Origin of the sequence: Acinetobacter sp. YH12094 (genome assembly GCF_013419295.1) — a bacterium.
Lineage (GTDB): Bacteria > Pseudomonadota > Gammaproteobacteria > Pseudomonadales > Moraxellaceae > Acinetobacter > Acinetobacter amyesii.
Genome location: NZ_VPAK01000018.1, coordinates 1 through 57671, shown reverse-complemented (window position 1 = coordinate 57671; position 57671 = coordinate 1). Strand labels below are relative to the sequence as shown.

Genomic DNA, 57671 nt, shown 5'->3' with positions numbered 1-57671 from the left:
TAATTTTTTATTAATAGGTTTTGCGACAAGATAGGCGATCAGGGTAATGATGAATCCAGAGATGATTGAAAGCATGTTGATTCTCCTTATAGCCATTTCTTAGACATTTTTGCGTAGACCCACAGCGGTATGAGGGTGCTGACAAAGAGAACAATCAAAAACATTGGAATTTCATCACCTAAATGCATCATCATCAGCAATGAGCCTGCACTAATGGGTAAGAAGGCAAAGGCACTTTCTTTCATGATTTTATTATTGGTATCGACCAAACTGGCTGGAATTTTGTTGAATTTTCTCCAAAATGAAAGCACGATCAAGAGGGCAATCAAACCGACTAGATTGCCTAATTCTGGGTGATTGAATTGCTTCATGACCCAGACCGCGCCTTCACGGAAAATAATAATTAATGCAATAGTGCCTATCCAGGCTTTCCAGTCGATGCGCTTGATCCAGTCCATTTTTGTCTTTCGTTAAAATTATACTAATCAAGTTTTAACCGATTTAGTCTTTAATTTCAAATTCTTCAAGTGGACGTTGAAATTGTTGCGCACGCGTTCCCAATATTTCATCAATGGGTAAATGCGCCTGTTTAATCAGTTGTTCTAACTTATGCGGGGCAATGATGACATGCAAAATTAAGTTGCCTTGTTCATCATAACTTTCATTTTGGATCACATTGAGCGCATACAGTTGTGTTCTTAATTTGCCATAAGCCGGTTTTAGACGGACTTCAAAGCTTTGAATCTGTCCCATTAAGCATTCTTGAACCGCTTGGCGTAATAAGGGAAGACCTTTACCACTATGTGCTGAGACATAAACACGTTCCGGCTGATGTGGCTTGCCATAGATGATTTTAGGATCTTCACCACTGACATCAATTTTGTTATAAACGCGCAGAATCGGAACATCGACACCAATTTCTTTCAGTACTTTTTCGACAGCCTCGATTTGTTCCATCATGTCCGGACTGCTGGAGTCAATGACATGTAACAATAAGGTCGCCTCCAACGTTTCTTCTAAGGTGGCTTTAAACGACTCGACCAGTGAGTGCGATAAATTACGCACAAAACCTACAGTATCTGCGAGAACTAAGTTGCCGATACCATCCCAATGTAGACGGCGTAAAGTTGGGTCAAGTGTCGCAAACAGTTGGTCTGCTGCATAGACATCACTTTTTGCTAAATTATTAAATAAGGTCGATTTACCAGCATTGGTATAACCCACCAATGACACGGTTGGAACAGCAGCTTTTTGACGTGCCACACGACCTTGCATACGTGTTTGGCGGACTTTCTCAAGTTTCGCTTTGAGTTGTCCCATACGGAGCTTGAGTAGACGACGGTCAGTTTCCAGCAGAGTTTCACCCGGTCCACGTAGGCCGATCCCACCTTTTTGGCTATCGAGATCGCCACGACTACGAATCAGTCGTGAAGCCATATGTTGTAATTGGGCCAATTCAACTTGCAATTTACCTTCATAGGTACGTGCGCGTTGGGCAAAAATATCTAAAATTAATTCTGTGCGATCGACCACACGACAACGCATGATGCGTTCAAGATTACGTGCTTGGGCAGGGGTGAGGGCATGGTCAAAGATGACCAATTCGGCTTCATGCTCTGCAACCACGTCTGCAATTTCTTCAGCCTTCCCTGAGCCGATAAATAATTTGGCATCCGGCTTAATACGCTGAGCATGCACATGTTGCAGAATATTGGCACCTGCAGATTGAGCTAGTAAGTGGAATTCTTCGGCATCAAGGTCTGCGAGCATTTGTACTGCCACGCTGACTAAAATTACGCGTTCACCGCTCGCTTGATGTTGATTTAAATTTTCCACTCAGCACACACTCCTGTTTAAAGATTCATTTTAGGCGAAAATGCAGTGCGAGGGTTAATCTAAGTGAGGGATTAATGACTAAGTTACTGTATGACCTGTTGTTCAATTAGAGAGAGCTGCGAAAGCTCAGCGCCAATAAAAAAAGCACACTCATATATATCAATGAAAAACCAGCAATGGCTTTTAAAGCTTGCCATGAAGAAATAGGGGGATTGTCCGAATGTGAGTGATTCATAATTCATAACCTTAAAAACCGATATAAAAATGATATTTGATTTTTAAAAACGATTAAAATGGGAAAATATTATCTTCGACTTCGGTTTTTATGATCAATGCAAAAAAACTGTCTTCGGTATATGATGATGAAAATTTACGCCAAATTGTGGCACCGTGTCCTTTTAGTGAACCGTTTATGAATCAACCTCAAATCGTCAATACACCGCAAATTAATGTGTTTTCAAAATTTTATTTGTATTGTAAAAAAGTCGGTGCAGCAGCTGTTGCCGTGACGCAGGGTTTTTATTTGGTTTATCGTCATCAATTGTATAAAGACCCGAATAACCCGCAAAATACCCGCTATGTGCAGTATTTTTGTCGCAAGTTATGCAAAGTATTTAATCTTGAAGTCAAAGTGCATGGCGAAATTCCACGTCAACCAGCCCTTTGGGTAAGTAATCATATTTCATGGTTAGATGTGGCAGTTTTGGGTTCTGGCGCACGTGTTTTCTTTTTGGCGAAAGCTGAGATTGAAAAATGGCCAGTGCTGGGTAATTTGGCGAAAGGCGGTGGCACCTTATTTATTAAGCGTGGCTCTGGCGACTCGATTAAAATTAAAGAACAAATTACGGGCTTCTTAAAACAAGATACGCCGGTACTCTTTTTCCCAGAAGCCACCACTTCAGATGGCAGCAAAATTAAAAAAATTCATGGTCGTATTTTAGGTGCGGCAATTGAAGCCGAACGTCCAGTCCAAATTTGCTTAATTTGCTATGTGAATCAGGACGGTGAACTCGATAATATTGCGCCCTATGTCGGAGACATTAGCTTTGATCGACATGTCAAAAATGTCTTAGAAATGCCGAAAGTCACAGCGCATCTGATGACATTGCCCGCAATTGATTCGGCAGGTCATACTGTTGACAGTCTGACACAAGAAGTGCAGCAAAAAATGAATCAAGGATTGGCAGAACTTCAAGCCAAAGTCCTTAAAGCACCAGTTCCAGTTGAAGCTTAATGAATTAATGATTCAGGCTGCAAGGGGATGCCTTTGCAGCATAATCCTTACATAAAGCCTTCGAGCGGCAACCAAGAGATAAATTTCACCCCTGCTTTTTGCCACCACTTGATTTTCGGTTCACGTGGATAAATACGCGTTTGACCATTTGACAGCTTAATTTTCCAATTGATCTGTTGGTCTGCATTGAGCACTAACTTATAGGCATATTTACTCAAATTTTCATCCATGGTGTAGTGGACTGCTTTGGCTAAGCGTGGGCTATTCAGTAATACCCCAATTTCAGTATTTAAATATGCTGAGCGAGGGTCAAAGTTAAATGAGCCGATAAAGACTTGTTTTTCATCAATTGCCATCAGTTTGGCATGTAAGCTCGAACGGCTTAAGCCCTTCAGACTGACTTTAGCTTTTTCAGCGAGCTCTTTGGTATTGGTATTGAGATTTTCTGCATCAGGTCTAGACAGAAACTCATAGAGTTGAACATCGTGTTCCAAGAGGTCTTGGCGATATTTACTATAAAAAGCATGAACCAATGGCACGTCATTGGCCTGGAATGAGTTAGTCAAAACTCTGACTTTCACGCCATCGGCACTAAGGTTTTTTAGGCGTTCAGCCCCTTTTTTTTCTGGGACAAAGTAGGCTGAAACGATATCGACACTTTGTTCAGGTTTATCTAAACGGTTGAGCAGCTGAAAGTTGAGATGCTCTTCTTTTTTAGCCTTAGATTTGATTTTGCTTGGGGAATCTTTGACCACTTCGGCTTTAACCCAGTCAAATTGGATTTTATTGTTGAGCCAGTCATCAAAGGCATGTGAACGGTTGGCTAAATCCAAATAATTGACCACAGTGGCTTCTTGGTTATAGTCATCGAGTTGTTGTTTGAGACTGTCAAAGCGCAAGCTATAGTGGCGTGGATTGACCAATTGGCGTACTGGAAAGGCATAGTCATCATTCCAATATTCGTCAAAAGAATGGATGATTTCATCGGATGCCGCACCGACCAACATGACGTCGACATCGGAAAATTGATAATTATCACTGACGTTATAGTATTGGTTACTCATATTGCGGCCACCAATCAATGCGATTTGATTGTCTGCAATAAAGCTTTTGTTGTGCATACGGCGGTTGATGCGTTTTAGATCCAGCACCATATCGACAGGGCGGAAATGTCGGAAGCGGTACGGGTTATACAGTTTGACATCAATATTGGCATGTTGGTCGAGTGCCATATAAATGCCTTCCATTTTTTTGGCATTGTTGTCATCGACCAATAAACGAATTTTCACCCCACGATCAGCAGCTTTGATCATGGCATGTAGGGCCAAAGCACCAATTTTGTCGTTATCCCAAATATAGTATTGTAGATCTAAACTTTTTTCGGCCTTATTGATCAGCTCGATTCGAGCTGCTAAGGCTTCTAATGGGTCATATAGAACATGGTAACCAGTTAAGTTAGGATTTTGTTCCCGTAGCGGCAACACAATTTTCGCAAGGCTAGTATCGTCTGTCGGGGTATTAAAAGCATATTCCACAGGTTGAGTTTGCTGTTTAGGCAAGGTACTACATGCAGATAAAGTCAAAACAAGGCTACAACTCAGCAAAACCGCCTTAGTGTGGTTGTGTATGAAGGGCAAATTTTGCTGTTTCGGTGTAGCTGAGTTCATACTGTTAGACATACTAAAAAATTTGATTTGAGTATAAGTGTCAGCTGTGAAAAGATAAATATAGTGACCGAGTTTTCTCGTTAGGCAAATTGTAGAGCAAATGTATGTGGGAATTAGATTCCGTAGTGATGTATTTTTATATCGGGTTGGCTGTGCTGGGCGTTTGGGCAATATCCCAAGCTTGGTTAAGTCAGTCGCGTACGGAAACGATTCATCCGTTTAAAGCCTTCGTACATTTGTTGGCATTCTATCTTTCGTATTTACTTATCCCTTTATTCTTCTTTAGCTTTTATGCAGGCTGGAGTGGCTATTATTCACTACATGAAGCGATTTTTGTCGGTGCTGTTACGGGGCTATTGTGCTATGCCCGATTTATCGAGCCGCACATGATTCAGGTGAAAAAATGTCAATATCAATTGCATGAAACACGACAGTTATTAAAGCCTGTACGCATTGCTTTAATTGGTGATTTACACATTGGTTTATTTTCGGGCCATGAACGTCAGTTAAAAATGATCGTCGATAAAATCAATGCACAAAATCCTGATTTGGTCGTGGTTGCAGGGGATTGGACTTACGAGCCAGAAAATAAGTTAGCTGAAGAGCTGGCCGTACTAAAAAAAATTATTGCTCCGATTTATTCGGTGAATGGTAATCATGATGAGCAATATCCCGGTCCGCCTATTCAAGAGTTGTTAAAGCATGCATTAGAAAGTAATCATGTGGTGGATATCGAAGGGCAGGTGGTTGAGTTTAATGAGTTTCGCTTATTAGGCGTTGGGGACTTATGGGCTGGTAAAGCCGATATGCGCTATTTGCCAGAATTGCCACAGGATAAGCCTTGGATCATTTTGTCGCACAATCCAGATACCGTCGATATGGTACCTAAACTGCCAGGACGACCATTGATGTTGTCGGGTCATACACATGGTGGACAAGTGGAATTGCCATGGTTGACCGATTATGTAATGAAAAAAGTGTCGATTTTAGGCCATAAAAAAGGGCTATATCAGCATGACAATGCAGATGTCTTTGTCACTGTCGGTACGGGCATGGTTGGTGTACCTTTCCGTTTTCTTGTGCCACCGACCATTGATATTATCGAGTTGGTTTAATCAAAATCTACCGTTCATTATCACTAACCGTTTGGTGACTGTTCCTCTTGATGAAGAGCTACAAACCTTGTTTTGTTAATAAAATTGAATCGTGCCATGAAACATTTGTAGTTTGAAGTTGAGTGAATGACCGTGTCTTGGAACAGATGATGTGTATTGCCACTCAGTGGGATCTAAGCTGCATGCATGAATTTAATAATTTAAAATGATGTCAACAAGAGAGTAGCTAATCAGGTCATTGACTCAATTTGAGACATAAAAAAGCCAGCAATAGGTGCTGGCTTTTTTATTATGTGCAGATTAAACCTGATTATTCACATCATCATTTTTAGTTTCGCGAATCATTAAGAACGCGATCAATGAAAGGATTGATGCCGCAGTTAGGTAGTAACCTACTGCATATAAACCATAGCCAGTTGCAAGTTTAGTTGCGATCAATGGCGCGAAAGATGCACCAAAAATACCAGCCATGTTAAAGGTTAAAGCTGAACCGGTGTAACGTACAGACGTTGGGAAGATTTCAGACAATACCGTACCAATTGGACCATAGGTTAAACCCATGATCGCAAGACCGATACATAGGAATAAGAACACCATCGCAGTACTGCCAGACTCAAGCATGCTTGAGAAGACTAAGCCAAACAATGCAGATACAACACATACCGCAATCGAAGTCGTTTTACGACCAAATTTTTCAGCAAATACAGCAGAAAGTGGAATGAAGGCAGCGAAACAAAGTGTGGCAACCAGTTGAAGTTTTAAAAATTCTTCACGTGTGTAACCAAGCTGGGTTGTACCCCATTGTAAAGCGAATACTGTGGTTAAGTAGAACACAACGAATGTACAAATCGCGGCAATCGTACCGAGAATTAACATCCCCCAGTGCTTAGTGATCACTTCTTTGAACGGAATATTTACTTCTTTTTGCTTATCCAAAACTTTTTGGAACGCTGGTGTTTCATGTAATTTTAAACGAATCCACAGACCGACAATAACCAATAGCGCACTTGCAATGAATGGAATACGCCAACCCCATTGCATAAACTCAGCTTCAGACATGAAGTGACCTAAGGTCAAGAATGAGCCTGTTGCAAGAATAAAGCCGATTGGCGCACCTAATTGAGGGAACATACCATACCAAGCACGTTTGCCTTCTGGCGCATTTTCAGTTGCAAGTAGCACGGCACCTGACCATTCACCACCTAAACCCAGACCTTGACCTAAGCGACAAAGTGCAAGCATGAGCGGAGCAGCGATACCAATTTGAGCATAGGTTGGAAGCAAGCCGATACATACTGTAGAAATCCCCATGGTGAGGAGAGCGGCAACTAATGTGGCTTTACGACCGATACGGTCACCTAAATGGCCAAAGAATGTTGCACCAATCGGGCGAGCAATAAAGGCAATCGCAAACGTTGCTAAAGATTGAATTGTTGCGGTTGTTGGATCTGTACTTGCAGGGAAGAACAGATGCGGGAAGATAATTACAGCCGCAGTTGCATAGATGTAGAAATCGAAGAATTCGATTGTGGTACCTACAAGACTTGCTGTAAGTACGCGGAATTTTGAATTTGTTGGTTGCTGTTCAGTGGCAGCAGCACTTGAAGACGCCATGGTGGACCTTACACTTACTAAAAATAATTGAACTTAGTTTTAAAAGCGTAATCTTTTTAAAAAAGGCGTAATTTCTTAAAAAAATACGAAATACCAACTTACGGACTGCGGAATTAGGGTCACTAAAGAATGCAGTGTCAGTGGGTTATATCACGTAGAGATAAATCGACAGGAAATGTGATCCTGCACCTATCAATACAAAAATATGCCAGATAGCGTGTGTATATCTTACCTTTTTTAAGGTATAAAACAATGCACCGATTGTATAAGATAGCCCGCCAATGATCAGGTAGGTTAAAGCTTGATCAGATAAAAAGCGTTGCATATCATCCATTACCAGTACTGCAAGCCATCCCATCACCAAATAGGCAATCAACGAAATCTTTTGAAAACGATGAATGAAAATTAATTTGAATAGTGTTCCAATTGCAGCAATGACCCACAGTGCAATGAGTAAATAATGCGCTTTTGCGGTAGGCAATGCGATTGCCAGAAACGGGGTATAAGTACCTGCAATTAAATAATAGATTGCGGTATGGTCGAGTTTTTTGTACCAACCACGGCGCTCAGGAGACTCTGCGAAGTGATATAGACTCGAGGCTGAAAACAATAACAGCATACTGAATGCATACACCCAAAGTGCAAGCCATTGTCCAGTTGGAAGATATGATCCTTTTAAAATCAGTAGGATACCTGCGATGGACGACAACGCTGCACCGAAAGCATGGGTATAGAAATTCAGTCTTTCTTCAGCTTGGTCATAAGCTAAAAGATGGGGAGGATTCATAACGTATCTTTTATAATAATTTAAATATACACATGTATAGTAATTCAATTTTGCTTTTGGTGTAAGAAGATTTAAAATTGTTTTGCAAATTTATCTAGGTTTATATTATGTCATCATTGGCTTCTCCCTCTACGCAAGAGCAGCAATTTTTAGCGGCCTTTCAGCAAGCCATTGAAACACAGCGTTTTGATCGCATGATCTTGAGTCAGTATAAAGGTGAATTAGACCAATTAGAAAAAATGACCTTACGAGTCATTTCGCTGCAAGGTGAGTCATTTCTCAGTTGTTTATATCGTTATAAAACCCAAGACATCACCAAAAACTATCCAATGGCAGCTGCATATCAACAAGTCGAAAGTTTATTGAGTTGTTGTAAGCAAGCCAACCTGATGACTTTAGATGAAGAAATTCAGCTTAAGAAAAATAAAAAGAAAGCCATGCTAAGCATCAGCAAAAAGCAGCCAGCCTTAGGGAAAAATCCTATGGAGCAGCAAGGACATGATCGAGCGAAACATCGCTATGTCGATCAAAACAGTTATTTCTTACAGCCACTCGGTATTACGGATGCAAAAGCACAAATTATTCCGAGCATGGCACGTAAACGGATGCAAAAGCACAAATTATTCCGAGCATGGCACGTAAATGGAAACAAATTAATAAATTTGTAGAAATTTTTTCAGGTGCTTTAAGCCAGATCAAAGAAACCGATCAATCTCTAAATGTCGTGGATTTTGGTTCAGGTAAAGGCTATCTGACTTTTGCATTATATGATTATTTAGCAAAACACCAGCAAGTGCCTAAAGTGACTGGGGTTGAGCTGAATCCAAAAATGGTGGAATTTTGCCAAAGCGTTGCTCAGCAGTCGAATTTCAGCCAACTGGATTTTTTCCAAGGCGATGTTCGTACGTATGCGCCTGAGCGCTTAGATGTCATGATTGCGCTGCACGCCTGTGATGTGGCAACGGACTTTGCGATACATACCGGTATTCGATTAAATGCGCAAATGATCATGTGTGCGCCGTGTTGTCATAAAGAACTGCGTCCTCAATTGAAAGCGCCGCAAGTACTTGCGCCGATGTTGCAATTTGGTATTCATGCAGGCCAGCAAGCAGAGATGCTTACTGACACGATTCGTGCACTTTTATTGAAAGCATATGGTTATGAAACCAAAGTCTTTGAATTTGTGGCACTTGAACATACTAGTAAAAATAAAATGATCTTGGCAACCAAACGTGCAGACTATGTCGAACCTGATCAAGCGGTATTGGCGCAGATCCAAGCTTTAAAAGACATGTATGGCATTCAAAAGCATTCGTTAGAATTATTGTTGAATGATCAATGGGACCAGCAAGATATTGGCTGTAAATGCTAAAGGATGAAGGGATGCAGCAGTTAAATATTCAATTTGGTCCGTGGGAGCAACTGGCATCTGCAGCTCGGCCGATACGTGAACAGGTCTTTATTTTAGAACAGCAGATATCGCCCGAAGATGAATGGGATGCAGAAGATGCGATTTCACTGCATTTTATTGTTCATGATGGGATGAAAGCTATTGCAACTGCACGTTTGTTGAAAAATAACAGTATAGGTCGTGTTGCTGTTTTAAAGGCTCATCGCGGTCAGGGTATTGGTAAAATCTTGATGCAAGCCATCATTCAACAAGCGAAATTAGAGCAACGTGAATATTTAAAACTATCATCACAAGTGCACGCCATAGCGTTTTATGCAGCTTTGGGTTTTGTTGTTGAAGGTGATGAATATTTAGATTGTGGTATTCCGCATCAAGATATGTACATGGCTTTGGCTTAAATACGTAAAATTGGACATCTATAAATAAAAAACGCTTAATATTTTAAGCGTTTTTTTTTGCATAGATTGGGTCAAAGCTTAGTGGCCATGATCATTCGATGCAGTAGGTTCAGGGCTCATGTCATCCATATGTGCATGTTGTTCTTCAGTCATCTGCATATCTGCTGCAGTCGGCGCAGAAGCTTCACGAGCTGCTTGATCAGCTTGCGCCTTTTTCAACGCTTCTTCTGACATCACAGGGGCATTTTTAAATGCATGCTGTTGAGTATTGTCTTTTTTCTGTTGGCTCGGCATATAGTCTGGTTCATTGGTCACAGCAAGCCAGAAAATACCCATGAATAGCGCACCTAAAATACAGAAGATAATCAGTGCCTTCCAGCCCCACGGTGATTTTTCAGGAGAAGTATGATCAGTCATAACAAGCTACTCAATCGGATAAAAAGAAATCAAAAAACTTGTTACTTTATAACATAAAACAGATGAGAGTTCGCGTAAAATCTAGACTTGTTTGCAAACACGCGAATGCGAAGGAAAATTAAAAGGAGCCGAAGCTCCTTTTGATGTGATTGAACAGCAAAATTTGCATGCTCAAAATGAATAATTAAATCTTCTCAGCTTTCGCCACTTTGTCTTTCAGCAATTGCGGTGCTTTGAAGCGTTCGCCATATTTTGCTTCTAGTGTATTGGCACGTAATAGCGCTTTTTCCAAACCATATTGGTTTAAAAATTGAAGTGCACCACCTGTCCAAGGGGCAAAACCAATCCCGAAGATTGATCCGACATTGCCATCAACAGTCGATTCCAAAACACCTTCTTCTAGGCAGCGTAAGGTATCGAGTGACTGTACAAACAGGAAGCGGTCAATCATTTCCTGTTCAGAAATAGCATTATCTTTCTGCCATTTGCTCAAGCCATCCCAGAGATGCTTTTTACCGCCTTCAGGGTATTCATAAAAACCTGCGCCGGCAGCTTTACCTTTACGTCCGAACTCATGAATCATCGTCTGAATTACCTCATCCGCACCTGAACGTGGTAGGTCTTTGCCTTCGGTTTGTAGGGCTTTACGTGTCTCGGCCGCAACATGCTCAGAGAGTGTTAAAGACACTTCATCTTGAATCGCCAATGGGCCTACAGGCATGCCAGCTTTCAGAGCTGCCATTTCAATGCGGGCAGGGTGTACGCCTTCAGACAGTAGACGTAAACCTTCTTGCACAAAGGTGCCAAAGACACGGCTGGTAAAGAAGCCACGGCTGTCATTCACCACAATTGGTGTTTTGCCAATTTGCTGTACATAGTCATAGGCTTTGGCTAAGGTTTCAGCCGACGTGTTTTTACCTTTAATAATTTCCACCAATTGCATTTTGTCGACAGGACTAAAGAAATGTAGACCGATAAATTTAGCTTGATCTTGAGATGCATTGGCCAAGCCTGAAATCGGCAAGGTTGAGGTGTTGGATGCAAAAATACCGCCATCTACCAAATAGGCTTCTGCTTCTTGTGTCACTTTGGTTTTGAGTTCGACATTTTCAAATACCGCTTCAATGATCAAGTCGCAGCCTTGTAAGTCGGCAGCATCTGCAGTGGCATGAATCAGTCCTAAAACTTGATCACGTTTTTCTGCACTTAAACGGCCTTGAGATACTTTTTTATCCAGCAGTTTTTGGCTATAGGCTTTGCCTTTTTCAGCAGCTTCAACAGAAACATCTTTGAGTACAACTGCAATGCCTTTTGATGCTGTGGCATAAGCGATGCCTGCACCCATCATGCCTGCACCTAAAATACCAACTTTGGTGGCTTGCCATTTCGCGACGTCTTTTGGACGGCTTGCACCTGATTTGATAGCATTTAGACCATGCCAGAAGGTGCCGATCATATTTTTAGAAATTTGACCGGTTGTAAGGTAAGTAAAGTAACGTGATTCAATGGTGAGCGCTGTATCAACATCGACCTGAGCGCCTTCAACTGCAGCCGACATAATGGCTTCAGGCGCAGGGTAACAGCCCTTGGTTTTGTCACGTAGCATAGCGGGGGCAATGGCGAGCATTTGCGCCACAGCAGGAGTCGATGGCGTACCGCCCGGAATTTTATAGCCTTTTACATCAAAGGGCTGCTGTGATTTTGGATTGGCTTTGACCCACGCAATGGCTTTGTCCATCAGGTCTTCAAGGCTATCAGCAGTGTCTTGAATCAGTCCCAATGATTTGGCTTTTTCGACACCAATTTGTTTGCCTTCCATCAAGAGCGGAAATGCATTTTGCAGACCCAATAAACGGACCATGCGTACAATACCGCCACCGCCTGGCAGTAAGCCTAAAGTTACTTCAGGTAAGCCAAATTTTGCCTTAGCATCATTCAGTGCGATTCGATAATGACAGCCAAGAGCTAACTCCCAACCACCGCCAAGCGCCGTGCCATTTAAAGCTGCAACAACAGGAATGCCACGGGTTTCGATATAACGCAGTTTGGCTTTCATCTCTTCAATCATATTGAAGAATTCAGTTGCATGCTCAGGTGTAGCTTGAATCAGTTCGTCTAAGTCGCCGCCGGCAAAGAAGGTTTTTTTTGCGGAACGGAAAATAATCCCTGCAATATTTTCATCTGCTTGCAGTTTGTCTACCGTTTCAGCCAGTGCCGTGCGGAAGTCTGCATTCATTGTGTTTGCGGATTGGTTTGGAGAATCTAAAGTTAAAATGACGATATTGTCGGCATTTTTTTCAAATTGAATTGCGCTCATTTTTATTCTCCTTATACCAACTCAATAATCGTTGCGATGCCCATACCGCCACCCACGCAAAGTGTTGCTAAACCGCGCTTTTTACCTTGGCGTTCCAGTTCATCCATCAGGGTGCCTAAAATCATGGCGCCTGTTGCACCCAGCGGATGTCCTAATGCAATTGCACCGCCATTCACATTGACTTTGGCAGGGTCAACCTTAAGTTCGGTAATAAAACGCATCACGACTGCTGCAAAAGCTTCGTTCACTTCAAATAGGTCAATATCATCAATGGTTAAGCCAGCTTTAGCTAAGGCTTTACGTGCAGCAGGTGCAGGGCCAGTCAGCATAATGGTTGGGTCTGCACCCACCAATGCAGTGGCAAGCACTTTGGCACGCGGTTTTAGGCCTTGTTCTTTGATCGCTTTTTCAGAGGCAAGCAATACTACGGCAGCACCATCAACAATGCCCGATGAGTTCCCTGCATGGTGTACATGGTTGACTGCGCCGACTTCAGGATATTTTTGCAAGGCGATGGCATCAAAGCCCATTTGCCCCATCATGGCAAAACTTGGGTTGAGTTTGCCCAAGCCTTCTGCTGTGGTCGTTGGTTTAATAAATTCATCTTTGGCTAAAACAGTGACGCCTGCTTTGTCTTTAACTGGAACGACAGATTGGTCAAAATAACCATTGGCTTGCGCTGCGGCTGCTTTTTGCTGAGAGTTGGCTGCAAAGGCATCCACATCTGCTCGGCTATAACCGTCAATAGTGGCAATTAAATCGGCCCCAATGCCTTGCGGAATAAAATCACAAGCCATATTGGTTTCAGGGTCAAGCGCCCAAGGACCGCCATCTGAGCCCATCGGCACACGAGACATCGACTCTACACCGCCAGCCACCACAAGGTCTTCCCAGCCAGAGCGGACCTTTTGCGCGGCCATATTCACAGCTTCTAAACCTGATGCACAAAAACGGTTGATTTGAACGCCTGCCACATCATTATCCCATCCGGCCGCAATCGCTGCGGTTTTGGCAATGTCTGCGCCTTGATCACCAATGGGGGTTACACAGCCCAGTACAATGTCGTCAACTGCAGCGGTATCAAATTGATGTCGGTTTTGTAATTCGTTCAATAAACCGGTCAGTAGGCTAATCGGTTTAACGGCATGTAGTGAACCGTCTTTTTTTCCTTTGCCGCGCGGTGTGCGAATGGCATCAATGATGTAAGCCTCGCTCATAATCCTGTCCTTATGATCTATAAATTTTTATTGGTTTTTTGAGTGTACGGATTAATCAACCCAGTGCAATGATGAGAACGGGTGAGTCGTTTGATATTTTTGGTCAACGCTTGCTGCTGAATAAGATAAAAATCAACCTGCACATTGAAAGCGAGGATCGGTTAAGATCAGTTGCTATCGATTCAGTACATATTGAAGATCTGCTTATGCATAAAAATGTGAAGCGAGTGTTGAAAGGTCTGGCTTGGCTAGTACTAGTAGGCTGCTTAGGTTTTGTATGCATGATCGGTTTTTATATTTATATGATCTATCGCATTCATCCCTCAGATGAGGGGACGGGCGGTTTAGCCTGTGAGTATGATCGAAATGATCATGTGACCAAGGCAGAAATGTATCGGATACAGGATGGCAAACGCGTGATCACGCCCGTCGATCCATTGCTTTGTCAAAAACAACGTGCAGATTTTCCGAAATAAAAAAACCTGATCGAGATCAGGTTTTAGAGAATGCTATTTTTGAATATTGCTTAGTGATAACCATGTAATTGGCGATATAGGCCTGGTGTTACACCGGTCCACTTTTTAAATGCACGGTGGAAAGTACTTGTTTCACTAAAGCCGACTTGCTGTGCAACATCTTCAAGCGTTAAGTCTGGGTTAAGCAATAAGTGAATTGCAGCATCTCGACGTAAAGCATCTTTTACACCTTGGTAGCTCTTACCTTCAGCGGCTAAACGACGACGTAGTGTTTGCGGCGATAGATACAGCATTGACGCAACATCGTTCAAGGTTGGCATTTCTTCGCCAATTTGACTCTTCAGCACATCACGGATACGAGATGTTAATGAATTGGTATTTTTAAATTTAACCAATAACTGTGCAGGAGCTGCTTTTAAGAATTCTTCAAGCGTTTCTTCGTTTTGACGAATGGGTAAATCTAAATAATCCGCTGCAAATGTAATTTCAGTTCGTGGTGTATCAAACTGCATGACAGGTGCAAAAAACAAGGCATCATATTCGTCAGCATGTTCAGGACGTTCATAACCGAAGTGAACACGCTCTAAAGGCAGACGACGTTCAATCAACCAAGAAGCGAGACCATGCCAAATCATCAGCATACTTTCTGTAATGAAATGGTCTGGGTCCATAGATTTTGGAATTTGAGGAACTAAACGTGCTTCGTGCTTATCACGTTCTAGTGTCACCGACCATTCATCACCAAACAGTTTGTAGAACTGCGAAGACAATTCGAGTGCATCACCGAGGGTTTTTGCATGAATAATCAATTGGCACATAATGGCAAAAGTACCCAAGCGGCGCGGTTGAATATCAAAACCGACATGTTCGTCTTGAGTCACCATCCACAACATTTTAATAAAACGTGTGTATTGTTCAGGTGAAATACGCGCTTTGGGTTGGCGTAGAAGTTCAGCCTCAATGCCAACATGAGACAATAAAGTTTCGACATCCATGCCGAGACGTTTCACACCAGTTAAGGCTGCGTTGACGAAATGGATACTGATCGTATCACGACTCATGTTTAATCCTTCAGTCTCTTTAATGTTCACAAATGTTTGACCTAAATGACGCTAAAAAAAGAAATCATGGCAATTTACAACAGCGGTTTTGCCATTTTTACATGGTAAATTGCCGAAACTATCAAGGTAAATGGCTGAACATGACATTGTTTTAATCATTTTATATTTCTACCATGGATAAAAAATCTACACAATTAGAGAAAAATATCCATGGAAGCTGCTTTAAAAGGATTGAAAGTACTCGACTTTTCGACATTACTCCCAGGGCCATTTGCGACCTTGTATTTGGCTGACATGGGTGCGGAAGTTGTGCATATTGAGTCACCGACGCGTCCCGATCTAGTTCGTTTGATGCCACCTTATGCCAATGGGCAAGCCACAGCGCATAGTTATTTAAATCGCAATAAACAATCCATCGCATTAGATTTAAAAGATCCGAAAAGTATTGAATTGATCAAAGCCAAAATTTCAGATTTTGATATTGTGGTAGAACAATTTCGTCCAGGTGTCATGCAACGCTTGGGTTTGGATTATGCAGTTTTGGCCGAAATTAACCCGCGACTTATTTATTGCTCGATTACGGGTTATGGTCAAACCGGACATTACAAAGACCGTGCAGGGCATGACATCAATTACTTGGCTTTATCGGGCATTTCAGGTCATAGCGGACGCCAAGACAGTGGCCCGCCACCGATGGGGATTCAAATCGCCGATGTAGCAGGTGGATCAATGCATGCAATTACTGGCATCTTAGCTGCGGTGATTGAGCGTTACCGTAGCGGTTTAGGACAATATATTGATATTTCCATGACCGATTGCGCCGTAGCATTGAACAATATGGCTGCAGCAGGAGTATTGGCTGCCAATGCGGTAACCGCGGCAGAGACGGCGCATCTAAATGGCGGAAGTTTCTATGACTATTATCGAACCCAAGATGGTCGCTATCTGTCTATAGGTGGTTTGGAGCCACAGTTTTTACATGGATTGGCGCAAATTCTAGATTTACCCGCTTTAGCAACGCAAGGCATGTCATTTGATCCGCAAGACCAGACTGAAATTAAGCATGCAATTGCCCGAAAAATACTAACCAAAACATGGGCTGAGTGGAAAATGATTTTTGCCTCTCAAGATGTCTGTGTGGAACCAGTTTTAAGTTTGGACGAAGCTCTAAATTCACAATTGGCCCAAGAGCGGCATTGGTGTGTTGAAGTTCCGCTACAAGAAGGCGACACAATGACACAAACTCAACTTGCATGTCCGATTAAATTTTCTAGATCAGCATTGATTTATACCCATGTGGGTAAAACTTTAGGTGCGGATAATTGGTTATGAATGGTATAAAAAAAGGTGATAAGTTAAACAATAAAGCCTTTAAAATCTCTTAATTAGATAAACATCCATGTAAATATTGAGATTTGTTAACAAAAAAATAAATAAATTATACAAATGTGAGAGTATTATATGAACTATTAACACAATTGGTATATAGGTCTCCAAATGAAAATAGCTGTGAGTAAACTTGGATCTTTATATCTTAGCCTCGGAATAATGCTTGCGGGTTCAGCAACCCAAGCGGCAACTACTGCAGATGCTTTCAGTTCTGAAAGCCCATGGATGTTCGGTGATTGGAACGGTCAACGAACAGCGCTTCAACAGAAAGGTTACGATTTTAGTTTTAGTTATGGTGGCGAATTAGCTACTTTGTTAGATGCAAAGCATGCTTCAAGTCATGGCACTGAATATGCGGACCAATTCGCGATCGGGGCACATCTCGATTTAGAAAAAATTGCGGGTTGGAAAGATACCGAAGCGCAAATCAATATCACTGAACGTAATGGTCGTTCATTGTCTCAAACTTCAGATGCATTAAATGGTCATTTAAGTGCAACACAAGAAGTGTGGGGTCGTGGTCAAACTTGGCGTTTGACTGATTTTTGGATCAAGAAAAAATTCTTAGACCAAAAATTAGATATTAAAGTTGGTCGTTTTGGTGAAGGTGAAGATTTCAATAGCTTTGACTGTGACTTTCAAAACTTAGCACTTTGTGGCTCACAAGTGGGTAACTGGGTCGGTGACCAATGGTACAACTGGCCAGTCAGCCAATGGGCTGCTCGCGTGAAATATAACATTCAGCCTGAACTCTACGCACAAGTCGGGGTTTATGAATACAACCCTGAAAATCTAAAACGTGGTAAAGGTTGGAACTTGAGTACCGATGGTTCTAAAGGTGCCATCATTCCTGCCGAAGTGGTGTGGACTCCAAAAGTGGGGACACAAAAGCTTCCGGGTGAATACCGTGCAGGTTACTACTACAGTACCGCTGATGCCGATGTCATTGATAGCCCAGTAAATGAAAAAGATCACCACCAAGGTGGTTGGATTGTGGCGAAACAACAACTGACAGCACACAAAGACGATGCCTCACGTGGTTTGAGTGGTTTTGTAAATGTCACAGTGCATGACTCAGACACCAACAATGTGAGTGATATGCAAAACATTGGCTTGGTATACAAAGGCGCATTCGATGCACGTCCTCAGGATGAAATCGCGATTGGCTTAGGACGTATCAGCATTAATGATGATGTGAATGACGCCAATATTGCCAATAACAGCAACAGCGTTGATGCACGCGGTCTACAAAGTGAAGAGTATGACGCAGAAATTTACTACGGTATTCATGCAGCAAACTGGCTGACTATTCGTCCTAATATTCAATATATCCGTCACGTCGGTGCTTACAAAAATGGTGAGAATGCGTGGGTCGGCGGTATCAAATTTCAAACAGCATTTTAATTGATGTCAAATTAGAGTTCTTATAAAAGCAATTCGGTAATTCTGAGAAAAATTACGATATTTCCCCTTGAATTGTTTTTGTAACAACTTCTCTTTGCGACATAAAAACGGTGGTGCGTTGAATGAGTTTCACGCACCAAATACAACATTCGACAATAGAGGTGGTCAACATGAGCAACCCATCTACTGGAACTAAGATGCGAACATTTACCGTCGTTGTGATGGCAATTTTCGCCTTAGTTCTATTGATTGGTGGTATCTGGCTGGCAGTCCTTGGCGGTTCTTGGTACTACATAATCGCCGGCCTGTTAATGCTGGCTTCAGCAATATACTTAAGAAAAATTCAAAACAGTTCTTTATACATTTATGCAGCGTTGATGCTGGGTACAGTGATTTGGGGACTTTGGGAAGCAGGTTCTGACTTTTGGGCACTTGCACCGCGTTTTGATATTTTAGGCTTATTGGGCCTTTGGTTACTGATTCCTGCCGTGACACGCGGTATGGAAAATGGCAAAACTGCGAAAATTGCATTATCAGGCACACTGGTGCTTGCGATTATCGTAATGATCTATTCAGTTTTTAATGATCCGCAAGAAATTAACGGTGAAATTAAGAATGCACAACCTCAAACAGCCAAAGCGATTGAGGGCATTGCTCCTGAAGATTGGCCTGCCTATGGTCGTACACAAGGTGGTGTACGTTATTCTCCACTCGCTCAAATCAATAGCGACAACGTTAAAGATTTAGAAGTGGCGTGGACTTTCCGTACAGGTGAATTGCCAACAGAAAATGACTCAGGTGAAACCACAAACCAAGTCACTCCGATTAAAGTCGGCAATGACATGTTTATGTGTACAACTCACCAACGTTTAATTGCACTTGATCCTGCGACAGGTAAACAAAAATGGGTATTCGATCCGAAACTTAAAGCGGACAATACCTATCAACATTTAACATGTCGTGGTGTGTCTTATTTTGACGCAGCAAATACCACTCAGTTTGCAAAAAGCTTAGAGAACAAACGCTCGACTTCAACTGAATGTCCGCGCAAAGTAATCTTGCCTGTAAATGATGGTCGTTTGGTTGCCGTCAATGCTGACACAGGTAAAGCATGTAGTGACTTTGGTCATAACGGCGAAGTCGATCTACAAAAAGATATGCCTTATCCGTATCCAGGTGGTTATATCCCAACTTCACCTCCAGTGATTACTGGTACAACTATTGTTATTGGCGGTTCAACTACCGATAACTTCTCGACTAAAGAGCCATCTGGTGTCATCCGTGGTTATGATGTCAATACCGGTGAATTATTGTGGATCTTTGATACCGGTGCGCAAGACCCGAATGCTATGCCGGGCGAAGGAAAAACCTTCTCTGTTGCGTCTCCAAATGCATGGGCACCTTTAGCATATGATGAAAAATTAGATATCGTCTATGTTCCAACAGGTGTGGGTACTCCGGATATCTTCGGTGGTCACCGTACGCCATTAGATGAGCGCTATGCAAATTCAATGCTTGCGATTAATGCTTCGACTGGTAAATTGATCTGGAACTTCCAAACCACGCATCATGATTTGTGGGATATGGATGTACCATCTCAACCTTCATTGGCAGATATCAAAGATAAATCAGGTAATACTGTTCCTGCGATCTATGTCTTAACCAAAACAGGTAATGCATTCGTCCTTGACCGTCGTACCGGTAAAGCGATTGTGCCAATCACCGAAAAAGCGGTTCCACAAACTGTAAAACGTGGACCACAAACTAAAGGTGAGCATTATTCTGCAACTCAACCGTTCTCTGATTTTGATTTAGCACCAAAAGATAAATTGACTGATAAACAAATGTGGGGTGCCACTATGTTTGACCAGTTGATGTGTCGTGTGTATTTCAAATCATTAAACTACGACGGTATTTATACACCACCTTCTGAAAATGGCACATTGGTATTCCCAGGTAACCTTGGGGTATTTGAATGGGGTGGTATGTCGGTGAACCAAGACCGTCAAGTCGCCGTGATGAACCCAATTGGCTTGCCATTTGTGACTAAGTTGATTCCTACAGATCCAAACCGTGAGCAAACTGCGAAAGGTGCGGGTACTGAACAAGGTGTTCAACCAATGTATGGCGTGCCTTATGGTGTGGAAATCAAAGCTTTCTTGTCACCACTTGGCTTACCTTGTAAACAACCTTCATGGGGCTTTACTGCGGGTGTAGATTTAAATACACATGAAGTGGTCTGGAAAAAACGTATTGGTACAATTCGTGACAGTTTACCGAAATTGTTCCAATTACCTGCTGTGAAAATTGGTGTACCGGGTCTTGGTGGATCAATCTCGACTGCTGGTAATGTCATGTTTGTAGGCGCAACACAAGATAACTATATCCGTGCAATCAATGTAACGAATGGTGATACTTTGTGGGAAGGTCGTCTACCAGCAGGTGGTCAAGCGACTCCAATGACTTATGAAGCAAATGGTAAACAATATGTTGTGATCATGGCTGGTGGTCATGGTTCATTTGGTACAAAACTTGGTGATTACCTTGTTGCGTATGCTTTACCAGATAAAAAATAAGTGATTTTACATCGCTAAATAAAAAGCCCGATTTATCGGGCTTTTTATTGGCTTAAATTCTTTATGTAAATTTATGCTAAGTAATGGAGAAATAATTCAATATATTAATAAATAAAAAGTAAATGACCGGAATCCGCTATATCAGTGAAATTGCGACAGTCTTATCAATAAAATCGCTATTAAATATGTAAAAAACGCATTTTCTTGATAGATAAAATCTCGTTATGCTGTGCATTGTTATAATAGAAATTACTAGCTGTACGCCATGTATTTATATACTGATTTTGACCAGCAACTGGTTAATGAACGTGTTGCACAGTTCCGTGATCAAACGGAACGTTATTTAGCAGGTAAATTGACGGAAGATGAATACCGTCCACTGCGTCTTCAAAACGGCCTTTATGTACAGCGTTATGCACCGATGCTACGTATTGCAGTACCTTATGGCCTGATGAATTCTAAACAATTACGTAAAATTGCGTCATTGGCTCAGGACTATGACCGTGGTTATGCGCACGTATCTACTCGTCAAAACATTCAGTTTAACTGGCCTGCACTAGAAAATGTGCCTGATATGTTACAAGAGCTCGCATCTGTTCAAATGCATGCGATTCAAACTTCGGGTAACTGTATTCGTAACACAACTACTGACCAATATGCAGGTGTGGTTGCGGGTGAAATTGCTGACCCACGCCCAACGTGTGAATTGATTCGTCAATGGTCAACTTTCCACCCAGAATTCGCTTTCTTGCCACGTAAGTTCAAGATTGCAGTTTCAGCACTGGAAGAAACTGATCGTGCGGCAACGTCTTTCCATGATATCGGTGTGTATATCGTGAAAAATGAAGCAGGCGAGATTGGCTATAAAATCAAAGTTGGTGGTGGTTTAGGCCGTACACCAGTGATTGGTAGCTTTATTCGTGACTTCTTGCCACGTGAAGATTTGATTGCTTATTTAGAAGCGGTACTTCGTGTATACAACTTACACGGTCGTCGTGATAACAAATATAAAGCACGTATCAAAATTTTGGTGAAAGCATTAACACCAGAAGTATTTGCAGAGAAAGTGGAAGCTGAATTTGCACATACCATCAAAACTTTAAAAATTGATGCTGATACCTTGGCGAAAATGGATGAGAACTTCACACCATTTGATTACCAAGATTATGCGGATGAAGATTTTGCAGAGCAATTTGCCGCAGAGCCGAAATTTAAACAATGGTTCAACATCAACACCAATGCACATAAAGTCAAAGGTTACCGCATCGTTACGATTTCTTTGAAACGTGCGGGTATTGCACCGGGCGATATGACTGTTGAAGAAATGAACCTGATTGCTGACTTGGCTGACAAATATACCTTTGGTGAGTTCCGTACCACACATGAGCAAAACATTGCGCTTGTGGATGTACCGCAAAAAGATTTGTTTGATCTATGGAAAATCCTTGATCAACACAATCTTGCACGTGCGCATATTGGGTTCTTAACCGATATCATTTGCTGCCCAGGTGGTGATTTCTGTTCATTAGCAAATGCGAAATCGATTCCAATTTCTGAAGCCATTACACGTCGTTTTGATGACTTAGATACCATTTACAATTTAGGTAAATTGGATCTGAACATCTCTGGTTGTATGAATGCGTGTGGTCACCACCATGTGGGTAACATCGGTATCTTAGGTGTAGACAAAAAGGGTGCTGAGTTCTATCAAATCACTTTGGGTGGTAATGCAGACCATGATGCATCGATTGGTGACATCTTAGGCCCATCATTTGCAGCCGAAGTTGTACCAGACATCATCGAAGAAATCTTAAATACTTATCTAGACCTTCGTGCAGAAGGCGAAGAGTTTATTGATACTTACCGCCGTGTTGGCATCCAACCATTTAAGGAGCGTGCATATGCTTAATACAGCACTACAAGTCCTCTCTAAAGATGGCTCGATTGCAGACAATACTTACCAAGTCATTGGTGAAGATGGTGTGTTGCCCCAAGGTGACGTGGTTTTAACAGTTGAGCAGTTAGATCAACTTGCGAATGTAAGTGGTAAAAAAGCACTTTTCGTAACGGTGGATGCTTCACCTGAAACCAATGAATTCCCGCTTGATCAGTTAGATGCAATCTTTATCGAGTTTGCTGGTTTTAACGATGGTCGTGGCTATTCATTTGCTGCGTTGTTACGTCGCCAAGGTTTTCAAGGCGAGCTACGTGCAACAGGTGATGTATTCAAAGATGTGTTGAACTACATGAAGCGTTCAGGTTTCGATACTTTTGTAGTGAAAGAAGGTAAAGATATTGCTGAAGCTGCTTCAGGCTTAGGTGATTTTACCAATCCATATCAAGCTTCAACTGCAGTGCCGCAAGCGCATTATCAAACTGGTGCTTAAGTGCCATGATTGATTAAAAAAGCCTCTGTTCGGAGGCTTTTTTTATTGATCGAAATACTTTTAATGAGTGATTATTCGTTTTCAAGCTGGCAATTGACCATCCATTTAATACCGAACTGATCGGTAAATGCGCCATAGAGTGCACCCCAAAAGGTCTTTTCGATAGGCATTTCTATAGAGCCACCTTTGGACAATGCATCAAACAGTCGTTTGGCTTCAGCTTGTTCACTACTGTCTAAATTAATCGAAATATAATGATTGCTGCCTACGGTAAAGGGTTGGTTGGTTTGAGCACAAAATTGTTCGCTGACATCTGAGGCCATCAGCACGGTAAATTCATTGATCGGTAGGGAAATATGCATAATCTTTTGCTGATCTGCATCGGATAGTGAAATGCCTTCCTCGGCAGGCATATCGCCATAACGCATCACATTGATGAATTCTCCACCAAATACGGAACGATAAAAATTAAAGGCTGCTTCGGTATTGCCTAGAAAATTCAAGTAGTGATTGAGCTGCATGGTGGTCATCCATTTTTATTATGTCGACATTTATTTTAAGAGCCTTGGCTGAGCTGTATGTGAACAATTTATGTATAAAATGTAAGCATAAAAAATCCCTCTTACAGAGGGGTTTTCAGTCTCCCTCCTTTATTAAAGGAGGGGTTAGGGGAGGATTAAAGAATATTCCCTCTAAATAGCCCTTTGTGAAGGGAGTCTACAGAGCATTAAAGCAATTCAATCGCCACAGCAGTTGCTTCACCACCACCAATACACAGCGCTGCAATACCACGCTTACCACCTGTACGTTTTAATGCATGGATCAGCGTTAAGATAATGCGTGAACCTGTAGAACCAACAGGATGTCCAAGCGCACAAGCACCCCCGTTGATATTTACTTTTTCAGCATCTAATTTAAATTCATCAATAGGGCACATCGTGACCATGGCAAAAGCTTCATTAATTTCCCATAAATCGACATCAGCAACATTCCAACCCGATTTATCTAGAACTTTTTGAATTGCGCCTACAGGTGCAATAGTAAATTCTGAAGGATGCTGTGAATTTGATGCATAAGCCACAATTTTTGCGAGCGGATTTAAACCTTTTGCTGAAGCTTGATCTGCTGAAGTTAAAACTAAAGCAGATGCACCATCAGAAATAGAACTTGCATTGGCAGCGGTAATCGTTCCATCTTTAGCAAAAGCAGGGCGCAGCGTTGGAATTTTTTCGATGTTAGCGTTAAAAGGCTGTTCGTCTTTATCGATAATCACATCGCCTTTACGACTCGAAACAGTGACAGGCACGATTTCGTCAGCAAAATAACCCTCATTAATTGCAGTTTGAGCACGTTTAAGCGAGCGAATGGCGAAGTCATCCATTTGTTCGCGTGTATAGCCTTTGGTATTTGCCATATCCTGCGCAAAAGAACCCATGAGTCGGCCCGTTTCTGCATCTTCTAAACCATCTAAAAACATATGATCTTTAACGTCACCGTGGCCCATACGGTAGCCAGCTCGTGCTTTGGTCAATACATACGGTGCATTGGTCATTGATTCCATACCACCTGCAACTACGACTTGAGCTGATCCTGCCTTGATCATATCTGCCGCTTGCATAACAGCTTTCATACCTGAACCACACAGCTTATTGATGGTTACGGCACCAGTTGAATCTGGAAGACCAGCCTGACGCATCGCTTGACGGGCAGGACCTTGTTTCAGGCCAGCCGGAAGCACACAACCCATAATGACTTCTTCAACATCTGTCGGTTGTATACCCGCGCGTTCGATGGCTGCTTTAATCGTAACTGCGCCTAATTCTGGTGCAGTGACAGCGGCTAAACTCCCTTGAAAACCACCCATTGCAGTACGGGCACCATTCACGATGACGATATCAGTCATTACATGTCTCCATTTTCTTATACATTAATTTTTGAATACGTCAGCAGTATAAGTAAAATTGAACAGGAATAAAGCAAATTTAAAAGGCTGCTTTGGACTCACCGGTTCTCAAATTAGCAACTGGTTGGGTTTTCAAATCGTAAATGTCCCATTCGACTTAAGACTGCTCGGATCGGTTGAAGCGTTGATTTCGAACAGTAGTAGAAACTACCATTTGAACCATTGGGTAAACCGGAGCTAGCCTGAAAGGTTAGGCTCGGAATGTGTAAAGTCCCACGCCAAGACAGATCGCCATATTTTAAATTGAGTTTATCTTGCAGCAATATTTTTTCATTTGCGTCGACTTGACGGTTTTTATTACTGTCAATAAATATGATCAGACCACTGTTCCAGTTGTTAGGTTGGCAAAGTTTAAAGTTAAGACTAGGACAAATCACAATATTGGAGTGATAAATTGTGGCCTGAGCCCGTGCGAATGCATTGTGATTTTGAATAGTCGATTTGATGTTATTCGCTTCTCGCTGCGCCATTAAATTGTTGAAATGTGGTAAAGCTATCGTCACGATAATGACCATAATCGCGATTGAGACCAAAAGTTCAAATAGATTAAAGCCGGTTTCTTTATTGTAAGGCATTGATTTAATCCAAAATTTAATATTGTTTTTATATGTTTAATGTTATATGTGTTTTTAATGGCGATATTAATTTTGAGTATAGAATTTTATTACTCAATTTTAGATAAAGCTGTTAAAATGAAAATAGCAAGTGACAATAGGCGATTCACTGCTCAAAATTGAGTAAAAATTTACCGAATTACAACGGAAATTGTAAGTAATTTTGTCAATAATTTACTTGATTAGATTAATCAAGCACTTGGAAAAAGAAAAAAGTGTTTGTATGATTCAGCGTGAATAGCTTAAAAAAAAAACTGGGGTATAAGAAAGCCTATCTCAGGATAGCCAATTTTTCGGCTTGAGCTTGAACAACAATTGTTATCTCTGGAGGATAAATCCATGAAAATGAGTCGTATTGCATTAGCAATGCTCGTAGCTGCTCCTTTAGCAGCTGCAAACGCAGGCGTAACTGTTACTCCATTAATGCTTGGTTACACTTTCCAAGATTCTGAACACAACAACAGCCGTGGCAACCTTACTGAAGGTCCAGAGCTACAAGACGACTTGTTTGTTGGTGCAGCACTTGGTGTTGAATTAACTCCATGGTTAGGTTTCGAAGCTGAATACAACCAAGTTAAAGGCGATGTGGATACTGATTGGGGTGAGTACAAACAAACTCAAATCAACGGTAACTTCTATGCTACTTCTGATTTGATCACTAAAAACTATGACAGCAAAGTTAAGCCATATGTATTGTTAGGTGCTGGTCACTACAAATACAAATTTGACGAAGCTGCTGCTCGTGGTTTAGGTGCTGACCGTGGTACTACTGAAGAAGGTACTTTGGGTAATGCTGGTCTAGGTGCTTTCTGGCGCTTAAACGATGCTTTATCTCTACGTACTGAAGCTCGTGCTACTTACAACATCGATGAAGATTTCTGGAACTACACAGCTTTAGCTGGTCTTAACGTAGTTCTTGGCGGTCACTTGAAACCTGCTGCTCCTGTAGTTGAAGTTGCTCCTGTAACTCCAGTTGCTCCAGTTGCTCCAGCTCCTCAAGAGTTGACTGAAGATCTTAACATGGAACTTCGTGTGTTCTTTGATACAAACAAATCAAACATCAAAGATCAATACAAACCTGAAATCGCTAAAGTAGCTGAAAAATTAGTCGAATACCCTAATGCTACAGCTAAAATCGAAGGTCACACAGACAACACTGGTCCACGTGCTCTAAACGAACGTTTATCACTAGCTCGTGCTAACTCTGTTAAATCTTCACTTGTTAACGAATACAACGTTGACCCAGCTCGTTTATCTACTCAAGGTTTCGCGTGGGATCAACCGATCGCTGACAACAACACTAAAGAAGGCCGTGCTATGAACCGTCGCGTATTCGCTACGATTTCTGGTAGCCGTACTGTAGTGGCTCAACCTGGTCAAGCTCAATAATTTGAGTTTAACTTCGGTTAGAAAAAAGCGGCTCTTTTGAGTCGCTTTTTTTTTGTTAAAAAATTAAAAAAGAGACTTAAATTTGGCTAAAAGGCACTAACTAAAATGCCTTATTAACTTTTGAATAATCGTAGGATGTAAATGGATACATCTATTCATGTAGCAATTAAGTATGTAAAAATTCAAATTATTTGTATATTAATTAATCATTTGTTTGCCTGAGAACTTTAATTTAACATGCACAGTTTGTGTTTTTATTTTTTATAAAATTAATAATAAACAATTATTTACATTTGTCTTATCTACAATTTATAAAAAATGAATATTTATATTTTTCATTAAAAAAATATTATCATCGAGATTCATGATGCAGTTAAGAATTATTCTAAATATAATAATGATTCTTATTCAAATAAATTAAGCGTTCAACAATGATCAATTTTCCAAAAACTCATTTAGTCCGTGCGATTTCAATCGCGATCTTAGGGGTGGGTACATCTGCAGTAGTAAATGCAGCAGAGCGAACCGTGCTTGAAACAATTGAAGTTGAAGTGCCAGCCGAAAAGCAGCTTGCAAATGGAAAATTGAAAGCGCAGACAGACCTTGGTGCACTGGGAAATAAAAAAATTGTTGATACGCCTTTTAGCGTTGCTGCATATAGTGAAAAGTTAATTGAAGAACAGCAGGTTAGGACAGTTGGTGAAGTTTTAAAAAATGATGCGAGTATCCGTATTACCACCAACCAAGGTCATATAAACGAAAACTTTAATATTCGTGGCTTTGACATCAATCACGATGACATTGCACTCAATGGTATGTACGGTATGGCGCCTTATGGACGCGTACCGACTGAAATTTTAGATTCGGTAACGGTTTTAAAAGGCCCGAATGCCTTGGTTGCAGGTATGTCGCCTGCTGGTGGGGTCGGTGGTGTGGTCATCGCTAAAACTAAGCGTGCAGATAAAGAAAAAACTCAAGTTTCAGCTTCAATGGAAGAAGGTGGTTTTTACCAATCAGGTTTTGACGTTTCGCGACGTTTTGGTGCTGAAAAAGAATTTGGTCTACGTGTGAATGGTGCTTATGGTCAAGGTGAGCACATTATTGAAGGCATGGAAGATAAACATGCATCAGGTGCAATTGCTGCAGACTATACAACGGATAAGTTAAAACTTAATTTTGATGCCTATGCGGTACGTGATGATCGTAATGGTGGGTCACCTGCAATGGTCGCGTTCGGCGTGAAAGACGCACATGGTCATATCTATAATGGCGTACTTGATGCGCCTAAAGGAGATACCAATTACTTTAGGAATTTAGAAGGTCATACTGACAGTGAGTTTGTAGGATTAAGTGGTGAATATGCATTCACGCCTGATTTAAATGTGTATGCGGGTGTAGGGCATGTTGAAAAGGTCTATAGCGGGCACATTTTTGGTACACGTCTTATCGTAGGGCAAGCTGATGGTCATGCAACTTCACAGTACTATCGTACAGGGTCATCTGAGTCGATTACATCATCAAATACAGGTATTCATTATAAGTTTAATACGGGTGCTATAAAACATGCTATAAATGTCAGAGCTGATTATTTGACCAAAGAAACAGATCAGCATGTGAAAGCGACGCAAGAGAATATTGATTCAACTAATTTGTATGATCCCAACACGACTGTAGGGATGCCTTCAGCGTACCCAATGGTTAAACCGAATTTAGATAATAAATATACCAGCTATACGGTATCTGATCAGATTTCAATGTTAAATGATAAATTGCAGCTGATTGTTGGTGCACGCTATCAGGATATCGATACCAAGAATTTACAAAGAAAGACTGGCTATCAAGATGATAAAATTTCGCCAAGCTTAGGTGTTGTGGTTAAACCATTTGGTGAGAATCTTTCTATTTATGCAAACTATGTTGAAGGTCTTTCTGAAGGTGTAACGGTGAATAACGTTGCAGATGCCAACAATAATGTCACCTTTGCGCCATTCCAAACCAAACAATATGAATTGGGTGCAAAATATCAAGCAGGTTCTTGGTTGAATACATTTGCCCTTTATCAAATTGAAAAACCATCGACCATGGTATCTTCATATTCTGATGGTCAACCCAATAGTACAATCAATCAAATTACCACAGATGATGCAGAAACACGTTCACGTGGCGTGGAATGGGCATTTTCAGGAGAGATTTATACAGGTCTAAATCTGATGGGTAGTTTGGCGTATATCGATGCTGAATATACCAAAGCAGCGTTGAAAAATGGTGTAACTAATCAAGGTAATTCGGTATATGGTATTCCTGACTTTACCGCAACGCTTGGCTTAGATTATGCAGTACCTTATGTAGATGGATTAAATGTGAATGCGCGTGCAAACTACGTGAGTGAACAGTACTTAAATGAAACCAATGCACTTAAACTACCAGACTATACAATCTTAGATTTAGGTGCGCGTTATAAAACCAATTTGGGTGGTGTAAATACTACATTCTTAGCCAATATTGCTAACGTGACTGATGAGAAATATTGGGAAGGTACATTCAACTCAGGTTATGCCTTAGTGGGTGGTCCACGTACCTATAAAGTCGGCGTGACTTTTGATTTCTAAGTTAGATTAGTTTTTTTAATATAAAAAGCCACCTATTCAAGGTGGCTTTTTTGCAAATGAATGATTTACGGAATATATTGCTTAATCACACCGTCATCGAGTAATTGTTGGAAATGTTCAACCACACTTTGTTGAATATTTCGGTACTCAATGCCCAATTCTTTTTTACTTTTTTCAGCATTAAAGTAAATTGGGTAACCCATATTCAGTTCAACAAACTTTCGTGGGAAACCTGCAAGAGGGCCAAATGCTTTAAAGGCAAACTTCGGTAAGGTATTGCGCGGAAATGGAAATTTATTACCAAAATGCGAGCGTAATATTTTCCCCATTTCTAATAAACTTAAAGTACCACCGCTAATGATATAACGACCTGATGCTTTAGGGTTTAATGCTGCTTGTACGTGCGCATCGGCGACATCACGGACATCGACAATTCCATTCCACATTGGTGGAACACCCGCCAAAGTCATACCGTTGGCAAACTGCTGTAAAACCTCAACACTGCCAGACTGAGTCGATGCTGTTAATGAAGGGCCCATCACTAAGGCTGGATTTACACAAACCAAATCCCAGCGTTGTTGTGCTTTTTGCATATCCCATGCTTTGCGCTCAGCCATCACTTTTGAATATGGATAAGGCTGATGAGTTTCTGAGCTGGAGGTATTCCAGTGCGATTCATCAAATTCATTATGCTCGGTCTGTAGAATATCAATGGCATCACCATAGGTTGATGCGATGCTTGAAGTCACGACAACACGTTTTACTGACTCAGTTCTATTGACACTGTTGAGCACATTTTCAGTACCTAAAATGGCCGGCTCAATAATATCTTTTATTGCGTCTTTATAGTTGGTCACTACAAAAGGGGATGCCATGTGGATCACAATGTCACAACCTTGCATGGCTGAATCAAATGCACCCTCATCTAATAAATTGGCTTGGAATAGTTTTAAAGTGCCAGTTGTATCAGCTGCAATTTTTTCGAGATGTGCAAATCCTGATGTTTTATTCAGATCACGAACTGTGGCATGTACCGTGTGCCCTAATTCGAGTAAATTTTTGATGACCCAACTGGCAATATAGCCTGTCGCGCCTGTGACGAGTATCTGTCTTGTTGTCTTGCTATTCATATTCTTCAACTTTAATTGACGCATTTTTTTATCATATTGAGAATATTTAGTTTTGTCTTTGATTGATTTGAAAAAATATATGTTGATGATTGGGTTTAATGCGCACTAAATTCAGCAGAGAATGCATGTGAATGCTGAAAAAGTACTTTTTTATTGATCTTAAAATATGCGAATATGGGATGAATGTTGGATAGATGGCTATTCTTATGATTATGGATGCAAAACCTCACAGATTAATGGACAAAGAGTCATATCTAACTTGTGAGCTTTAATTTAAAGCCTAGATCAGAGTTATAGGCTTCTTCATTTCGTATAACAGCCATTATGTTAAATGGGATGTTTCATATTTGGTCGTTAAATAAACGTATAGAAGCGACCTAGAGTAAATTAAATAATTATTATATTAAGATAATGATTTATAAGATATTAGGCTAAAAAATGTTATCTAATCTAAAGAAATATTGTCTGGGATGGGGATTAATCATTTTAGGTGTGCTTGCTTGGAAAAGCTTTTTCTTCGCAGGAACGGGATTTGCATTTTTAATTTGTGCAGCAATGGTTATTGGTGGAATTGTAGTTTTGAATAAAAAAACTGACGAAGATTAGTATTAGATCTAGTATTTGTTAAGACTATCTAAAATTAACATAATACACCTTATATAAAATTAAAAAAATTATTTTATATAAATCATTGTGTTATGTGATAAAAAAAGCCCAATCAACGCTGATTGGTTTTTTTTGTTGATTCTTCATGTTTCGCGACTATTATTCAATCAATGTTCTGCGGTTTTGTTTAATGATATAGCAAACAAAAATGTCTAGATAAAATAAGCATAAATATCTTAGTTGTTATTAATTTTGCAGATAGACAAATAAAAGGATTGGGGCGTCATTGATGGTCAAATTCACGTACAATATCGATTAATTTGCAGGTATAGATCCTGCCTTATCAGTTGATTCTGTTCTCCCGTTGGATATTGGCATATACATGGCGCAAGCAAAGAAATCTTTTCCGCAGCAAAAATCGGAATTACATGCACGAAATCTGCATCGCAGTCGTTACGATTTTCCTCAGTTAATACAGAGCTGTCCGGAACTTGCACCTTTTGTCAGCCCAAATAAATATAATGATTTATCGGTAGATTTTTCTGATCCACACGCTGTGAAAATGCTCAATAAAGCATTGCTTAAGCATTTTTATGGCATTCAATATTGGGATATTCCCAAAGATTTTCTTTGCCCGCCTATTCCGGGCAGGGCTGACTATATTCACTATTTGGCTGACTTGTTAAGTGCCAACAACAAAGGGCAGATTCCAACAGGACACAACGTTCAAGTCTTAGATATTGGGGTTGGTGCGAACTGTATTTATCCGATTATTGGTCATCGCAGCTATGGCTGGAAATTTGTAGGCTCAGACATACATGCTGCATCGGTTAAAAGTGCTCAATTTATTGTGGAGGCAAATCCGAATCTGCGTAAAGGCATTCAGATTCGATTGCAAAAAAAAGCGAGCAATATTTTCAATGGTGTGATTAAACCTTCAGATCGTTTTGATTTGACCATGTGTAATCCACCATTTCATGCCTCGCAAGATGAAGCCAACGCGACAGCAACGCAAAAATTAAGAAAACTGGGCAAGCCAGTTGATCGGAGCAAGGTGGTATTAAACTTTGGCGGTCAAAAGAACGAACTCTGGTGTGATGGAGGCGAAGAGCGATTTGTCTGCCAAATGGTACAAGAGAGCATCCAGTTTGCTGAACAATGCCTATGGTTTAGTACGCTGGTTTCCAAGAAAATAACATTGCCTGTGCTCTTAAAAGCTATAGCGAAGAGCGGTGCAGTGGATGTAAAAACGATTAAAATGACACAGGGACAAAAAGAAAGCCGTTTTGTCGCTTGGACTTTTTTAGATTTAAAGCAGCAGCAAGCATGGAAGAATGCACGTTGGACTTCAGCTTAAGTCTGTCTTCGTTGGAGATTTTCGCCTTGTCTTTGACAGCAATGCATAGGGCATCAGTATAAAGTTTCCTATAGCGATAAGCACAGTGTGTTGAATCAATCTGGAGATATTTTTGCTAAACAAGACGTATTGTTAATTGTTACAAAAAACAGCATCCAGCGATTTTTGATTATTTCGTGTTCTAAATGCCTTAAATATTCTGCAAGGGCTTCTTTTATATGTGAAAAATGCGCGGAATTGAACTGCAAATGCGTATGTTTATCATTTAAATTATATAAAAATCATAAGCTTACAAAAATTATATTTTGCATTCATTTTGAAACTTGTCCATAATATTTGAAAAGGGTATGGAGTGAAGAAAATGCGTGGCAATCCAGAAGTCGTAGACTACTTAAATATGCTGATCGGTGGCGAACTGGCTGCTCGTGATCAATACTTAATTCATTCCCGTATGTATGAAGATTGGGGCTTAAGTAAAATCTTTGAACGTATCGATCATGAAAGCCAAGAAGAAGGCTCACATGCAGATGCATTGATTCGTCGCGTATTGTTCCTTGAAGGAACGCCGAATATGAATCGTGATGATATTGAAGTCGGTACAGACGTTGTGACTTGTTTAAAAGCGGATTTGGCGCTTGAATATCATGTTCGTGAGAAACTTGCTCAAGGCGTAAAATTGTGTGAAGAAAAGGGTGACTATGTGACCCGTGATATGCTCCGTCAGCAAATGTCAGATACTGAAGAAGATCATACCTACTGGCTTGAAAAGCAAATGCGTTTGATCGAACTGATTGGCTTACCAAACTATATTCAGTCTCAAATGTAAATTGCGAAAGAATCTAAAGACCCAGCACAAGCTGGGTTTTTTATTAAGTCATGAAAACTATTGTTGTAGTTTTTTGATATCTGCCAAAACTTGCGCCGCATGTGTCTGTGTATTCACACTACTGTAGTGATACACAATAATGCCTTTCGGATCAATCAGAAAGGTTTCACGTTTGGCAACTTTCAAAATCCCTAAGTTTCGTACAATACCTAACTGTGTCGCCAGCTTATGCTGTTGGTCGGCAAGAATTGGAAAGGGAAGTCCGAGTGCTTTAGAGAACTTTTGATGTGATGCAACATCATCTAAGCTTGCGCCCAAAACAACCGCATTACTTTTTAAAAATTGTGGATATAGGGTTTTAAATTGATTGGCTTCTTCTGTACAACCGGGTGAGTTGTCTTTGGGATAAAAGTACAGAACGAGCCATTTCCCTTGATATTGCTTCAGTTCGTGCCATTTTCCGTTTTGATCTTGTAATTTAAAGTTGGGTGCGGGTGTGCCAACCCATTGTTTTTGTTTGTTTTGACTGGTGCTGAGTATTGATGTTTCGGCAACTGTGATTTGGGTGGTTGCTATTAAAGCACATGTCATTAAACAGATTTTTAGCAATGAAGAAACTTTCATAGAGCATCAGTTTATATTGTTCTTTATCTGATCTTAGCAAATTTTAAAGCGCTGTAGGCTAGCTGATTTTTTATTTATTGAAGTAGATTTCGAATGTCTTTTGGCAAATCGGTTGATGTGCTGAAATGCCACTATCAAACGTGCTCTGAACTTTTATACTATGTGGAATCGTTTAATTTTAGAGTTTGTATTGAATCAACATATTTTACTTATTACTGGCTGGGGCGGCGGTCGTAAATTACTTGCTCCTTTACAGCAGGCATTGATCGCTCAAGGTTATCAGGTCGAATTATGGAATATTTTTGATGCCTTAAATCTAGAAGTGCTCGAACAGAAAGTTGAATTGGCGCAGCGATTTGATGTGATTATTGGCTGGTCTCTTGGTGGTCAATTGGCGACGATTTTGGTAGATGAAATTCAAAAAAAATATCAACAACAGAAAGTGCTGATTACATTAGGTTCAAATCCAAGTTTTGTGGCTCATGAACAGTGGCCTGCTGCGATGGATCAAGTCAGTTTTCAAAGCTTCAAACAATCTTTCGAGCAGGATGCAATTTCGACCCTAAAAAAGTTTGGTTATATGGTTTGTCAGGGTACTGATAGCAGCAAGCAAGATTTCATCACCTTGCAAAGTTTGATTCAAGCGCAAAATTTAGATGTGCTTCGAGCAGGATTGAACTGTTTGGAGAAGCTTAATAATGTCAGTATCTTGAAAAATTACACTGGTCATCAATACCATTTGTTTGCTAAGCAAGATTTTTTAGTTAGTTACAAAGTTGAACGCTTACTGCGTAATTTAGCTGTAAAGTTTTTGGAGACTAAATTGGTTTCTGGCTCACATGGCTTTCCATTGTTTCAATCTGAAGTCATAAGTTGCAAAATCTTCCAATATTTAAAGAAAATAGAACAAATCTCTGAATAGCTGGGCTTTATGGCAATTTATTTTTCCTTGCCGTGGGTTTAACATCTTGCCACATTGATGTTTAAGCCTGATACATGGAGTGAGGGATGGTCAATTTAACCGATCTACAATTTGATCAGCAGCATATTTGGCATCCCTATACATCGATGACTCAGCCCCTTCCAACGTTTAAAGTGAAACGTGCGCAAGGGGTAATGATTGAGCTTGAAGATGGTCGTCAATTGATTGACGGTATGTCTTCATGGTGGTGTGCAATTCATGGTTATAACCATCCCGAGCTAAATCAGGCAGTGACCGATCAACTGCAACAGATGTCACACATTATGTTTGGCGGTTTCACGCATGATCCGGCAATTCAGTTAGGCAAATTGCTCCTTAATATTACCCCGCCCAGTTTAGATAAAATTTTTTATGCAGATTCAGGCTCAGTGGCTGTAGAAGTGGCATTGAAAATGGCGGTGCAATATTGGTCGTCATTGGGTCAAACCCAAAAGACTAACTTTGTGACGCCGCGTTCGGGCTATCACGGTGACACATGGAATGCGATGTCGGTCTGCGATCCAGTAACGGGCATGCACCAAATCTTTGGTTCTAGTTTGCCTAATCGTATTTTTGTACCTGCTCCGCAAACGGCGTTTGACGATGCATGGAATCCTGCGGATATTGCTGAACTAGAAAAGACTCTCTCAGAACAGCATGAAAATATTGCGGGATTGATTCTAGAGCCGATTGTGCAAGGTGCAGGAGGCATGCGTTTCTACCATCCTGAATATTTGCGTCAAGCTAAATTACTCTGTGAGAAATATCAGGTCTTATTGATTTTTGATGAAATTGCCACAGGCTTTGGTCGTACCGGAAAATTATTTGCATGGGAATGGGCTGAAGTTGAGCCGGACATTATGTGTATTGGCAAAGGCTTGACTGGCGGATATATGACTTTGTCAGCAACTCTGACTACCAAGCATATCGCAGAAACCATTAGTCAAGGTGGGGCCGGTGTATTTATGCATGGGCCAACCTTTATGGCGAATCCGCTGGCGTGTGCAGTTGCGCTGAAAAGTACCCAACTTTTAATGCAACAGGACTGGGCGAGTAATATTCAACGTATAGAACAACAGCTAAAGTTGGGCTTGAGTTCGTTAGCTAAACTCAATTATGTGCAAGATGTACGAATACTTGGTGCAATTGGTGTGGTGGAATTGACCTTTAATGTAGATATGAAAACCCTACAACAGGAGTTTGTCCGTCGTGGTATTTGGATTCGTCCATTCGGTAAGCTGGTTTATGTGATGCCCCCATATATTATTTCAGAGCATGAATTAAAAAATTTGTTAGAACACATGGTTGAGGTGGTGAAAAACATGGTGCAGCCAGCATGAATCTGCTCAACCATTTTTCAGATCAACTTGATCAACTAAAACAGCAAGGCAACTTACGTCAGTTCACTTCAAATCATCAGCATGATCGTTACATTAGTATTCACGATCATACCATGTTGAATTTAGCGTCAAATGACTATTTAGGTTTGGCTTCAAACCTACATCTACGTGAACAATTCTTTGATGAAACCCCGAACGCACAGCGTTGGATGAGTTCATCCTCATCGCGTTTATTGACAGGAAACTTTTCTGAATATGAACAACTTGAATCAACATTAAGTGATGCCTTTCATGGTCGATCTGCACTGTTATTTAACAGCGGCTATCACATGAATATCGGGATTTTACCTGCACTGGCAGACAGTAAAACCTTGATATTGGCGGATAAGTTAATTCATGCCAGTTTGATTGATGGCATCCGATTATCGAGTGCGAAATATGTACGTTATCGCCATAATGATTTGGCGCATCTTTCTCAGCTTTTATGCAAATATCATGAAGATGAGGCTTTTGAGCGGATCATTGTGGTGACTGAATCGATTTTCAGTATGGATGGTGATGAAACCGATTTGGCTGAACTGGTACGGATCAAAAAACAATTTTCCAAAGTGATGTTGTATGTCGATGAGGCGCATGCGATCGGTGTGCGCGGTGAGCGTGGTTTAGGCTGTGCTGAGCAATATCGGGTGATGGATGATATTGATCTTTTAGTCGGGACATTTGGTAAAGCACTGGCTTCAATAGGGGGATATCTCATCTGTCATGCGATTATTCGTGACTATTTGATTAACTCGATGCGACCGTTGATTTTTAGTACCGCACAGCCCCCGATCTGTATGGCGTGGACAGATTTTATTTTCAAGAATGTTTTAAATTTAAAAGCAGAGCGTCACCATTTACTGCAAATCAGTCAAAATTTGCAACAAGCGGTGCAAGACAAAGGTTTTGATTGTCCATCTACATCACATATTGTGCCCGTCATTATTGGCGAGTCGAATAAAACAGTTGCCAAGGCTCAATCATTGCAAACGGCAGGTTTTTATATCATGCCTGTACGTCCACCCACTGTGCCGCAGCATAGTTCGCGCTTACGCATTTCACTCACTGCTCAGATTACACAAACAGATCTTGATCAGTTGACTCAATTGTTGTGAGTGACTTGTGAATAATATTGAGATTGATAAATCCCAAGTGGCGTTGCGCTTTGCTCAGGCAGGGCAGAGCTATGCTGAACATGCCGTTGCACAAAAAGAGATTGCTCAACATGTATTTGAGTTAATGCAGCAGTATTGTCCAAAGTTGCAAAATCATCCTGTAGAAACGGTTTTTGAAATCGGATGTGGTTCGGGGAATTTAAGCCATTTGATGCTGGAAAATATGCAAATCAATCATTTGGTTTTAAATGATCTATATGCAGAAATTCAACAGCATTTTTCATCAAGTCCGCAGATTCAGTACTGGCTTGGAGATATCGAACAACTTGAATTTCCACAGCATATCGACTTGATCGCATCCAGTTCGGCTTTGCAATGGGTAGGGAACTTTGCAGGCATTGTCGAAAAAGCCTTTCAAAGTTTAAATCCAGAGTCATATTTTTGTTTTTCGACCTTTGGACAGCAGAATTTACAGGAAATAAAAGCTTTGACTGGGCAGGGTTTGGACTACCTCGATGTTGATATGCTTCAAATCATATTAAGTCAAAATGGTTTTGAAATTCTGCATCTTTCAGAGCAGACAGCGGCATTATATTTTGATCATCCAAAGCAGGTTTTGCAGCATTTAAAAGCGACAGGTGTGACTGCGACAGCCTCACATTTTCGTTGGACGAAACAATCGCTCTTTGATTTTTATTCAGCATATCAACAGTTTTCTTTGCGTGATGAATCTGGGCAGATGCGTTATGCACTGACCTATCATCCGATTTTTTGTATTGCACGGAGAATGCCATGACAGGGCAAGTTTATTTCATTAGTGGGATCGATACAGGCATCGGGAAAACATATACCACGGGCTATTTGGCTAAAATATGGAATGAACAAGGGGCGCGAACGATCACGCAAAAGTTGATCCAAACAGGCAATGTCGATATTTCTGAGGATATAGAACAACATCGTCAAATTATGGGTACGGGGTTGTTGGTCGAAGATGAAACCAAACTCACGATGCCTGAAATATTTAGTTATCCTGCGTCGCCACATCTCGCCACCAAACTCGATGGGCGTGAAATCGATTTTGCTAAAATCGAATACGCTACAAAACGTTTAACTGAAAAATATGACAACGTTTTACTCGAAGGTGCGGGTGGGTTGATGGTGCCATTAACCACGGATCTTTTAACCATCGACTATGTTGTAGAGAAACAATATCCCGTTATTTTGGTGACATCAGGTCGTTTGGGCAGCATTAACCATACGATTTTAAGTTTGGAAGCACTAAAAAGTCGTGGCTTAGTGCTTTATGCACTGGCTTATAATTTAAATGATGAATCGCAAGATGCATTGATTTCTAAAGATACTGCTGAATATTTAAAAGCATATTTAGCCAAACACTTTTCAGGGGCGTTATGGATTGATGTTCCTGTAATTCCATCTGTATAAAGAAACAAAAACCGCTCAAATGAGCGGTTTTTTTGTGCTTAAGAAATTAAAATTTCTTAAAGCCTTTGTTGTTTCCGCTAAATGCGCGACTTGGCACAGAGTCATTACGACGCTCACGATTGCCATAATTGTCGTTACGACGTTCACGGTTACCGAAGTTTTCACTGTTGCGATCATTACGGTTATTGTTGAAACCGTCGTTGCGACGCTCTGAACGATTAAATCCATTGCCTTGGAATCCACCTTCAGTACGACGTTCGCCACGGTTGTCTTGATAACCATTGCTTTGTTGTGGCTGGTTTTCGTCACTGTCACGACGTTGTTGGCGTAAGTAACCACCACGACGTGCTGCCATTGGTTTGTCTTGCATACGTTCAGTACGACGTTTCGCCATACCAAACAGGCCAGTACCTTGACGAGGTTTAAGCTCAACGGACTTGGTTAAGTTGTCAATATCTTGTTTATCTAGCTCGATCCAACGACCAGTACGTAGTTCGCGTGGCAGAATTACTGAACCATAACGTGTACGTAAAAGACGGCTCACTTTTAAGCCTTGAGATTCGAAAATACGACGAACTTCGCGGTTACGACCTTCTTTTACGACCACTTGATACCAACGGTTAATACCGTCACCACCAATTTCAGAGAATGACTCAAATTTTGCAGGGCCATCATCTAAAACAACACCTTGTAACATGTTGTTTTTTAATTGAGGAGTGACTTCACCCATGACACGAACGGCATATTCACGTTCGATTTCGCTAGAAGGGTGCATTAAACGGTTCGCCAGTTCACCGTCATTCGTGAACAGCAATAGACCTGTAGAGTTAATATCTAGACGACCCACCATCACCCAACGATCACCTGTAATTTGAGGTAATTGTTCAAATACCGTTGGACGGTTTTCAGGGTCATTGCGTGAACAAATTTCGCCTTCTGGTTTATAGTAAATCAACACACGGCGACGAATTTCGTCTTCAATTTGGAACTGAACTTTACGACCATCGATGCGAAGCTCATCACCCGGTTCAATACGTTCACCCACTTGGGCAACTTGCCCATTTACGCTCACACGACCAGCGGCAATGACTTCTTCCATATAACGGCGAGAACCCAAACCAACGCGTGCGAGCACCTTTTGCAATTTTTCACTCATGACAGCATAACCTTAGAAATTATCATCAACAGTTCACCTATTTATGACTTCGGTGCATTCGCATCGAGGGCCATAAAAGCTTCCTTGGCATCCTGCAGGGGAGGCAATTGGCCCAAAGAGGTTAGACCAAAAGCATTTAAAAATTGAGGCGTTGTAACTAACAACGCGGGTCGTCCTGGGAGTTCACGAAAACCAGATTCTTTAATCCAGTTCCAGTCAAATAACGTACGTAAAATTTGACTATTGTTGGTCACCCCGCGGATTTGCTCAATATCTGCGCGGGTTACCGGTTGATGGTAAGCAATGACAGAAAGAGTTTCGAGCAAGGATGGCGATAAACGAGTTGGTCGTTCAGGCCAGGTCTGTGCAATAATATTACGATATTTTGCACGTACTTGAAAACGGAAACCTTGAGCGGTTTCAACAAGTTCAATTGATCTGCCGTGTTGCAGCATTGAAAGTTGCTGCAAATATTGGCGTAATTCGGTTTTACTGAAACGGTCTTGGAAAGCCTCTTTTAAACGGGCAATACTCACTGCCGCTTCACTGGCAAAAATAATGGCTTCAAGCTGCATCAAAATTTCATGCAGATTATCTTCTGAAGAAACCGCAGTCATTTGTTTAAGTTCAGTGTTCATGCACGTGCTCCCTGAATTGCAAGCGGTGCTTCTACACCTGATGCGACAATTTGGACTTTTTGTTGGCGTGTCAGTTCCAACACGGCCATAAATGTCACGACAACACCCATGCGGCCTTGGCTTGGTTTGAGTAAGTCCGCAAAATCTAATACTTCACCTGACTCAAGCTTAGTTTCAATATAAGCAATACGTTCTTCGAGTAAGACAGGTTCTTGTAAAATTTGGTGGGTAACTGGTTCTGGTCGATTAAAAACACAGAGTATGGCATCACGAAGTAATTGAATGTCATAACCGTCATTGGTTTCGACAATCGTTCCTAAACTGACATTGGTATCGAAAGTATCTCGATCCAATACCGACATTTGACCTAATCTTTCCGCAGCTTGTTTGATGCGCAAATAGGTTTCTAAACGGTCAATCAATTCTTGTTTAGGATCTTGTTCATGTGCTGTGGTCGATTTAGGTTTTGGCAATAATAGGCGCGATTTTAAATCGGCCAATAGGGCTGCCATCACCATATAGTCTGCGGTTAATTCAATATCTAGGGATTTCATTGCATCCATATAAGACAAATATTGGGATGCAATCGGGGCAATATCGACTTGTAATAAGTCGAAGCCATTTTTTTGAATCAGGTAAATCAGAAAGTCGAGTGGTCCTTCGAAATGCTCTAATAGAATTTCAAATGCAGCGGGTGGAATGTACAAATCTTCTGGAATAGCTTCTTGCCACTCATCCAAAACGCGAATGTGTGGAGCATCTTCCATAGAATTATGGACAGTTTGGTTCATTGCAATTATAGGCCACGCGAATTTTCAAAGGCATGCAGACAGCTTTCGCTTCGATCTCACATCGAAAGTAAAAGCACAAAAGTTATAGGGAATAGTGTAATGGAAAAATGCGTTTAAAGAAATTACTGAACGGTTGAATTGGGTAAAAAACTTAAAATTTATAGGGAATAGGCTTTATTTATACATATGTAAAATTTTAAAGCTGTGATATCGATCACATCTTGTGTTAATTGTAAAAAATACACTCATCACTCAATGAACTCATTTAAGCTGTGATATCTGGATGATGGGCGTCCAGCATGAAATGATTTGAATGAATTGACTAAAAGAATATTTGCTATGCCACAACAATATAATCAATGGGGTCAGGCCGTAGGGATGACGTTGGCGCAGTTTGAACCTTGCCAGTTCAGGTGTAAAACCGAAGAGGGGCAATCTGTTCGACTTATTCCGATGTTGCCCGATCAGCTTGATGACAGTCTTTTACAGCGGCTATGGCAGACAGTACAACAAGAACCCGATGAACGCTGTTGGACGTATTTGCCTTATTCTCAAATTCAAAGCATGCAGCAATTGCGTGATTATTTTCAGCAATCCTTTCATTTTGCGGGTTCCATGCATTATGTCATTGAGGTTGGTGAAGCCGTTGTAGGGTGGATTGGTTTGCTCAATGTACGCCCAGCACATGCCGTCATTGAAATTGGCAATGTCTATTTTTCAAGTTTAATGAAGCAATCAACCGCAGCAACAGAAACTATTTATCTGTTGTTAAAAGCATGCTTTGCAGCGGGATATCGACGGGTGGAGTGGAAGTGTGATGACTTGAACGCGCCTTCGAAAAACGCTGCTTTGCGTTTTGGTTTTCAATTTGAAGGGTTGTTTCGTCAACATGTGATAGTGAAAGGTCGTAATCGTGATACTGCTTGGTTTGCGATGTTGGATCAGGATTGGCCAATGTTGTCTCAAGCATATGCAGCTTGGCTCAATACAAATAATTTTGATGAGCAGGGACAACAAAAAATTCACTTAAAAGAATTTATGCAGCTTTATTGCGCTTGAGCAAAAGTACACGATCAAGGCTTTGAACCTGTTAGTAAGACCCTTTGTTCAAGTGCAAATTCGATGATGACTTGGCACTGTGCTTGCGAGCAGAGATTTTGACCAGATGGATGTTTAAACAGCGATTTAACCGTTGATGCATGCAGAAAATAATGAAAATCCTGCGGCGGTGTTATCGCTGTTGGTAAAATTAAATTTTTATCTATTGCCCTCAGTTGAGCCTTGGATTCTAAAGTCCACGGCTCAGTGGCATATATGGCAAGATGATTAAGACTGTTTTGCTCGGAGACACTGAGGTCTATCGCATTTTGGAGCTTGAGTAAAATTTGAAATAAAGTCATCAGGTCGATTCCTTTATCGAAAGGTGCTTTAACCGCGTTTTGAGCAGATGACCTTTACATGCTGTGCCTCTGATCGGTAACAGCATGTATTTAACAGTACATGCTATTCAAAGGCACTGACATCACCGACACCACGGCGAATCACTTCAGGGTATTCACCTGCAAGGTTTACAACGCTAGTGGTATTTAAAGTACCTAAACCGCCATCAATCAATACATCTATGCGTTTGCCGATTTGCAGTTCAATTTCGTAAGGATCATCAATCGGTTCTTTTTGGCCCGGTAAAATTAAGGTCGATGTTAATAAAGGCTCACCCAATTCTTTGAGTAATAATTGGCAAATCGGGTTGCTCGGAATACGCAGTCCAATGGTTTTCTTTTTAGGATGCATTAAACGGCGAGGAACTTCACTGGTCGCAGGCAAAATAAAGGTGGTGACCGCAGGGGTGTTATTTTTCAATAGACGATACATGGCATTGTCGACTTTGGCATACGTGGCAATGTCAGATAAATCTGCACAAATAATCGCATATTGATGTTTAGCATCGAGCTGACGAATTTGGGCAATGCGTTCCATGGCATTTTTGTTCCCAATCTGGCAACCGATGGCATAGGCGGCATCTGTAGGATAAACCACCACATCGCCGGCACGAATCCGTTCAACGGCCTGCGTAATTAAACGGGGCTGAGGATTTTCCGGATGTATTCTTAAATGCAACATGTCGTTTTCCTCTTATTATTAAAAGCTCTAGACATTATGTCGCGGTCTATTCGCTTTGTGCAACGTGAAATGCAGTCAAATTGTATAATTTAATCAAGCATTTCACGTTGAAATTCATTCGCCTGTAACATTTTGCCAGCACGTGTACAGTGGCAAATGCATTGGATAAAGCGCCAAGCATCGCGTGGAAGTTTGGCTTCACCTTTAAAATAAGCCTGTAATTGTGCATAGACATTATCTTTAAAGCTACTGCCATCACCGCCTTCACCAGTGAGGTTATCAAGTGAGACACGAAATTTACGTCCAAAGGCTTTGGCAAATAACCATTCGATCGCTTGGGGCTTAATTTCTACCTGTTCAAAGAGGGCTTGTTGCTCTTTGCTACGACCATCTGGTGCATACCAATAGCCTAAATCGGGAAGTAAACGGCGTTGCTCGCCAGCAATAGTCCAATGGCTAATTTCATGCAAAGCGCTATTGAAATAACCATGAGCAAATTGAATACGGGCAGGGCCGTTTAAATCGGCAGGAAAGTACTCGGGCTCACAGTCACCTTTCACTAAGCACACATTCAGGTGGGAAAACCAATGATTAAAGTGTAAGATGAGCCAATCGACGTGTTCTGTTTCTGTGGAAAGTTTCTCCCAAGCCGAGAGTTGCACTTGGTCGGTTGAAATGTCAGAATCAAGCGTTGAAATTGTGCTCATAAGTGATGAAACATTCACTTCTGTTTGCGGCTGCAACAGATGCATAACTTAAGTTACCCAAATGGTCTGTCTAAATAAGTACAAAATTGTATCTTAATCTTTGACAGAGTACTGATGAATTTGTAGAATTGCCGCCTTAATTATGTCAGCAAATACCTTTCCGGCACAGATTGAGCCGTTTAAATGGGCTGAACAGGGCTTTAAATGGTCAGGAACACTGCCATTATCTCGCTTTGTTCGTATTGCTCGTGAAGCTGTTGGATCAATTGATGATCAATTGATTAACATAGACTGTAAGCTATCAATGGATGCTTATCATCGCATTGTATGGCTAGATGGTCATGTTGAAACAAATGTTCCAATGGAATGCCAGCGTTGTCTGGATACTGTTGAGATCCCACTTGTTTCAAGTTTTCATCTAGCTCTTGTAGATGACGAGTCACTGATAGAGCGCTTGGATGAGGATGCTGATTTCATCGTTTTAGGTGAAAGTGAAGCAACAACCAAAGGTTCATATGATGCGCCTGCGACTGCTGATTTACTCTCACTGATAGAGGATGAATTGTTATTGTTGATGCCTTTGTCACCTAAGCACGACGCTTGTGAACATAAGCATCAACCTGCCGCTGAAGAGCTTTCTGAAGAAAAACGGGACAACCCGTTTGATGTTTTGGCAGGTTTGAAGGGTAAACTTAACTAATTTTTGTGTTATACTCTTGAGTATAAGACAATCGAATTTGTTCTGATCCATTTTTTCGATCTTTGTAAGGAGCCATCATGGCCGTTCAGCAAAACCGTAAAAGTCGCTCTCGCCGTGACATGCGCCGTTCACATGACGCTTTAACCGAGAATGCATTAACTGTAGACCAAGCTACTGGCGAGACTCACCGTCGTCACCACGTATCTAAAGATGGTATCTACCGTGGTCGTCAATTATTCGCTAAAGCATCTGCTGAATAATTGGTGATGTATTAAGCGTCAAGCTTAGTAGAAAAAATGGGAGCGTTAAGCTCCCTTTTTTTGTACCGATTTTTTGTTGCATTTGGCAATTACCAAGACAAAAATTAAGTGTTAAATTTCCGTCCCTGAAACAAGCTTACATGGGATTGTGTTGAATAAATGTCCAAATAGCATAAATTCACCAGTCTTGATAAAGGATTTTTTTATGTCTGCTAAACAACTCGAGCAAGCAGCTCAAGCTACTAAAACTGCATTCGTGTTCCCGGGTCAAGGGTCACAGAAAGTCGGCATGCTCGCTGAACTTGCAGAACAGTTTAGTAGTGTGCAAGCAACATTTGCAGAAGCATCAGAAGCAGTTGGTTTTGATCTTTGGCAAATTGCTCAAAGTGGTGAAGGGTTAAACCAAACAGAATTTACTCAACCTGTACTACTGACTGCCAGTATTGCTTTATGGCGTGTGTGGTTAGAGTTAGGTGGTGTTGCACCGAAATACCTTGCAGGTCACTCATTAGGTGAATACAGCGCCTTGGTTGCTGCAGGTGCGATGAGCCTAGGTGATGCCGTTAAACTGGTGAACCTACGTGGTCAGTTAATGCAAAGTGCTGTACCTGAAGGTCAAGGTGCAATGGCGGCAATTTTGGGTCTAGATGATGCCAAAGTCATTGAACTTTGTGCTCAAGCAGAAGGCCCAGGTTCAGTAGATGCTGCAAACTACAATGCACAAGGTCAAGTTGTCATTGCGGGCGATAAAGCCATGGTTGAAGCGGTTATGGCTGCTGCTAAAGAAAATGGCGGTAAGGCAATCGCACTTCCGGTTTCTGTGCCATCGCATTGTGCATTGATGAAACCTGCTGCTGAACAGTTTGCGACAGCATTGGAACAAACTGCCATTGAGCTGCCTACTATACCTGTAATACAAAATGTAGGCGCTGAAATCGCGACTGATGTAGCGCAATTACGTCAGGCGTTAACTGCACAGTTATACCAATCTGTACAGTGGACAAAGACCATGCAGTATTTGCAAGACCAGGGTATTCAGTACATTGCTGAATGTGGTCCGGGTAATGTCCTTGCGAATCTCGCAAAACGTTTGCCAAATATTGAAAAAGCATTCCCACTCGACACGAAAGGTCGTATGGAAGATGCACTGAATGCCATTTTAGTGGCAGAAGGGAAAATTGCATGACACAAGAACGCAAAGTTGCTTTAGTAACAGGTGCGAGCCGAGGGATTGGAGCAGCAATTGCTCAGCAATTGATTCAAGACGGTTATTTTGTTGTAGGTACTGCAACTTCAGAAGCGGGTGCGGAAAAATTATCTGCTGCTTTTGCTGAAAATGGTGCGGGTAAAGTTCTAGATGTACGTGATACAACTGCAATTGATGCATTGGTATCAGACATTGAGCAAAACTTTGGTTCTGTATTGGTTTTGGTGAACAATGCTGGTATTACCAAAGATAATTTGTTACTTCGTATGTCAGAAGATGATTGGGATGACATTCTCAACATTCATTTGAAAGCCGTTTATCGACTTTCTAAACGTGTTTTAAAGGGTATGACCAAAGCACGTTTTGGCCGAATTATTAATATTAGTTCTGTGGTTGCACATTTTGCTAACCCAGGACAAGCAAACTATTCTGCTGCAAAAGCAGGGATTGAGGCCTTTGGTCGCAGCCTTGCAAAAGAGATGGGAAGCCGCCAAATCACTGTAAATGCAGTGGCTCCGGGCTTTATTGCAACAGAAATGACAGAACAGTTAAGCGAAGAAATTCGTAAAAAGATGAGTGATCAAGTGGCTTTAAACCGTTTAGGTGAGCCGCAAGATATCGCAAATGCCGTAAGTTTTCTTGCTTCTGAAAAGGCAAGTTACATTACCGGAACTGTATTACATGTAAATGGTGGTTTATACATGAGCTAAGCGCTCAAGTATAAACTTTCAAAACGATTTAGATTCAATTAAACTAACGGCATTAAAAACGCCACAAGCAATGAGGAGAATTCCTGTGAGCGATATCGAACAACGCGTAAAACAAGCAGTAGCTGAACAACTTGGTCTTAAAGCAGACGAGATCAAAAACGAAGCTTCTTTCATGGATGACTTAGGTGCAGACTCTCTAGACCTAGTTGAATTAGTTATGTCTTTCGAAAACGATTTCGACATCACTATTCCTGATGAAGATTCAAACGAAATCACTACTGTACAATCTGCAATTGACTACGTTTCTAAGAAACTAGGTTAATTTTAGATTTCAGCGATGCTGATTTAAAAAGCCACCATTCGGTGGCTTTTTTTATGCCGAATATTTTGTTTTTACATTAGCTTACGTTTCTGTCACCAACAACAACTCAAAAGCGGTTATTTTTTAGCTATAAGAATAGAGTTTGAACAATAGTTAAATGATTTAAAACAGTAAAAACAACGGAGAAAAATATGGGTCTTTTTGATTTTGTAAAAGGTATTGGTAAAAAAAATACAGCGCCTGCGGAACCTCAAGCAGCGCCAGCAACACCTTCTGAACCATCTGCACAAGAAATTGCCAATAAGTTATTGGGTCATATCAAAGCACTGGGCTTGCCTGTAACTGGTTTGTCTGTGAGTTATAACGGTACTTCAGATCTAGCAACAGTGAAAGGTCAGGTACAAAGCCAAGCAGATCGTGAAAAGATTATCTTAGCAGTAGGGAATATTGATCATGTGGCACAAGTAGATGATCAGTTAACAGTGACGAGTCCTGAGCCTGAAAGTAAATTCTACACTGTTAAATCAGGGGATAATTTGTCTAAAATCTCTAAAGAATTTTATGGTGATGCAAATCAATACAATAAAATTTTTGAAGCGAACCGTCCTTTGTTAAAAAATGCCGATGACATTTTCCCAGGGCAAGTGCTGCGTATTCCTGCATAAATATTTGTGTTTACAGTAAAAAAGCCATCTTTCGATGGCTTTTTTTTGTATGCGTGAATGGTGGGGTTAAATATAATACGGCTGAAATAATTCAAAATAAGAAATCAATGAAACAAAAAATCATCTTTATTATCTTACTGTTGCTTGCAGTTGTTGTGTGTCTTTGGCCGCGGTAGGATGAGCGTATTGATCCTCGGGTGCTCAAGTGGCAGCAGTCTGAAATTTCTTATCATTCAAATTACACACAAGAGCCGTATTTTAACTTGCTTGGGCTGAATGCTGGAGATCGGTTTTCGGCATTGAATGTTGGGCGCTATCGTTATCATCAAGATTGGGCATTTAGTTTGTTGGGGCAAGAGCATCAGAATGCATTGGGCCAGCCATTGAATGCGAAGCTAACGCGTGAAAAGTGGTCAGAAGAACAGACGAATTTAGTTGCTGAGTTTCAGCAATTGCTGGTCGATGATCCTACGGCGGTTAGTGCATTTGTTGTTGAACATCGTCTGGTGCTTGGTGCGTTGATACAGCAAGAAAAGGTGTCGTTGCAGCGCTTTAACACATGGTTGCAGCATGCAGATCAATACCGCAGTTTAAGTATGCCGAGCAATTCCACATATCCAGACTTAAGTATTTAAATCAGTTGGCGATCCTTTATCTGATCAATATTGCTTTAAATAAAGAGGATAAGCTGGATGCATATATGGCTGAATATCAAAGATTGCAGCAGATGCTTGAGCGCCCGATCTCATTGGTTGAAAGGATGCTGATTCAAAACTGGCTGGCACGTTATGTTCGAATTATACGTAATGAGCAATTAAAGACTGGACAAGTTGTTTATTTGGAGCCTTTAAGTGTCAGTCAGTTGAGTTTGCGCTCAGCAGCACAATTGGAAGCCTATGGCGTATATGCGGTGTTGAAGCGGGTGTAGCAATCATCGGGCTGGAGTACCTCGTTGATGTATTGGTTTTATTTGACAAATCAAACTACGAATCAATTGTTTAAGCAATATGAAAAGGCGGCACAGCTATCTGAGTTTTCTTATCATTCGTTTAGGATGCAGGCTGGTCAAGAGCAGGGATAGTATTCATCTTGGCATATCAAAAACTATTTGGGCAATACTTTGTCCAATATAGAGGGGTGCCTTGGGAGCGCTATGTGCTTGCAGGGCACATTTTGAATGATCGTATTATGATTTTTAGTTTGTTGAATCAGGGTGCGACTTATTTAACGTAGTTGAATCAAAATAGCCACGGCCGACGTTTCTTTAAAAGGAGGGGGTGTTGCGTGCTGAAGTGCCGTATCCGCGTGAGCAATTTAGAGCACACAATTGGAATATTTTAGATAGCTGTGTGCAGTTGTAATTTTTGAATATGAAATAAGATAAATAAAAAGCCCCAATGAGTAGGGGCTTTTTTATAGTCGTTTAGAAGTTAGGTTTCACTACAACTAAAATAACAACCGCAAATAAAATCAAAGTGGGCATTTCATTAAAATAACGCCAGAATTTATGTGACTTATAATGTGCATTTTCGATAAGCTTTTTACGGTAATAACCACAAACAAAATGATAAATCACCAATAGTCCAACCAATCCAACTTTTAAATAGAACCAAAGCGCTTCATGGTAGTGTTGTGTTGCATCACCCCAATCGACGAGGAAGTGCGCCGTGATCAGTGTAGCAATCATTGCAGGCCACATAATGCCACGGTATAGCTTGCGTTCCATGATTTGAAAGCGCTGATGACTCGTAGCATCATCACTCATAGCGTGGTAGACATAAAGGCGAGGGAGATAGAATAGCGCTGCGAACCAGCAAACAACTGCGATGATATGTAATGCTTTGACCCAGAGGAAAGCATCTGATGGAGCATCCATATATTGACCCTTAAAAGGGCGGTGGGTGTGTGCTTTGGCACCGAAGCGCCAAAGCAGCAAACTTTATATTAAGCTTCCCATTTTTTGAAAACGAGGCAAGCGTTTACACCGCCAAAACCAAAACTGTTACTCATCACAGTATTCAATTTTGCATCACGTTTTTCAAGTACGATATCAAAAGGTTTTGCGCCTTCGTCAAGTTCAGTCACGTTGATGTTCGGTGCTATAAAGTCATTTTGCATCATTAAAATAGAGTAAATTGCTTCTTGTACACCTGCAGCACCCAGACTGTGACCGGTCATCGACTTGGTTGAGCTGAGCGGAGGAACTTGCCCTTCACCGAAAGCACGCTCCATCGCTTTAAGTTCAGTGACATCGCCTGCCGGAGTAGATGTACCGTGTGTATTAACATAGTCGATGGTATCCACACCATGTTGTTTAGCTTCTTCTAAAGCCATAAGGATACAACGCGTCGCACCTTCGCCCGATGGTGCAACCATGTCTGCGCCGTCAGAATTTGCTGCATAGCCGACAACTTCAGCCAAAATGTTTGCACCACGTGCTTGAGCATGTTCAAGTGACTCTAGTACAACGAAGCCACCGCCGCCAGCGATCACGAAACCGTCACGGTCAGCAGAGTAAGGGCGTGAAGCAGTCTCTGGAGTGTCGTTATATTTTGAACAAAGTGCGCCCATTGCATCAAATAAAAGACTTTGTGACCAATGGTCTTCTTCACCACCACCGGCAAGCATTAAGTCTTGTTTGCCTAATTGAATCAGGTTGTATGCATAACCAATGGCATCTGCAGATGTTGCACAAGCGCTAGTAATCGTATGTGCAATACCTTGCATTTTAAATGCCACACCCACGTTTGCGGTAATGGTGTTGGTCATGTTACGTGGTACAAAGAATGGACCAACTTTACGTGCACCTTTGGTGTCTAGAAGTTCTTTCATTTCCACAACAGATGCAGTTGAACCACCACCTGACCCACCCGCAATACCGTAACGTGGATTACCACCGATTTGTTCTGCTGTTAAGCCTGCATTTTCTACCGCAGCCAAAGCTGAGTTGTATGCATACATTGCGCATACGCCCATAAAGCGTTTTAAACGGCGGTCAATACCGTCAAAGTTTTGTTCTGCAGCCGCACTGACATGACTTTTAAAATTAAGTTCAGCATAACTTGGGTTGAAACGTGTTCCAGAAATCCCGTTTTGCAAAGAATGAGTGACATCTTCTAATGTATTACCAATGCATGAGTTGATGCCCATACCAGTGATTACAACACGTTTCATCTACAGATCCTTTATAGGTAGTGTGTGAGCAAGCTATTGAAAGTATACGAAGGAAACTTTCTAAATAGGCGAACTCATATAATTTGATTGGAATAATGATAGCAGAAAGCTTTTTGAATTCTTATGGCAAATCCTATGCCTATTGTTGACTGAGCTAATTTGCAACGATGCAGCAAAAAACTTAACTTAAAGATACATATTCAAGTTGTGATAAAGTTTGACTACACCTAGTATTTATCAATAATTTAAAGAATAGTTTTAATGAGGTAGTGAATGGTGAAAACGAATAATAAACCAACGGTAGGTCTACTCTCAAACGCCTTTGGAGTGGCTAAAAAGCTCAGTTCTACTGGGGTGTCCATCATTAATCATGTCGCACCCGAATCCGTAACTAAGGTCATTCAACCTCAAAAAAATGGTCAAACCTTGGAGGGGCAGTCAAGGCAAGCGGGCGTATTTGATGTAAAAAAATATGATAATCCTCAGCAAATCTTACGTGAACACGTTCCAAATGTTTCTAGACAATTATTCGGTCGACATTTTAATACTGTAAATAATGTGGCTAATTTTGTTGCTCCTCAATTTAGTGACAAAATTTCTGATTATTTATTTGATCAACTTAATCATTTTAGTTCGGATATTTCATCTGTAGATGCGGTACTGGATGAAGCTGGGGTACGTGATTTAGAAGAGTTGACACAAGATGTCGATCGTTCGCGTCGTATTAGTCAGGCTCTGGGTGAGCAAAATAAATGGATTGCTTCGATTCAAGGGGCTTTAACAGGTGCGACAGGTGTCATTGGTTCAAGTATTGATATCCCTGCTTCACTGATTATGACTCTGCGAGTGATTTATCAAGTTGGACGTTCTTATGGTTTCGACTTAAGCAAAGAAAGTGACCAAGATATTGTTCAGTTTATTTTTAAACAGGTCGACTTGAGTTTAATTGCAGAAAAACAAACTTTGCTTATGGCAATAAAAGCTCTGAGCAGTACGCTACAAAATAGTGATTTACATCAATTGCAGCAATTGGTGGGTTCAGATACTGATGCAGCAGCATTGAAAAAATATGTACTAGATGAAAATGGTCAGTTTAAGTGGGCATGGCTCAATCAAATGCCAAAAGTTTCATTGTTAAATCAGCTATCACGATTATCTCCTGTGGCGAGTGTTGGTGTAAGTGTGGTGTATAGTCGCCGTTTAGTGGATGAAGTGAATCAGAAGGCACAGCAAGTCTTTTCTAATGCGCGCCAATATATTTTGCAGCATCAGGATATTAGCTTGTCACCTTTACATGCCTATGAGCGTTCTCTTGAGTTGCTTGCTCAAGCAACACCTAAATTACTAGAAGGTATTAAGGCGAAAGATATTGATTTGGCTGAGCCTGTACTAGATCAGACCATAGATGTTACAGGTCATGAGAGTATCCGCGCAGTAAAAGTCACTAAAAAAGCACAAGTTAAAAACTCTGATGCAGCCGAAGTGGAAGTAGAGCAGGAACAAAAAGTCTCAGAAGGTTTGGAGGCACTTGCGGAGAAAGTTGTTGAGCCTCATACACCCGGGGCTGCGCAAAAACCTGCTTTAGCTGAAAAAGATGAGTTTAATGTGTTGGAATCTGTACAGCAGGAGGATGTCCCAGTGGAAAAAGCTGCACCCAAAACTAAGCCGCGTAAAGCCAAAACAGCAGCCGTAGATAAAGTTACAAAAAAATCAGCAGATTCTTCTGAAAAATAAACTATTTATTTGTGGGTGAAAAATTGCGCAACTCATGATGAATAAATGTTTTCGATGATCGTATATTGTTGACCAATTTTAAGTCTTCGCTTACAATTGCATGCCCTCAAAAAGTAGTATTTTTTGGGGCTTTTTATTAACGGGAGAATTGCCAAATGGCAACAACAAATCAGTTGATCCGTAAGGGTCGTACAACTTTAGTTGAAAAATCTAAAGTTCCTGCGTTGAAGGCTTGTCCACAACGTCGTGGTGTTTGTACACGTGTTTACACAACTACACCTAAAAAACCTAACTCAGCAATGCGTAAAGTTTGCCGTGTTCGCTTAACTTCAGGTTTTGAAGTTTCTAGCTACATCGGTGGTGAAGGCCATAACCTACAAGAGCACAGTGTTGTTCTTATCCGTGGTGGTCGTGTTAAAGATTTACCAGGTGTACGTTACCATACCGTTCGTGGTTCTTTAGACTGTGCTGGTGTTAAAGATCGTAACCAGTCTCGTTCTAAATACGGTGCTAAACGTCCTAAGAAATAATCTGAAAAGATTGGCTTCTTAGTTCGTTAGAACTGCAATCCTTTATCGTCTCGCTTGTCTGATTTCTGCATTTTTTGTGAAAATTCCAAGCGACGTATAGTAAGGCCAGCGAAAGCACATGACACTTTGTGCACCTGCTGGAGTAACCTGAAGTGTCATATTTATTAGGTGTATTAAAATGCCAAGACGTCGCGTAGTTGCTGCCCGTGAAATCCTTCCGGATCCTAAGTTCAGCAGCCAAACAATCGCTAAATTCATGAACCACGTAATGCAAGATGGTAAAAAATCTATTGCTGAAAGTATCGTTTACGGTGCTTTAGACCGCGTTCAAGAAAAATCTAAAGTAGACCCAGTTGAATTTTTCGAGACTACTCTTGAAAAAGTTCGTCCTATGGTCGAAGTAAAAGCACGCCGTGTTGGTGGTGCTACATACCAAGTGCCTATGGAAGTACGCCCATCCCGTCGTACTGCCTTGGCTATGCGTTGGTTAGTAGATGCTGCTGCTAAGCGTTCTGAAAAAACTATGGCTTTACGTCTTGCTGGTGAGTTGCTTGATGCAGCTGAAGGTAAAGGCGCAGCGATCAAAAAACGTGAAGATGTGCATCGTATGGCTGAAGCCAACAAAGCCTTCTCTCATTACCGTTTCTAAGCGGATAAAACAGCCCCTATTCAGGAGGGTGATAAATCAGTTGTCACTGTTTTGTCATCGAATCGCTTTAAGTTGCTATGCAGCTTAAAGCGTCCTGTTTTAAACAACAAAATTTAGGAATGCTAGAAATCATGGCTCGTCAAACCCCAATTTCTCGTTATCGTAACATTGGTATCTCTGCGCACATTGATGCTGGTAAAACTACCACTTCAGAACGTATTTTGTTCTACACAGGTGAGAGTCACAAACTTGGTGAAACTCACGAAGGTTCTGCAACTACAGACTGGATGGAACAAGAGCAAGAACGTGGTATTACTATTACCTCAGCGGCAGTAACATGCTTCTGGAAAGGGATGGGTAACCAATTCGAACAGCACCGTATTAACGTAATTGATACCCCAGGACACGTAGACTTCACGATTGAAGTTGAACGTTCTATGCGTGTTCTTGACGGTGCATGCATGGTTTACTGTGCTGTAGGTGGTGTACAACCTCAGTCTGAAACTGTATGGCGTCAAGCAAATAAATATAAAGTTCCACGTATTGCATTCGTGAACAAAATGGACCGTACTGGTGCGAACTTCTTCCGTGCTGTTGAACAAGTTAAAACACGTCTTGGTGGTAATCCAGTGCCAATCGTTGTTCCAATCGGTGCAGAAGAAAACTTCCAGGGTGTTGTTGACCTAATCGAAATGAAAGCGATTATCTGGGACGAAGCGTCTCAAGGTATGAAGTTTGAATATGGCGAAATCCCTGCTGAATTAGTTGATACTGCTAACGAATGGCGTACTAACATGGTTGAAGCTGCTGCGGAAGCATCAGAAGAACTCATGGACAAGTACCTTGAAGAAGGTGAGTTAACTAAAGAAGAAATCGTTTCAGGTTTACGTGCACGTACATTGTTGAATGAAATTCAACCAATGCTTTGTGGTTCAGCGTTCAAAAACAAAGGTGTTCAACGTATGTTGGATGCTGTAATTGAATTCTTACCTGCGCCGACTGATGTCGAGGCGATTAAAGGTATCCTTGACGACAAAGACGAAACTGAAGGTTCTCGTGAAGCGTCTGATGATGCTCCGTTCTCTGCGCTTGCGTTCAAAATCATGAACGACAAATTTGTAGGTAACTTAACATTCGTACGTGTTTACTCTGGTGTGCTTAAAGCAGGTAGCCCTTGCTATAACCCAGTTAAAATGAAGCGCGAACGTGTTGGCCGTATCGTACAGATGCACGCAAATGACCGTCACGATATTGAAGAAATTCGTGCGGGTGATATCGCAGCATGTGTAGGTCTTAAAGATACTACGACTGGTGATACATTATGTGATGAAAATAATGTAATTACACTAGAGCGTATGGAATTCCCAGAGCCAGTAATTGCGCTTGCGGTTGAGCCTAAAACTAAAGCTGACCAAGAAAAAATGTCTGTTGCTTTAGGTCGTTTGGCGAAAGAAGATCCATCATTCCGCGTACGTACTGACGAAGAATCTGGTCAAACAATTATTGCTGGTATGGGTGAGCTTCACCTTGACATTATTGTTGACCGTATGAAGCGTGAATTCAACGTTGAAGCGAACATTGGTAAACCAATGGTAGCTTACCGTGAAACGATCAAAAAATCAGTTGAACAAGAAGGTAAGTTCGTACGTCAAACTGGTGGTAAAGGTAAGTTTGGTCACGTATACGTACGTTTAGAACCACTTGCTGAAGATGCTGGTAAAGACTACGAGTTCGCTGAAGAAGTTGTTGGTGGTGTAGTACCTAAAGAATTCTTCGGTGCGGTTGACAAAGGTATCCAAGAACGTATGAAGAATGGTGTCCTAGCTGGTTATCCAGTTGTTGGCATCAAAGCGACATTGTTCGATGGTTCTTACCATGACGTCGACTCTGACGAATTATCGTTCAAAATGGCTGGTTCTTACGCATTCCGTGACGGTTTCATGAAAGCAGATCCTGTTCTTCTTGAGCCTATCATGAAAGTTGAAGTAGAAACTCCAGAAGACTACATGGGCGATATCATGGGTGACTTAAACCGTCGTCGTGGTCTTGTTCAAGGTATGGACGATTTACCTGGTGGTACTAAAGCTATCCGTGCAGAAGTTCCACTTTCTGAGATGTTTGGTTACGCAACTCATATGCGTTCTATGTCTCAAGGTCGTGCGACTTATTCTATGGAATTCGCTAAATACGCTGAAACACCACGTAACGTGGCTGAAGGCATCATCGCTAAGTTCCAATCTGGCGGTAAAAAAGGTGACGACGAGTAATCTTTCGATTACTATAAGCCCAAACTAATTCATAGTTAAAAACCAAATGCTCATGCAGTATCCCTGCATGAGTAGTTTAAAAAGGAAGATCTCATGGCTAAGGCTAAGTTCGAACGTAATAAGCCACACGTTAACGTGGGTACAATTGGTCACGTCGACCACGGTAAAACTACTTTAACAGCTGCAATTGCAACTGTATGTGCAAAAAAATTCGGTGGTGAAGCGAAAGATTACGCTGCAATCGACTCTGCACCAGAAGAAAAAGCACGTGGTATTACAATTAATACTTCACACGTAGAATACGATTCTCCAATCCGTCACTACGCTCACGTAGACTGCCCAGGTCACGCCGATTATGTTAAAAACATGATCACTGGTGCGGCTCAGATGGACGGTGCGATCCTGGTTTGTTCAGCGACTGATGGTCCAATGCCACAAACTCGTGAACACATCCTCCTTTCTCGTCAAGTAGGTGTACCTTATATCGTTGTATTCCTAAACAAATGCGATATCGTAGACGACGAAGAATTAATTGAATTAGTAGAAATGGAAGTTCGTGAACTTCTTTCTACTTATGACTTCCCAGGCGACGACACTCCAGTAATCCGTGGTTCTGCTCTTGCAGCGCTTAATGGTGAAGCTGGTCAATACGGCGAAGATGCTGTAGTTGCTCTTGTTGAAGCTCTTGACTCTTACATCCCAGAACCAGAACGTGCTA

56 protein-coding genes and 1 pseudogene (1 of these 57 running past the window's edge) are annotated in these 57671 nt (G+C 41.2%); 34 read left to right on the top strand and 23 right to left on the bottom strand.

The features are described from left to right. The 3 genes in view from FTU34_RS13160 to hflX are tightly spaced (at most 43 nt apart) and all read right to left on the bottom strand, a layout consistent with a single transcriptional unit that may run on beyond the window. On the bottom strand, positions 1-75 hold the 5' end (the start) of the coding sequence (locus FTU34_RS13160) for an LrgB family protein (protein WP_078190106.1). It extends 600 nt beyond the left edge of the window; the window shows 75 of its 675 coding nt (coding positions 1-75); the start codon lies at positions 73-75; its stop codon lies beyond the left edge, outside the window. An 11-nt stretch (positions 76-86) separates the two neighbouring features. Next, a complete protein-coding gene (locus tag FTU34_RS13155; protein ID WP_078194269.1) occupies positions 87-458 on the bottom strand; it encodes a hypothetical protein in 372 nt (123 codons plus the stop codon). Positions 459-501: 43 nt separating this feature from the next. Then, positions 502-1836, bottom strand: a complete 1335-nt coding sequence (gene hflX / locus FTU34_RS13150; RefSeq protein ID WP_180035888.1) for a ribosome rescue GTPase HflX — start codon at positions 1834-1836, stop codon at positions 502-504. Between the two features lie 412 nt (positions 1837-2248). On the opposite strand from hflX, the gene FTU34_RS13145 reads away from it, so the two are divergent. Continuing rightward, positions 2249-3070, top strand: a complete 822-nt coding sequence (locus tag FTU34_RS13145) for a 1-acyl-sn-glycerol-3-phosphate acyltransferase (RefSeq protein ID WP_180026730.1) — start codon at positions 2249-2251, stop codon at positions 3068-3070. A 47-nt stretch (positions 3071-3117) separates the two neighbouring features. On the opposite strand, the gene FTU34_RS13140 is transcribed toward FTU34_RS13145, so the two are convergent. Then, complete coding sequence (locus tag FTU34_RS13140; protein ID WP_257223821.1) at positions 3118-4737, bottom strand: phospholipase D family protein; 1620 nt, start codon at positions 4735-4737, stop codon at positions 3118-3120. Positions 4738-4841: 104 nt separating this feature from the next. Here FTU34_RS13140 and FTU34_RS13135 point away from each other — a divergent pair, with 104 nt between their 5' ends. After that, positions 4842-5852 (top strand): metallophosphoesterase, encoded by a 1011-nt coding sequence (locus tag FTU34_RS13135; protein WP_078190102.1) that lies wholly within the window; start codon positions 4842-4844, stop codon positions 5850-5852. A gap of 300 nt (positions 5853-6152) precedes the next feature. Here the strand turns inward: FTU34_RS13135 and FTU34_RS13130 are convergent, their stop codons facing one another. After that, positions 6153-7466, bottom strand: coding sequence for an MFS transporter (locus tag FTU34_RS13130; protein WP_078194265.1), 1314 nt, complete (start codon positions 7464-7466; stop codon positions 6153-6155). 145 nt (positions 7467-7611) lie between these two features. Then, positions 7612-8253: a hemolysin III family protein gene (locus tag FTU34_RS13125; protein ID WP_180035886.1), complete on the bottom strand. Its 642-nt coding sequence runs from the start codon at positions 8251-8253 to the stop codon at positions 7612-7614. Between the two features lie 107 nt (positions 8254-8360). Here FTU34_RS13125 and FTU34_RS13120 point away from each other — a divergent pair. Both FTU34_RS13120 and FTU34_RS13115 read left to right on the top strand, forming a co-directional pair. After that, a pseudogene (locus FTU34_RS13120) lies at positions 8361-9625 on the top strand (SAM-dependent methyltransferase). An 11-nt stretch (positions 9626-9636) separates the two neighbouring features. Next, on the top strand, positions 9637-10062 hold the full coding sequence (locus tag FTU34_RS13115; protein ID WP_257226291.1) for a GNAT family N-acetyltransferase: 426 nt from the start codon (positions 9637-9639) through the stop codon (positions 10060-10062). A gap of 78 nt (positions 10063-10140) precedes the next feature. Here the strand turns inward: FTU34_RS13115 and FTU34_RS13110 are convergent, their stop codons facing one another. The 3 genes from FTU34_RS13110 to FTU34_RS13100 form a co-directional block, all read right to left on the bottom strand. Further along, entirely contained in the window at positions 10141-10479 is a 339-nt protein-coding gene (locus FTU34_RS13110; protein WP_078194261.1) for a hypothetical protein, read from the bottom strand. 184 nt (positions 10480-10663) lie between these two features. Beyond that, positions 10664-12796: a 3-hydroxyacyl-CoA dehydrogenase NAD-binding domain-containing protein gene (locus tag FTU34_RS13105; protein ID WP_180035884.1), complete on the bottom strand. Its 2133-nt coding sequence runs from the start codon at positions 12794-12796 to the stop codon at positions 10664-10666. A gap of 11 nt (positions 12797-12807) precedes the next feature. Next, the gene (locus tag FTU34_RS13100; RefSeq protein WP_111885008.1) at positions 12808-14013 is read right to left on the bottom strand and encodes an acetyl-CoA C-acetyltransferase; all 1206 of its coding nucleotides are present in this window, start codon (positions 14011-14013) and stop codon (positions 12808-12810) included. A 206-nt stretch (positions 14014-14219) separates the two neighbouring features. Here FTU34_RS13100 and FTU34_RS13095 point away from each other — a divergent pair, with 206 nt between their 5' ends. Then, entirely contained in the window at positions 14220-14489 is a 270-nt protein-coding gene (locus FTU34_RS13095; protein WP_111885037.1) for a hypothetical protein, read from the top strand. A 50-nt stretch (positions 14490-14539) separates the two neighbouring features. On the opposite strand, the gene FTU34_RS13090 is transcribed toward FTU34_RS13095, so the two are convergent. Next, positions 14540-15550, bottom strand: a complete 1011-nt coding sequence (locus tag FTU34_RS13090; RefSeq protein WP_078190094.1) for an AraC family transcriptional regulator — start codon at positions 15548-15550, stop codon at positions 14540-14542. A 210-nt stretch (positions 15551-15760) separates the two neighbouring features. Between FTU34_RS13090 and FTU34_RS13085 the strand changes: the two genes are divergently transcribed. The 5 genes from FTU34_RS13085 (at position 15761) to FTU34_RS13065 (ending at position 23306) form a co-directional block, all read left to right on the top strand. Then, complete coding sequence (locus FTU34_RS13085; protein ID WP_180035883.1) at positions 15761-16882, top strand: CaiB/BaiF CoA-transferase family protein; 1122 nt, start codon at positions 15761-15763, stop codon at positions 16880-16882. Between the two features lie 216 nt (positions 16883-17098). Further along, positions 17099-18343 carry a carbohydrate porin gene (locus FTU34_RS13080; protein ID WP_257220794.1) on the top strand — a complete coding sequence of 415 codons (1245 nt, stop codon included), beginning with the start codon at positions 17099-17101 and terminating at the stop codon, positions 18341-18343. 197 nt (positions 18344-18540) lie between these two features. Beyond that, the gene (locus FTU34_RS13075; RefSeq protein ID WP_373686505.1) at positions 18541-20919 is read left to right on the top strand and encodes a glucose/quinate/shikimate family membrane-bound PQQ-dependent dehydrogenase; all 2379 of its coding nucleotides are present in this window, start codon (positions 18541-18543) and stop codon (positions 20917-20919) included. A 265-nt stretch (positions 20920-21184) separates the two neighbouring features. Next, a complete protein-coding gene (locus tag FTU34_RS13070; protein ID WP_078194255.1) occupies positions 21185-22828 on the top strand; it encodes a nitrite/sulfite reductase in 1644 nt (547 codons plus the stop codon). After that, complete coding sequence (locus tag FTU34_RS13065; protein ID WP_180025006.1) at positions 22821-23306, top strand: DUF934 domain-containing protein; 486 nt, start codon at positions 22821-22823, stop codon at positions 23304-23306. Before FTU34_RS13070 ends, FTU34_RS13065 begins: the two co-directional genes overlap by 8 nt. Positions 23307-23377: 71 nt before the next feature. Here FTU34_RS13065 and FTU34_RS13060 read toward each other — a convergent pair whose 3' ends face one another. From FTU34_RS13060 to FTU34_RS13050, 3 genes are all read right to left on the bottom strand, one after another. After that, positions 23378-23827 (bottom strand): VOC family protein, encoded by a 450-nt coding sequence (locus FTU34_RS13060; RefSeq protein ID WP_180035880.1) that lies wholly within the window; start codon positions 23825-23827, stop codon positions 23378-23380. 206 nt (positions 23828-24033) lie between these two features. Beyond that, positions 24034-25209, bottom strand: coding sequence for a thiolase family protein (locus tag FTU34_RS13055; RefSeq protein ID WP_180035879.1), 1176 nt, complete (start codon positions 25207-25209; stop codon positions 24034-24036). A gap of 113 nt (positions 25210-25322) precedes the next feature. Continuing rightward, positions 25323-25844, bottom strand: coding sequence for a GspH/FimT family pseudopilin (locus tag FTU34_RS13050; RefSeq protein ID WP_180035878.1), 522 nt, complete (start codon positions 25842-25844; stop codon positions 25323-25325). A 378-nt stretch (positions 25845-26222) separates the two neighbouring features. Here FTU34_RS13050 and omp38 point away from each other — a divergent pair, with 378 nt between their 5' ends. Both omp38 and FTU34_RS13040 read left to right on the top strand, forming a co-directional pair. After that, positions 26223-27272, top strand: a complete 1050-nt coding sequence (gene omp38 / locus FTU34_RS13045; protein ID WP_180035877.1) for an outer membrane protein Omp38 — start codon at positions 26223-26225, stop codon at positions 27270-27272. 431 nt (positions 27273-27703) lie between these two features. Next, positions 27704-29881, top strand: coding sequence for a TonB-dependent siderophore receptor (locus tag FTU34_RS13040; RefSeq protein WP_180035876.1), 2178 nt, complete (start codon positions 27704-27706; stop codon positions 29879-29881). A gap of 65 nt (positions 29882-29946) precedes the next feature. Here FTU34_RS13040 and FTU34_RS13035 read toward each other — a convergent pair whose 3' ends face one another. Beyond that, the gene (locus FTU34_RS13035) at positions 29947-31035 is read right to left on the bottom strand and encodes an aldehyde reductase (protein WP_257226290.1); all 1089 of its coding nucleotides are present in this window, start codon (positions 31033-31035) and stop codon (positions 29947-29949) included. 414 nt (positions 31036-31449) lie between these two features. Here FTU34_RS13035 and FTU34_RS13030 point away from each other — a divergent pair, with 414 nt between their 5' ends. From FTU34_RS13030 to bfr, 3 genes are all read left to right on the top strand, one after another. After that, positions 31450-31617, top strand: coding sequence for a hypothetical protein (locus FTU34_RS13030; RefSeq protein ID WP_180035875.1), 168 nt, complete (start codon positions 31450-31452; stop codon positions 31615-31617). Positions 31618-31999: 382 nt separating this feature from the next. Then, positions 32000-32974: a 23S rRNA (adenine(1618)-N(6))-methyltransferase RlmF gene (gene rlmF / locus FTU34_RS13025; protein WP_180035874.1), complete on the top strand. Its 975-nt coding sequence runs from the start codon at positions 32000-32002 to the stop codon at positions 32972-32974. Positions 32975-33335: 361 nt separating this feature from the next. After that, positions 33336-33800: a bacterioferritin gene (gene bfr, locus FTU34_RS13020; RefSeq protein WP_067762676.1), complete on the top strand. Its 465-nt coding sequence runs from the start codon at positions 33336-33338 to the stop codon at positions 33798-33800. A 57-nt stretch (positions 33801-33857) separates the two neighbouring features. Here bfr and FTU34_RS13015 read toward each other — a convergent pair whose 3' ends face one another. Further along, on the bottom strand, positions 33858-34424 hold the full coding sequence (locus FTU34_RS13015; RefSeq protein ID WP_180035873.1) for a peroxiredoxin: 567 nt from the start codon (positions 34422-34424) through the stop codon (positions 33858-33860). 160 nt (positions 34425-34584) lie between these two features. Here FTU34_RS13015 and FTU34_RS13010 point away from each other — a divergent pair, with 160 nt between their 5' ends. The 5 genes from FTU34_RS13010 (at position 34585) to bioD (ending at position 39322) form a co-directional block, all read left to right on the top strand. After that, entirely contained in the window at positions 34585-35346 is a 762-nt protein-coding gene (locus FTU34_RS13010; RefSeq protein WP_180035872.1) for a YqiA/YcfP family alpha/beta fold hydrolase, read from the top strand. Positions 35347-35432: 86 nt separating this feature from the next. Beyond that, on the top strand, positions 35433-36725 hold the full coding sequence (gene bioA / locus FTU34_RS13005) for an adenosylmethionine--8-amino-7-oxononanoate transaminase (RefSeq protein ID WP_180035871.1): 1293 nt from the start codon (positions 35433-35435) through the stop codon (positions 36723-36725). Continuing rightward, entirely contained in the window at positions 36722-37879 is a 1158-nt protein-coding gene (locus FTU34_RS13000; RefSeq protein WP_180035870.1) for an 8-amino-7-oxononanoate synthase, read from the top strand. Before bioA ends, FTU34_RS13000 begins: the two co-directional genes overlap by 4 nt. 7 nt (positions 37880-37886) lie before the next feature. Continuing rightward, a complete protein-coding gene (bioC, locus tag FTU34_RS12995; protein WP_180035869.1) occupies positions 37887-38675 on the top strand; it encodes a malonyl-ACP O-methyltransferase BioC in 789 nt (262 codons plus the stop codon). After that, positions 38672-39322, top strand: a complete 651-nt coding sequence (gene bioD, locus FTU34_RS12990) for a dethiobiotin synthase (protein ID WP_180035868.1) — start codon at positions 38672-38674, stop codon at positions 39320-39322. The genes bioC and bioD overlap by 4 nt, the downstream gene beginning before the upstream one ends. 46 nt (positions 39323-39368) lie before the next feature. On the opposite strand, the gene rluB is transcribed toward bioD, so the two are convergent. The 3 genes from rluB to FTU34_RS12975 are packed head-to-tail and all read right to left on the bottom strand — an operon-like array spanning position 39369 to position 41907. Next, positions 39369-40478 carry a 23S rRNA pseudouridine(2605) synthase RluB gene (rluB, locus tag FTU34_RS12985; RefSeq protein WP_180035867.1) on the bottom strand — a complete coding sequence of 370 codons (1110 nt, stop codon included), beginning with the start codon at positions 40476-40478 and terminating at the stop codon, positions 39369-39371. A gap of 41 nt (positions 40479-40519) precedes the next feature. Then, positions 40520-41116, bottom strand: a complete 597-nt coding sequence (scpB, locus tag FTU34_RS12980) for an SMC-Scp complex subunit ScpB (protein WP_078190063.1) — start codon at positions 41114-41116, stop codon at positions 40520-40522. Next, a complete protein-coding gene (locus FTU34_RS12975) occupies positions 41113-41907 on the bottom strand; it encodes a ScpA family protein (protein WP_180035866.1) in 795 nt (264 codons plus the stop codon). Before FTU34_RS12975 ends, scpB begins: the two co-directional genes overlap by 4 nt. Before the next feature lie 339 nt (positions 41908-42246). Here FTU34_RS12975 and FTU34_RS12970 point away from each other — a divergent pair, with 339 nt between their 5' ends. Then, positions 42247-42966, top strand: coding sequence for a GNAT family N-acetyltransferase (locus FTU34_RS12970; protein WP_180035865.1), 720 nt, complete (start codon positions 42247-42249; stop codon positions 42964-42966). 14 nt (positions 42967-42980) lie between these two features. On the opposite strand, the gene FTU34_RS12965 is transcribed toward FTU34_RS12970, so the two are convergent. The 3 genes from FTU34_RS12965 to FTU34_RS12955 form a co-directional block, all read right to left on the bottom strand. Further along, positions 42981-43307, bottom strand: coding sequence for a hypothetical protein (locus FTU34_RS12965; RefSeq protein ID WP_180035864.1), 327 nt, complete (start codon positions 43305-43307; stop codon positions 42981-42983). A gap of 103 nt (positions 43308-43410) precedes the next feature. Continuing rightward, a complete protein-coding gene (locus tag FTU34_RS12960) occupies positions 43411-44028 on the bottom strand; it encodes an L-threonylcarbamoyladenylate synthase (protein WP_078190059.1) in 618 nt (205 codons plus the stop codon). An 89-nt stretch (positions 44029-44117) separates the two neighbouring features. Further along, entirely contained in the window at positions 44118-44780 is a 663-nt protein-coding gene (locus FTU34_RS12955) for an elongation factor P hydroxylase (protein ID WP_078194224.1), read from the bottom strand. A gap of 97 nt (positions 44781-44877) precedes the next feature. On the opposite strand from FTU34_RS12955, the gene FTU34_RS12950 reads away from it, so the two are divergent. From FTU34_RS12950 to FTU34_RS12915, 8 genes are all read left to right on the top strand, one after another. Further along, on the top strand, positions 44878-45435 hold the full coding sequence (locus tag FTU34_RS12950; protein ID WP_180035863.1) for a DUF177 domain-containing protein: 558 nt from the start codon (positions 44878-44880) through the stop codon (positions 45433-45435). 77 nt (positions 45436-45512) lie between these two features. After that, on the top strand, positions 45513-45695 hold the full coding sequence (rpmF, locus tag FTU34_RS12945; protein WP_004279227.1) for a 50S ribosomal protein L32: 183 nt from the start codon (positions 45513-45515) through the stop codon (positions 45693-45695). A gap of 205 nt (positions 45696-45900) precedes the next feature. Next, positions 45901-46881 (top strand): ACP S-malonyltransferase, encoded by a 981-nt coding sequence (gene fabD, locus FTU34_RS12940; protein ID WP_168379587.1) that lies wholly within the window; start codon positions 45901-45903, stop codon positions 46879-46881. Further along, positions 46878-47612 carry a 3-oxoacyl-ACP reductase FabG gene (fabG, locus tag FTU34_RS12935; protein ID WP_180035862.1) on the top strand — a complete coding sequence of 245 codons (735 nt, stop codon included), beginning with the start codon at positions 46878-46880 and terminating at the stop codon, positions 47610-47612. The genes fabD and fabG overlap by 4 nt, the downstream gene beginning before the upstream one ends. Before the next feature lie 85 nt (positions 47613-47697). Continuing rightward, entirely contained in the window at positions 47698-47934 is a 237-nt protein-coding gene (gene acpP / locus FTU34_RS12930) for an acyl carrier protein (RefSeq protein ID WP_078190054.1), read from the top strand. 191 nt (positions 47935-48125) lie between these two features. Continuing rightward, positions 48126-48599: a peptidoglycan-binding protein LysM gene (gene lysM / locus FTU34_RS12925; RefSeq protein ID WP_078190053.1), complete on the top strand. Its 474-nt coding sequence runs from the start codon at positions 48126-48128 to the stop codon at positions 48597-48599. 197 nt (positions 48600-48796) lie between these two features. Further along, the gene (locus tag FTU34_RS12920; protein WP_180035861.1) at positions 48797-49234 is read left to right on the top strand and encodes a hypothetical protein; all 438 of its coding nucleotides are present in this window, start codon (positions 48797-48799) and stop codon (positions 49232-49234) included. 65 nt (positions 49235-49299) lie between these two features. Continuing rightward, positions 49300-49527 carry a hypothetical protein gene (locus FTU34_RS12915; protein ID WP_180035860.1) on the top strand — a complete coding sequence of 76 codons (228 nt, stop codon included), beginning with the start codon at positions 49300-49302 and terminating at the stop codon, positions 49525-49527. Positions 49528-50022: 495 nt separating this feature from the next. On the opposite strand, the gene hemJ is transcribed toward FTU34_RS12915, so the two are convergent. Then, positions 50023-50475: a protoporphyrinogen oxidase HemJ gene (hemJ, locus tag FTU34_RS12910; protein ID WP_180025031.1), complete on the bottom strand. Its 453-nt coding sequence runs from the start codon at positions 50473-50475 to the stop codon at positions 50023-50025. A gap of 68 nt (positions 50476-50543) precedes the next feature. Continuing rightward, a complete protein-coding gene (locus tag FTU34_RS12905) occupies positions 50544-51773 on the bottom strand; it encodes a beta-ketoacyl synthase N-terminal-like domain-containing protein (RefSeq protein ID WP_111885033.1) in 1230 nt (409 codons plus the stop codon). 273 nt (positions 51774-52046) lie between these two features. On the opposite strand from FTU34_RS12905, the gene FTU34_RS12900 reads away from it, so the two are divergent. The 5 genes from FTU34_RS12900 to FTU34_RS12880 form a co-directional block, all read left to right on the top strand. Then, a complete protein-coding gene (locus FTU34_RS12900) occupies positions 52047-53507 on the top strand; it encodes an EcsC family protein (RefSeq protein ID WP_180035859.1) in 1461 nt (486 codons plus the stop codon). Between the two features lie 155 nt (positions 53508-53662). Further along, the gene (gene rpsL, locus FTU34_RS12895) at positions 53663-54037 is read left to right on the top strand and encodes a 30S ribosomal protein S12 (protein ID WP_000246374.1); all 375 of its coding nucleotides are present in this window, start codon (positions 53663-53665) and stop codon (positions 54035-54037) included. A 178-nt stretch (positions 54038-54215) separates the two neighbouring features. Next, a complete protein-coding gene (rpsG, locus tag FTU34_RS12890; RefSeq protein ID WP_005011815.1) occupies positions 54216-54686 on the top strand; it encodes a 30S ribosomal protein S7 in 471 nt (156 codons plus the stop codon). A 131-nt stretch (positions 54687-54817) separates the two neighbouring features. Next, the gene (fusA, locus tag FTU34_RS12885) at positions 54818-56953 is read left to right on the top strand and encodes an elongation factor G (protein ID WP_111885035.1); all 2136 of its coding nucleotides are present in this window, start codon (positions 54818-54820) and stop codon (positions 56951-56953) included. Between the two features lie 93 nt (positions 56954-57046). After that, on the top strand, positions 57047-57671 hold a 625-nt coding region (locus tag FTU34_RS12880; RefSeq protein WP_180035858.1), incomplete at its 3' end, for a GTP-binding protein.

Bases quoted from the DNA above. Each gene is read 5' to 3' on its own strand.
- FTU34_RS13035 (WP_257226290.1), bottom strand. From the start codon at position 31,035: ATGCGTCAATTAAAGTTGAAGAATATGAATAGCAAGACAACAAGACAG.
- FTU34_RS13075 (WP_373686505.1), top strand. From the start codon at position 18,541: ATGCGAACATTTACCGTCGTTGTGATGGCAATTTTCGCCTTAGTTCTA.
- FTU34_RS13095 (WP_111885037.1), top strand. From the start codon at position 14,220: ATGCATAAAAATGTGAAGCGAGTGTTGAAAGGTCTGGCTTGGCTAGTA.
- FTU34_RS13010 (WP_180035872.1), top strand. From the start codon at position 34,585: ATGTGGAATCGTTTAATTTTAGAGTTTGTATTGAATCAACATATTTTA.
- rpsG (WP_005011815.1), top strand. From the start codon at position 54,216: ATGCCAAGACGTCGCGTAGTTGCTGCCCGTGAAATCCTTCCGGATCCT.
- FTU34_RS13135 (WP_078190102.1), top strand. From the start codon at position 4,842: ATGTGGGAATTAGATTCCGTAGTGATGTATTTTTATATCGGGTTGGCT.
- FTU34_RS13000 (WP_180035870.1), top strand. From the start codon at position 36,722: ATGAATCTGCTCAACCATTTTTCAGATCAACTTGATCAACTAAAACAG.
- FTU34_RS13050 (WP_180035878.1), bottom strand. From the start codon at position 25,844: ATGCCTTACAATAAAGAAACCGGCTTTAATCTATTTGAACTTTTGGTC.
- FTU34_RS13105 (WP_180035884.1), bottom strand. From the start codon at position 12,796: ATGAGCGCAATTCAATTTGAAAAAAATGCCGACAATATCGTCATTTTA.
- FTU34_RS13100 (WP_111885008.1), bottom strand. From the start codon at position 14,013: ATGAGCGAGGCTTACATCATTGATGCCATTCGCACACCGCGCGGCAAA.
- FTU34_RS12900 (WP_180035859.1), top strand. From the start codon at position 52,047: ATGGTGAAAACGAATAATAAACCAACGGTAGGTCTACTCTCAAACGCC.
- lysM (WP_078190053.1), top strand. From the start codon at position 48,126: ATGGGTCTTTTTGATTTTGTAAAAGGTATTGGTAAAAAAAATACAGCG.
- FTU34_RS13155 (WP_078194269.1), bottom strand. From the start codon at position 458: ATGGACTGGATCAAGCGCATCGACTGGAAAGCCTGGATAGGCACTATT.
- scpB (WP_078190063.1), bottom strand. From the start codon at position 41,116: ATGAACACTGAACTTAAACAAATGACTGCGGTTTCTTCAGAAGATAAT.
- FTU34_RS12905 (WP_111885033.1), bottom strand. From the start codon at position 51,773: ATGAAACGTGTTGTAATCACTGGTATGGGCATCAACTCATGCATTGGT.
- FTU34_RS13130 (WP_078194265.1), bottom strand. From the start codon at position 7,466: ATGGCGTCTTCAAGTGCTGCTGCCACTGAACAGCAACCAACAAATTCA.
- FTU34_RS13080 (WP_257220794.1), top strand. From the start codon at position 17,099: ATGCTTGCGGGTTCAGCAACCCAAGCGGCAACTACTGCAGATGCTTTC.
- FTU34_RS12960 (WP_078190059.1), bottom strand. From the start codon at position 44,028: ATGTTGCATTTAAGAATACATCCGGAAAATCCTCAGCCCCGTTTAATT.
- bfr (WP_067762676.1), top strand. From the start codon at position 33,336: ATGCGTGGCAATCCAGAAGTCGTAGACTACTTAAATATGCTGATCGGT.
- rpmF (WP_004279227.1), top strand. From the start codon at position 45,513: ATGGCCGTTCAGCAAAACCGTAAAAGTCGCTCTCGCCGTGACATGCGC.
- rpsL (WP_000246374.1), top strand. From the start codon at position 53,663: ATGGCAACAACAAATCAGTTGATCCGTAAGGGTCGTACAACTTTAGTT.
- fabG (WP_180035862.1), top strand. From the start codon at position 46,878: ATGACACAAGAACGCAAAGTTGCTTTAGTAACAGGTGCGAGCCGAGGG.
- FTU34_RS13145 (WP_180026730.1), top strand. From the start codon at position 2,249: ATGAATCAACCTCAAATCGTCAATACACCGCAAATTAATGTGTTTTCA.
- fabD (WP_168379587.1), top strand. From the start codon at position 45,901: ATGTCTGCTAAACAACTCGAGCAAGCAGCTCAAGCTACTAAAACTGCA.
- FTU34_RS12915 (WP_180035860.1), top strand. From the start codon at position 49,300: ATGGCTGAATATCAAAGATTGCAGCAGATGCTTGAGCGCCCGATCTCA.
- FTU34_RS13030 (WP_180035875.1), top strand. From the start codon at position 31,450: ATGTTATCTAATCTAAAGAAATATTGTCTGGGATGGGGATTAATCATT.
- FTU34_RS13125 (WP_180035886.1), bottom strand. From the start codon at position 8,253: ATGAATCCTCCCCATCTTTTAGCTTATGACCAAGCTGAAGAAAGACTG.
- FTU34_RS13055 (WP_180035879.1), bottom strand. From the start codon at position 25,209: ATGACTGATATCGTCATCGTGAATGGTGCCCGTACTGCAATGGGTGGT.
- FTU34_RS13065 (WP_180025006.1), top strand. From the start codon at position 22,821: ATGCTTAATACAGCACTACAAGTCCTCTCTAAAGATGGCTCGATTGCA.
- FTU34_RS13115 (WP_257226291.1), top strand. From the start codon at position 9,637: ATGCAGCAGTTAAATATTCAATTTGGTCCGTGGGAGCAACTGGCATCT.
- bioA (WP_180035871.1), top strand. From the start codon at position 35,433: ATGGTCAATTTAACCGATCTACAATTTGATCAGCAGCATATTTGGCAT.
- FTU34_RS13015 (WP_180035873.1), bottom strand. From the start codon at position 34,424: ATGAAAGTTTCTTCATTGCTAAAAATCTGTTTAATGACATGTGCTTTA.
- rlmF (WP_180035874.1), top strand. From the start codon at position 32,000: ATGGCGCAAGCAAAGAAATCTTTTCCGCAGCAAAAATCGGAATTACAT.
- FTU34_RS13085 (WP_180035883.1), top strand. From the start codon at position 15,761: ATGGAAGCTGCTTTAAAAGGATTGAAAGTACTCGACTTTTCGACATTA.
- omp38 (WP_180035877.1), top strand. From the start codon at position 26,223: ATGAAAATGAGTCGTATTGCATTAGCAATGCTCGTAGCTGCTCCTTTA.
- hemJ (WP_180025031.1), bottom strand. From the start codon at position 50,475: ATGGATGCTCCATCAGATGCTTTCCTCTGGGTCAAAGCATTACATATC.
- FTU34_RS12975 (WP_180035866.1), bottom strand. From the start codon at position 41,907: ATGAACCAAACTGTCCATAATTCTATGGAAGATGCTCCACACATTCGC.
- rluB (WP_180035867.1), bottom strand. From the start codon at position 40,478: ATGAGTGAAAAATTGCAAAAGGTGCTCGCACGCGTTGGTTTGGGTTCT.
- FTU34_RS13040 (WP_180035876.1), top strand. From the start codon at position 27,704: ATGATCAATTTTCCAAAAACTCATTTAGTCCGTGCGATTTCAATCGCG.
- fusA (WP_111885035.1), top strand. From the start codon at position 54,818: ATGGCTCGTCAAACCCCAATTTCTCGTTATCGTAACATTGGTATCTCT.
- FTU34_RS13140 (WP_257223821.1), bottom strand. From the start codon at position 4,737: ATGAACTCAGCTACACCGAAACAGCAAAATTTGCCCTTCATACACAAC.
- FTU34_RS12955 (WP_078194224.1), bottom strand. From the start codon at position 44,780: ATGCATCTGTTGCAGCCGCAAACAGAAGTGAATGTTTCATCACTTATG.
- FTU34_RS13060 (WP_180035880.1), bottom strand. From the start codon at position 23,827: ATGCAGCTCAATCACTACTTGAATTTTCTAGGCAATACCGAAGCAGCC.
- FTU34_RS12950 (WP_180035863.1), top strand. From the start codon at position 44,878: ATGTCAGCAAATACCTTTCCGGCACAGATTGAGCCGTTTAAATGGGCT.
- FTU34_RS12970 (WP_180035865.1), top strand. From the start codon at position 42,247: ATGCCACAACAATATAATCAATGGGGTCAGGCCGTAGGGATGACGTTG.
- FTU34_RS12965 (WP_180035864.1), bottom strand. From the start codon at position 43,307: ATGACTTTATTTCAAATTTTACTCAAGCTCCAAAATGCGATAGACCTC.
- bioD (WP_180035868.1), top strand. From the start codon at position 38,672: ATGACAGGGCAAGTTTATTTCATTAGTGGGATCGATACAGGCATCGGG.
- FTU34_RS13110 (WP_078194261.1), bottom strand. From the start codon at position 10,479: ATGACTGATCATACTTCTCCTGAAAAATCACCGTGGGGCTGGAAGGCA.
- FTU34_RS13090 (WP_078190094.1), bottom strand. From the start codon at position 15,550: ATGAGTCGTGATACGATCAGTATCCATTTCGTCAACGCAGCCTTAACT.
- FTU34_RS13070 (WP_078194255.1), top strand. From the start codon at position 21,185: ATGTATTTATATACTGATTTTGACCAGCAACTGGTTAATGAACGTGTT.